Origin of the sequence: Gordonia sp. UCD-TK1 (assembly GCF_001691435.1) — a bacterium.
Taxonomy (GTDB): domain Bacteria; phylum Actinomycetota; class Actinomycetes; order Mycobacteriales; family Mycobacteriaceae; genus Gordonia; species Gordonia hongkongensis.
In genome coordinates this window covers 173,015-223,485 of record NZ_LZMP01000035.1, presented here as the reverse complement: position 1 = coordinate 223,485, position 50,471 = coordinate 173,015, and the positions used below count along the sequence as shown (strand labels likewise).

The following is a 50,471-nucleotide window of genomic DNA, read 5'->3' as shown; positions in this document are numbered from 1 at the left end:
CCCACGCTTTCGCTCCTCAGCGTCAGTTACTACCCAGAGACCCGCCTTCGCCACCGGTGTTCCTCCTGATATCTGCGCATTTCACCGCTACACCAGGAATTCCAGTCTCCCCTGTAGTACTCAAGTCTGCCCGTATCGCCTGCACGCCTGCAATTGAGTTGCAGAATTTCACAGACGACGCGACAAACCGCCTACGAGCTCTTTACGCCCAGTAATTCCGGACAACGCTCGCACCCTACGTATTACCGCGGCTGCYGGCACGTAGTTGGCCGGTGCTTCTTCTCCAGGTACCGTCACTTTCGCTTCGTCCCTGGTGAAAGAGGTTTACAACCCGAAGGCCGTCATCCCTCACGCGGCGTCGCTGCATCAGGCTTGCGCCCATTGTGCAATATTCCCCACTGCTGCCTCCCGTAGGAGTCTGGGCCGTGTCTCAGTCCCAGTGTGGCCGATCACCCTCTCAGGTCGGCTACCCGTCGTCGCCTTGGTAGGCCATTACCCCACCAACAAGCTGATAGGCCGCGGGCCCATCCCACACCGCAAAAGCTTTCCACCAACCACCATGCGACAATTGGTCATATCCGGTATTAGACCCAGTTTCCCAGGCTTATCCCAGAGTGCAGGGCAGATCACCCACGTGTTACTCACCCGTTCGCCACTCGAGTACCCAGCAAGCTGGGCCTTTCCGTTCGACTTGCATGTGTTAAGCACGCCGCCAGCGTTCGTCCTGAGCCAGGATCAAACTCTCCATGAAAAAACCGTGAAACAAAACCAACCCCACAAAAGGCCGGCGTTTCAACACAATCAGGAAAGCACAACCTGACCAAAATAAACCTAGCAAAATGTGACACCCAGGACGGGGCCCGGACGTCACACAAAAACAAACATCTACATCCACAAAGATGCACGATGCCAAAAATTGGCATCAGACAATTCATCATCACACTATCGAGTTCTCAAAGAACACACACCCACCAGCTACCCACCCCATATCAGGGCTCTCACCAGCAGACTTCGTATTCAACCTTGCCAGCCACCCCGTCTCCGGGGCAACTCTTCCAGCCTACCAGACCCCACCCGCAGCCCGCAACCCCGAAGAATTCCGAACCACTGAGAGGCCCAGCAACCCCAAACACTCTACCCAAGCCACAACGACTCAAGCCAAAACACTCAGGGGCGGCCAGCCAAGAAACCCGGTCTCCACTCCCCACCTCAGACCCTTCCAGGTCTTCCGGGGCGGCGCCGTGGCTCGCTGACTCGACATAAGTTACGCACCGCCGTACCCGTCGTCAAATCGCCTGGTCAGAGTGGGTACAACGCTCGATGCGACGACCTGGGAGTGCAGATTTCGCAGACTGTTCGGTCGGCAAGCCGGCCGCGACGGTGCCACGGGGACCGACCAGAGCGGATGATCCGCCCGCCGATGCGGCCGCATCCGGGCCTGCCCGGTTGGGTTCCCGAATCGTCGGGCTTGTCCCGCCTACGACAGGACCGCACATAGCAAGAACCCCCGCCCGGGCGTCCCGGGCGGGGGTTCTTGGTGTTGGTAGCGGGGACAGGATTTGAACCTGCGACCTCTGGGTTATGAGCCCAGCGAGCTACCGAGCTGCTCCACCCCGCGTTGGTGAACACAACGTTACACACCGGTTTGTCAGCGATGCAAATCGGTACTCCAACCCCATCCGACCTGGGAAAACGTCAGTGACGGCAGTCACTCGCACCTCTATAACCCCAGGTGACGTGACGACTCGAATCGCCCGCCCGTCGCCGCGGTGCAATGTGATGCCAGTCACATCAGGCGTACACTCGGCTCACGAGACGCCCCGCCGAGGAGGAACCATGAACACCCACCGCTTCCACCACGAGAGCCACGGGAACCATCCGATGAGTTTCGTCGGGTTCGTCTTGGCACTGACCGGATTCGCCATGGCCGCGCTCTGGCTGGTCCACATGGCGGTCGGGAATGTCGGCCCCGCGATCATCTGCGGCCTGCTGATGGTCGCGGCTTTCACGACGGCGGTGTCGATCTTTTTCTCGCTGGGCCACCGGCACCACCACAGCCCGGTGCTCCCCGACAACACCCCCAACGAAACCGAGCGCTACCTGCGGAAATACCGCGGATAGCGGTATGACTCGCAGATAGCGCCCGGCCTGGGTCGTCGTTCGACTAGTTGGGAGCCGCCAGCGACTCGTAGCGGGCAACCGCCTGACTCAGCTGGTCGAGCGCCTCGCCGTACGCTGCGAAGTCGCCACTCTGCTGAGCCTGGCGTAGCGCCGTGATCGCGTCACTGATGGCGTTTGCCGCGTCGTCCCGCTCGGGCGAATCACCCTGCTGCGGAGGTTGATTCGGTGCCGGCGTGGCCGGTGCGGGCGTTCCGGCCTGGTCCGGCGCGGGCGGTGCCTGCTGATCGCCGGGGACCACTCCGGCAGCGGGCGTGATGCCGACCTGCCGCAGAGCCTCGCGGGTCGTGGGTGCATAACCGATCCCGGATACCCGGTCTGCCGATTCGAACCTCGTGATCACACGGAACAGACGGGGGAAGGCCTCTTCGCCCTGGGCCTGTGCGTACAACGGGACGACGTACAGGATGCCGTTGTCGCCCACCGGAAGCGTGAGGAGATTACCGAAGGTCACCGTCGCCGTGTTCTCGAGCGACTTCAGTGATTCCGCCACCGTTCGGTCGGTGCGCATCGGGTTGAACGCCTGCTGCGGACCGGACCGTTGGGAGTTGCTGGGCAACTGCTTGACCGTCATCTGACCGTAGTTCTCGGGATTCGACGACACGGTCACATAGGCGCCCAGGATCGGTCGGTTGAGTCGCGTCAGCACCGAGGTCAGCTGGAACGTCGGCTCACCGCTCTCCGGATCCGAGGCCACGAAGTAGTACGGGGGCTGGTCCAGTCCGCGCTGCTCGGCGTCCGGGTCCGTCGGATCGGAGGGCACCGACCAGAAGTCGCTCGCCTGGAAGAACGTCTGGGGCGAATCGACGTGGTAGCGGGTCAGCAGCGACCGCTGGATCTTGAAGATGTCCTCGGGGTAGCGGACGTGATCCCGCAGGGAGGTCTGCGCGTCGAAGTCTGCGCGGGACTTGACCGTGTCGGGGAAGACCTCCATCCACGTCTTCAGCACCGGGTCATCGGTGTCGAACTGATACAGCTCGACCTCGCCGGTGTAGGCATCGACGGTCGCCTTCACCGAGTTGCGCACGTAGGACACGGTCTTGTTGATCTGCGTCCGACCGGTCTGCCCCGGGTTGAGGTCCTGGGCGTCGGCGGTCGCGCTCTGCAACGACGTGGGCTGCGAGTACGGGTAGTCGTCGAGGGTGGTGTAACCGTCGACGATCCACTTGATCGAGCCGTCCTCCATCACCGCGGGGTACGTCTTCGAATCGACCGTCAGCCACGGTGCGACCTGTTCGACGCGGTCCCGGGGATCGCGGTTGTAGATGATCTTCGATGCCGAGTTGATCTCGCCCGACAGCAGGAAGTTCCGCTCGGCGTATTTGCCGGCATAGAGGGCTCGGGAGAACCAGTTGCCGAGCGAGACTCCCGCCGGCCCCTGGTAGGTGTACTTGTCGTCCCCGATGTCGTGTTCCCGAGCCTGCCCGTCGTCGGAACCGACGATCGCGTAATCCGGGTCGATCTTCGCGAGCAGCTCGCCGAAGTAGATCCGCGGCTGTGACACCTTGATCGGGGCGTCCCGCTTGTACTCCTCGGTCTGGTAGTTCGAGGTGTCGCTGACGTAGTAGAACGGATCGCCGCCACCGTCGACGTTGTTGACGTCCGTCGACTCCTTCACCCGGTTGGCCGGGGCGGCGACGAACCCGTCGCCGTGGGTGTACACGAGGTGCTTGTTCAGCCAGTTCTGCTGGTTTTCGAGGTAGCGACTCGGATCGAGCTCGCGCACCGACACCACGAAGTCGCGTAGCTCGCCGTCGATGCGATAGCGGTCGACCGCCAGCTGCGTCGGGAATCCGTAGAAGTTCTGGCGCTGCTGCTGCTGGATGAACGTCGGGGACACCACATTCGGGTCCAGGATCCGGACGTTCGACAGCGTCGGTTCATCGCTGTTCACCAGCGCCGGGTTTGCCGGCCCGGCGGTCCAGCCCGGCTGGGTGATGACTTTGTCCGGCCCGATGCCGTACGCCTCGCGGGTCGAGGTGATCGCGCGTTCTATGTACTCGGCTTCCTTCTGCGCGGCATTCGGCTTGACCGAGAACTGCTCCATCGTCAGCGGCCAGCCGACCCCGATGAGCAACGCGGAGAACAACATCAAGACGGTGGCCAGTGCCGGCACCCGCAGGTCGCGGAGCACGATCCCGGCGAAGAACGCCACCGCACAGATGATCGCGATCGCCATCAGGATGAGCTTCGACGGCAGCACCGCGTTGATGTCGGTGTAACTCGCCCCCGGGAAGATCTCGGCCTTCCGCTGACTGGACAGCAGAGTGTACCGGTCGAGCCAGTAGGCGGCCGCTTTCAGCAGTAGGAAGGTGCCCGCCAGCACCGCGAGCTGAATGCGTGCCGCGGTCGTGACCGAACCACCGCCTTGCCCCAGACGGATACCGCCGAACAGGTAGTGCGTGACCAGGTTCGCCAGGAACGCCACCACGACCACGACGAACAGCAGGTTGAGCACGAAGCGGAAGAACGGCAGGTCGAAGGCGTAGAACCCGATGTCGAGGTTGAACTGCGGGTCTGTCCGACCGAACGACTGGCCGTGCAGGAACATCTGGACGGTCGCCCAGGACCCCTGCGCGACCAGACCGGCCAGGGCGCCGATGATCACCGCCGGAACGATGGCGAACCAGCGGACCTTGCCCATGATGGCCGTGCGGTACCGGGCGAGCGGATCGTTCGGGCCCGCGGTCGGTACGAACACCGGGCGACTGCGGTACGCCAGGGAGACCGCCCCGAAGATGATGAGTCCGACGACGATCGTCGTGATCAGGAAGAGGATCACGCGCGTCCAGATCACCTTGGTGAAGACGCTCGAATACCCGACGTCGGAGAACCAGAGCCAGTCGGTCGCGAGACCGATCAGGCGTGGCCCGACGAGCAACAGCACCAGGACGGCCACGCCGAGCCCGATGATGATCTTGCTCCTGCGTGACAGTGTCGGCATTCCCGCCGGCCCTCGGACGCCCACCAGACCCACTCTCCAAAGCTCTCAATCCGGACACCACCCGCGCACACGTGCCTGCTGGGCGTGGTGCCCACTGTACTGGCACCACCCGGGTGACCAACTCACTCGGGGCGCCCGCTCAACGATCGCCACACCTCAGCGGTTCCCTGGCGGCGTCGCAGACTCGCGGTCGCACCGCGATCCGGGGCAGGATGAGCACGTGCCCGACCTCCCGACGACCCCACGCGCCTTCTCCACCGACGATCTCGGCAGCGCGTTGAACGAGATCATGGAACACCTCGACTCCCGTGGCTGGGGTCAGTCACCGTCCGTGTTCGCGCTGGCGCCGACCGCCCTCCTCCACGCACAGCTTCCCGAGGTGATCGCCGACGACGGTTCGGTGTTCACCCCGGTGGAGGAAGACGTCGACGACCTCGACGAGTTCCTCGCCTCGGCGGTCTGGCCAGAGGAGGTCGCCGGGGCGGCGGTGAGTATGGAGATCGTCATCGCCGATCCCGAAGACGACGACGACCGGACGCCCCGCTTCGAGGTCACCGACACCGGCGATCACCATCCGGGCGAGGAGGTTGCGCGGCTGGTGGTCGGGGTGCTGCGCACCGGCGCCGATCTCGCGCTGATGCGTCTTCGACCCGAACCCGACGGGGAACCCGAACTGCTGACCCACCCGCAACTGGCACTCGAACTGCGGGCCGCGCTGCGCGACACCTTCGCTCCCGATCTACCGGAGTCGTCCGACCGGGGCTGACGCGGCAGTCCTGGCAAGCCTCAGCAGCTCGGCGCCGGACGGCCCGCGCCGACCGCGTTCAGCGCGTCGACAGCGCCCTCGAGGGTGTCGACCTTCACCAGCTCCAATCCGTCCGGTCGCTCCGAGACCGCCTCGGCACAGTTGCGGGCCGGGACCAGGAAGACCGTCGCGCCGGCGTCGCGGGCGGCCCGGGTCTTGTGCGTGATCCCGCCGATGGGACCGACAACCCCCTCATCGGTGATCGTGCCGGTGCCCGCGATGAACTTGCCGGAGGTCAGCTCGCCGGGACTCAGCTGGTCGATGACCGCGAGTGCCAGCATCATCCCCGCCGACGGTCCCCCGATGTCCCCCACGTTGTAGGTGACCTCGAGGCGCGGATCGGCATCGACCACCTCCGGAACGACGCCCAGGTACCCGGCCTCGGAGTCGGCCGGATGTGTGCCGAGGGTCACCGACACGGTCTGCCGGGCACCGGCGCGGACGATCTCGATGGGCAGGACGGTCCCCGGCGGATTGTCGCCGACGACCTTCCGCAGCTGTTCACCCGTTTCCACCGGCACGCCGCCGGCCGCCACGACCTCGTCGCCGGCGCGCAGCACGTCGACCGCGGGCCCGTCGGGTGCGACGCTCGCGATGCGCAACGCGGTGGGACGATCGAGGTAACGGAGCGCGGCGACCGTCGCGTTCTCCTCGGACCCCGTCATCTGCTGCGCGTTCTCCTGCTGAACCTGCTCGGTGGTGCGGTCGGGCGGATAGACCTGGTCGCGCGGCGTGAGCGAGTAGGTGCCCGACACCCACATGCCCAGGGCGTCGAACAGCGAGATCCCGTCCCGCACCGAGACGGTGGTGAGGTTGAGGTGGCCGGTCGTCGGATCGGTCGGCGCACCGTCGATCTGCACGACCTTTCGCTCCACCACCGCCCCGTCGTCCTCCACCTTCGTCGTGCCGAGGGTGTTGAGCGTGGGTCCGGGCCCGAGCGCGGCGTAGGGCACCTGCACCTGCGTGCCGAGCACCAGCAACGCCAGCAGAACCACGGTGGAGACCGCGGCCGCGGCGATTCTCCGGAATCGGGGGCTCGAACTCATTCCGCACACGATAGTGCCCCGCAGCGACCACGAGTCGGATGCGCCGGCGACCATGAGCCGACTACGCGCAGGGCGAACAGTCGTCGCCGTTTGCGGGCCTCACCGGGCGGTACGGTGGAACCCATGAGTGATCTGCCCTTCGGCTTCTCGTCGTCCGGTGACGGCGATGACGACCGCGACAAGAACAGCGGTGACAAGAACAAGCCGGGCGACAATCCCGGTGGCAACCCGTTCGGCGGGGCCAACCCGTTCGGATTCGGGGGCGGGCAGGGGTTGGGAGGCGGTCCCGGCGGCGACTTCGACCCCTCGAAGTTCGATCCCAACATGATCGGCCAGATGTTCTCGCAACTGGGCAACATGTTCAGCGGTATGGGCGCGGGCATGGCGGGCGGCGGAAACGGTCCGGTGAACTACTCGGTCGCGACCAATCTCGCCCGCCAGCAGATCGGTTCGTTCACCCCGATCCTCGAGAAGGAGATCTCGGCCTCGGCCGACGCGGTCCGGCTCGCCGACGTCTGGCTCGACGACGCGACGAATTTTCCCAGCGGCGTCACCCAGACGGTGGCGTGGACACCGGTCCAATGGCTCGAGGAGTCGATGGACACGTGGAAGGGTCTGTGCGACCCGGTCGCAGAGCAGCTGGCCCGAACTTGGCAGGACAACCTCCCCGCCGAGGCGGCCCAGTTCGCCGGCCCGATGATCGGGATGCTGACCCAGATGAGCGGCATGGCGTTCGGCACCCAGCTCGGCCAGGGGCTCGGTCAGCTCGCGAAGGAGGTGCTGACGTCGACCGACGTCGGGCTGCCGCTGGCGCCCGAGGGGATCGCCGTCCTGCTCCCCGAGGCGATCGCCAAGTTCGCCGAGGGTCTGGAACAACCGGCGCAGGAGATCATCGTCTTCCTCGCCGCGCGCGAGGCCGCCCATGTGCGCCTGTTCACTCACGTCGGCTGGCTGCGTCAGCGGTTGCTGACCACCGTCGAGGAATACGCCCGCGGCATCAGTATCGATTTCAGCGGTATCACCGACGCCACCGCCGGGATCGACCCGACCCAATTGCTCTCCGACCCTTCGAAACTCGAGGAGATCATCAGTTCGTCGACGTCGTTCGAGCCGACCACGACACCTGAGCAGAAAGCGGCCCTCGGCCGTCTCGAGACCCTCCTCGCCCTGATCGAGGGCTGGGTGGAGCAGGTCGTGACCCGAGCGCTCGGCGACCGGATCCCGAGTACCGTGGCACTCACCGAGACCATGCGCCGCCGGCGCGCGTCGGGCGGGCCGGCCGAGCAGACATTCGCAACCCTCGTCGGTCTCGAGCTTCGGCCCCGCAAGGTCCGCGAGGCGTCGGAGCTGTGGCGCCGCGCGCTGGAGGCCACCGACGTCGCGACCAGGGACAGCGTGTGGGCACACCCGGATCTGCTGCCGGATGCCGATGACCTCGACAACCCTGCGGGTTTCATCGACCGGCTCCTGGGCGGCGACGACCTCGACGACCCGATCGCACAGCTCGAGAAGACGATCGCCGAGGAGAAGGCGCGCGACGCCACCGACGAGTCCCGTAACGACGACGGCGGCGACTCGGCACGAGGCGGATCGTAGGAATCCACACCACCGGTGGAACACGCCATGCTGTGGATAACCTGCTCGCCGAGCGCCCGCGACGGCGTTCGGCTGGCAGAGTTGCCGCATGTCGCCAGCCCGGACGAGTTCCAGCGCCATCTCGGTGTCCCCCTGCGCTGTTCCGCCCGCGGTCCCGCGGCTGCTCCCGGGGACGCCCGTCATCGTCCAGCCGGGCAACTCGGTCCGCGTGGGCATCGATCCGGCCGACAGCCTGCTCCTCGACTTCGACGCCTCGGTGTCGGCGTATTCCGTCGCCGGGCTGCTTCGATCGTTGGAGGATCCGTGCACGGCGGACACCTTCTCTCGCCGCGCCCGACGGGCCGGCCTTCACGACGACGACCTCGATCTGGTCCTGAGCAGTCTGGTGTCGGCCGGCCGAGCGGTTGTCGACCGCCCGCCCACGGCCGCGGAGTTCCACATCCTGATCCATGGCCAGGGGCCGATCAGCGAACAGCTGTCGACCTCGTTGCGCAGCATGGGTTTGTCAGCTCGACGGACGATGCGGCGGCTACCCGACGGGACGCTCGATGCCGTCGACACCGACCTGGTGATCCTGACCGACTTCGTCGTCCACGATCCGCGGGTGGTGTTCGCACTGACCCGGGCCCGGATCCCCCATCTGCTGGTCCGGGTCCGCGACGGGGTAGGCATCGTCGGCCCGCTGGTGCTCCCCGGACTGTCGAGTTGCCTCATGTGCGCGGACCGTCACCGGTCCGACGCGGACCCGGACTGGCCGGCCCTGGCCGTCCAGCTGATCCGGACGTCGGGTCAGGCGAGCCCGGCGGTGGTGGCGATGACCGCCGCGATGGCCCACTCGCAGATCGAGCAATTGGTGGAGGCCGTACGCGACCGGCCGCATGTGGAGCCGCGACCCGATCCGCAGCTGCTCGACCATGTGTTGGAGTTCCGAGATGACCCGACGCGGCTGGACATCAGACAATGGTCGCCGCACCCGGCCTGCGATTGTCGTCCGGCACCGGATCAGCAAGCCAGGTCGTCTATTGTGTGACGCGGAAAGGATGCTATGACCGACATCACCAAAGGACAGGGTCGCCGCAACGCGAAACTGGCCTCTCTTCCGATCGGTATGGCCGGGCGGGCTGCGGCCGGTTTCGGCAAGCGCATGGTCGGCAGGGACAAGGACGAGGTCAACCAGGAGCTCCTGGAGAAGTCCGCCGAACAACTGTTCGCCGTTCTCGGCGAACTCAAGGGCGGCGCCATGAAGGTCGGGCAGGCGCTCTCGATCATGGAAGCCGCGATCCCCGACGAGTTCGGCGAGCCGTTCCGCGAAGCGCTCACCAAGTTGCAGGCCGACGCCCCGCCCATGCCGGCCGCGAAGGTCCACAAGGTGCTCGACCAGCAGCTCGGCACCCGGTGGCGCGAGCGTTTCCGGGAATTCTCCGACGAGCCCGCGGCATCGGCGTCGATCGGACAGGTACACAAGGGAATCTGGTCGGACGGCCGTGAGGTCGCGGTCAAGGTCCAGTACCCCGGGGCCGACCACGCATTGAAGGCCGATCTGAAGACCCTGTCCCGCATGTCCGGACTCCTGCAGCGCCTGTCCCCCGGCACCGACGTCAAGGCGATGATGGACGAACTCATCGACCGGACCGAGGCCGAACTCGATTATCTCGGCGAGGCCGACAATCAGCGCGCCTTCGCCAAGGCCTACGACGGCCATCCCGACTTCCTCATCCCCAAGGTCGTCGCGAGTGCACCCAAGGTCGTCGTCTCGGAGTGGGTCGACGGCGTCCCGCTGTCGAAGATCATCACGACCGGGGTCCAGCAGACCCGCGACGACGCCGCCGCGAAGATGGCCGAATTCGAGGTCAGCTCGCCGTACCGGGTCGGACTCCTCCACGGCGATCCGCATCCGGGCAATTTCTTCCGGGCCACCGACGGGCGGTTCGGCGTACTCGACTTCGGTGCGGTCGGCCACTATCCGGAAGGCCTCCCGCCCGAGACCGGACCGATTCTCCGTCTGGCGCGGGACAAGAAGTACGACGAACTCAAAGAACTCATGATCTCCGCCGAGTTCATCCGCCCGTCCCACGCGAGCAAGGTGACGAGTGCCGACCTCGAGGCCTACCTGCGTCCCTACGTCGATCCGCTCTACAGCGAGTCGTTCCACTTCACCCGGAAGTGGATGCAGCGGGCCGCGGGCAAGGCCACCGATGTTCGCGGCGAGGTGTACAAGACGTCACGAAACCTGAACGTGCCCAAGCGTTTCGTGATGGTCTTCCGCGTGCTCGGGGGCTGCGTCGGCATCGCCTCGCAGCTCGAGGCGCATGCCCCGTACCGGGCCATCATGGAGGAGTGGGTCCCCGGCCTGGGCGACTGACCCCACCCCGCAGACACGACACCGACGCCGCGAGCATTTCTGCTCGCGGCGTCGGTTTTGTTGTCAGGCAACGTTCTTACGCGGGCGACCGCGGGGACGCTTGCGTGCGATGACGGCTCCGCGCTCGAAGATCTCGCCTCCCCAGACCCCCCAGGGCTCGGATCGATCGAGTGCGGCCTGCAGGCACTGGGCCCGCAACGGGCATTCGGCGCACATGGCCTTGGCACGCTCGAGGTCACGGGGGTCTTCGGCGAACCACAGATCTGCGTCGGCGACCTGGCAGGGCAGGTCGAGCCGGGCGGTCGCTGCGCGGTCCGCCGACATACAGGACTCGAGGACGCATTCGACAGTCATTGGTTTCTCCACATCTGCTCGTTTGGGGTGTTGAACCCGAGTCCTCGATGTGGCTCTGTGTCCGAGACCCCTGGATCGGGGTGGAGATTCGGTGACAGAAAAAGAGGGCCACGGGTGTCGCCTCTGCGATTCGCCCGTGGCCCGGAATGTCTCGGAGATCTAACTCCGGGAACTTCGGAACAGAACGGGGAACCGACGCGGCGCGGGTGCTACTGCTGCTGCGGGCGGTGCGATTCGCGCGACGCGCGCTTCGGCTGCCAGGTGCAGAACCGCCGGCGGAACGGCGACCGGGCGTGCAAAGCTCGTGCACGCTCGGGCGACCGGCATCCAGGAGCGGGTGCGACCGGTACGCGCGATGGCGGGCTGATTCGGCTTCAGCGCATGCAATTTCGGCGCATGCGTGTCGGCTGCTCTCAGGTTCGCCGCAGACTGGCAGATGCCGGCCTGGCTCACGGTGATTCCGTTCACTGATCCACTCCCTTCTGGTCTCGTGGCTTTCCGCGTTCGTGTCGGTCGTCGGTGACTGTGGCGGGCTGGTGTGACGGACGCACACAACCCATCCCCGTACTGACGGGACTCAGAGTAGACGCTGGGCCGAAACCCGCACAACCTATTTTTGACCTGCGGTTTTGACGAGTTCGATGATGTCGGCGCCGTACTCGTCGACCTTCTTCGCCCCGATTCCCGAGATCGCCACCAGCGCAGCGGTATCGGTCGGTCGTTGCTCGGCGATCGCGGTGAGCGTCTTGTCGGAGAAGACGACGAAGGCCGGCACCTTTTTCTCCTGGGCCCGCTCGCGACGCCACTCCTTGAGCGAGACCAACAGTCCTTCGTCCAGATCCGACGGGCACCCGGCGCAGCGACCGAGCAGCGTCGCGGTCGAATCCATCAACCGGGAACCGCATACCCGGCAGGTCGGTCCGCGGCGGGGCGCGCGCTCCTTCGCGATCGGCGACGCGGGCGAGTCGTCGGGCACGAGGTCGGCGAGGAACCGCGAGCGACGCCGGGCACGGCCGCCCTCGTTGCGGGCCAGGGCCCACGACAGGTGCAGGTGCTCGCGGGCACGCGTGACTCCGACATAGAACAGTCGCCGCTCTTCCTCGACCTCTTCCCAGGAGCCCTTGATCGCCTGGCTGATGGGCAGCGACCCGTCGGTGAGTCCGACGAGGAACACCGCATCCCACTCGAGTCCCTTGGCCGCGTGCAGCGACGACAGCGTCACGCCCTGCACCGTCGGGGGATGGCGCGCCTCGGCGCGGGCGGCGAGTTCGGCCGACAGTTGCGGCAGCGTCAGTTCCGGGTTCTCGGCGACCATGTCCTCGGTCAACTGGACCAGCGCTTTCAGTGATTCCCACCGGCTGCGCGCCTGCGCACCGGACGGCTGCTCCTCGCTGAGACCCAGCTCGCCCAGCACCGCGCGCACGACGTCGAGGATCTCCACGTCGGGTCTGACCTCGCGGCCAGCGACCGTCGCGAGCTGCCGCATGGCCTGCCGGACCTCGGTGCGCGCGAAGAACGCCTCGCCGCCGCGCACCTGGTACGGGATGCCCACCTCGGTCAGGGCCTGCTCGTAGTTCTCGGACTGTGCGTTGACGCGGTACAGGATCGCGATCTCGGCGGGCGCGACCCCCGATCTGATGAGGTGTTTGATCTCGATGGCGATCGCCGTCGMGGCGGCGGGCTCGTCGTCGTACTCGGCGAACTGCGGCGCCGGCCCGGGCGGGCGCTGTCCGATGAGCTGCAGGCGGGTTCCCGCGATGCGCCCCCGGGCCGCACCGATGACGCGGTTCGCCAGATCGACGACCTGCGGGGTGGACCGATAGTCGCGCTCGAGACGGACGACCGTGGCCTCCGGGAACCGGCGACTGAAATCCAAGAGATGGTTCGGCGAGGCACCGGTGAACGTGTAGATCGTCTGGTTGGCGTCACCGACGACCGTCAGGTCGTCGCGTTCCCCGAGCCAGGCGTCCAGCAGACCCTGCTGCACCGGCGTCACGTCCTGATACTCGTCGACGACGAAACACCGGTACCGCGAACGGAATTCGTCCGCGGCGCCCGGTTCGACGGTGAGGATCTGGGTCATGTAGATGAGCATGTCGTCGAAATCGAGCAACCGGTCCCCGTCGGGCGAGACCTTGGCGTCCTCGTAGTGCCCGTACACGGCCGCGACCTTCGGCGGCGGTGCCGGAGACTCGCGGCCGAGTCGGCCGACCGCCTCGACGTAGTTTTCCGGTGAGATCAGCGAGGCCTTGGCCCACTCGATCTCCGACGACAGGTCTCGCAATGTGTCGGTCGAGGTGTCGAGGCCCGAGCGGCGAGCCGCCCGCGAGATGAGCGGGAACTTGTTGTCCAGGAGCTCCCACCGGGCGTCACCGAAGGCACGCGGCCAGAAGTACCGCAGCTGACGCATGGCGGCCGCGTGGAAGGTCTGGGCCGCGACGCTGCCCCCCGAACCGCCGACACCGAGACTGCGCAGGCGGGTGCGCATCTCGCCGGCGGCGCGGGCGGTGAAGGTGACCGCCAGGACCTGGCCGGGATTGACCTGGCCGGTGTCGACGAGGTGGGCGATGCGCCTGGTGATGGTCCGGGTCTTGCCCGTGCCCGCCCCGGCCAGCACACACACCGGTCCGCGCGGCGCCAGGACTGCGGCGCTCTGCTCGGGATCGAGTCCCTCGACCGCGCCGCCACTCGCCGACACCGCAGCACGACGCGGGGACTCGGGTTTCGCGGCAGAAGTCGGATGAGGCACGGCGTCCACTATGTCACCAACCACCGACGCCGCCGGCAGGCGAACAACGCGGACGGGAACAGCAGGCCCGGACATGGTGTTATGGGACCCATGAGCAACGTGATCGACGACGAGGCCGGCGCCCGCACCTCCGACTCCGGTGAGCTGACCATGTACACCACGTCGTGGTGCGGCTTCTGCGCGCGCCTCAAGCGCGGCCTCAAGAGCAGCGGTATCAGCTGGCAGGAGATCGACATCGAGCTGAACCCGGACGCCGCCGAGTTCGTGGGCAGCGTGAACGGCGGCAACCATGTCGTCCCGACCGTCCTCTACGCCGACGGCACCACCGCCACCAACCCGTCGATCGCCGACGTGAAGGCGAAGCTGGGCGTCTGAGTCCGGTCGGCCGGCGATGAGTCCAGCGCGACGGCGGCCGGTCTATCCGGCCGCCCAGGCCTCGATCATCGAACGAGCGATGGAGATCGATCCGGGGAGGCGCAGACGGTCGGCGTCGTCGGAACCCGGCGCCTCGGCGCGGGACCAGCCGTCGCCCCGGGCCAGCGCCGCCCGGACCTCGTCGCGATGGAACCACTGCGCATCGCCGATCTCGCCGTCGAGGAACGCCAACTCGTCGGCCGGGTCGCCGAGTGCGGCGAATCCCAGCATCAGCGACCGCGGGAACGGCCACGGCTGACTGCCGAGGTAGCGCGGTTCCCGCACCACGATCCCGACCTCTTCGTACACCTCGCGCAGGACGCACTGTTCGAGCGACTCCCCCGGCTCGACGAAGCCGGCCAGCGTCGAATACCAACCCTGCGGCCACACCGACTGGCGGCCGAGCAGGATGCGATCGGCGCCGTCGTGGACGACGGTGATGATCGCCGGGTCGGTCCGCGGGAACTCGTCGCGGCCGGAATCCACACTGCGCCGGACCCAACCACCGCGGGCCGGCCGGGTGACGGAACCGTCGACCGGTGAATGACTCGCGGTCGCATGCCAGTTCAGGATTCCCAGGGCGGTCGCGAGGAGCCCCGCCTCGTCGGCGGACAGTCGCGTCGCACCGCGTCGGGCGTCATCGGTCGGTCCGTCGATGTGGTCCACCCGGCGCGTCCACAGGTCGGCTCCACCGGCGCCGCCCGACCCGTCGAAGCCGAGGATCACCGCATCCCCCGGCGGCGCCTCGGCCACGGTCGGAGCCGCAACCCAGTGCAGCGCACCGGAATCGGTGACCGGGTAGCGGCCGGCCGCGTCGATCAACAGCACCTTGGCCGTCGGCCAGCCGGCGGCCATCCGCTCGACGTCGTCGCGGATCGCGTCCGCCCGGTCGAACACCGCCCGCGACAGCAGCGGCGGCTGGGGCATGTCGAAATGCACGGTGACACGGCCTTTCTCGATGACGGAACGATCAGTCGTCGTTGGGGTTGGTGCGGACGTACAGCAGCCGGTCACCGACTTCGATCTGTTCGACCTCGCTGTCGTCGACGCGGTGCAGCACACCGTTCCGCACAACACCCAGGACGATGTCGCGGGTGTGGGCGGGCGATCCGCCGGTCTCGGTCGGGTCGACCTCGCGCTCGGCGATGGCGTAGCCGGCATCCGGGGTCAGGAGGTCCTCGATCACCTCGACCACCGACGGGGTCATCGTCGCGATCCCGAGGAGGCGGCCGGCGGTCTCCGACGACACCACCACCGAGTTGGCGCCGGACTGGCGCATCAGGTGGGTGTTCTCCGACTCCCGGATCGACGCGACGATCTTCGCCCGTGGATTGAGTTCGCGGGCGGTGAGCGTGGCGAGGACTGCCGTGTCGTCGCGGCTGGTGGCGACGACGATGCTGGCGGCGTGCGCGACACCGGCGAGGCGGAGCACATCCGACTTGGTGGCGTCGCCGCGCACGGTGACCAGCCCGTCGGAGGCGGCTGCCTCGAGCACGGTGGCGTCCGCGTCGACGACGACGATCTCGGAGGGCTTGATGCCGTCGCCCCGCATGGCGTCCACCGCGGTGCGGCCCTTGGTGCCGTAGCCGATGACCACGGTGTGATTGCGCACGGTATTCCTCCAACGCTGGATCTTGAGCGCCTGGCGCGACCGTTCGGTGAGCACCTCGAGGGTGGTACCGATCAGCACGATCAGGAACAGCACGCGCAACGGCGTGATGATGACGAGGTTGATGAAACGGGCGAACGGGGTGATCGGTGTGATGTCGCCGTAGCCGGTCGTGGAAAGGGTCACCGCGGAGTAGTAGAGCGCGTCCAGGTACGACAACTCGTTGTCCTGGGCATCGCGATAGCCGGCGCGATCCAGCCAGACCACGACCGAGGTGAACAACAGGGCCAGGGTCGCCCAGAAGACGCGCCGACCGATCGCCCGGCTCGGGCTCTGCTGGAGTTCGGGGATGCGGACGACGCCGACCAGTGCGTGGTCGGGCCGGTTGGCCAGCTCGGTACCGCCGAAGCGTCGGCGCAGACGGTTAGCCACCGGCACGCACGCGCACGTCGAGTTCGCTCACACGCTGCAATGTAGCCCACCTCGGGGCATCACAAGGCATGTGGCGGGAGCTGTCCCGGGGCACCGGCGCGCTCAGCGGGCCAGCTTCGCGGCGAGGGTCGCCTCGTCGGGCAGGTCGTCGGCCTCCAGGGTGTGCCCGTCGCGCACATAGTGGAACGCGGCGCGGACCTTGGTCGGCTCCACCCCGGCCAGCTGCGCCCACGCCAGGCGGTACGCGGCCAGCTGGATGAAGAGTGATTCCCGGCGGGCGGGTTCGGGGATGACACCGGTCTTCCAGTCCACGACCGTCCACGAACCGTCCTTCTCGGCGAACACCGCGTCGATCCGTCCGCGCACGACGATCCCGCCGATGACGGTCTCGAAGGGCACCTCCACCTCGGTCGGGCTGCGATTCGCCCACGGCGAGGAGAGGAACGCGGCCCGCAGTTCCTCGAGATCGGCGTCCGGGCTCGCGGTCGCGTCGGCGGCGCCGGGCAGTTCGTCGATGTCGAGGAGCCGTGTCGCCCCGAACCAGCGTTCCACCCAGGCGTGGAACGCGGTGCCGCGCCGGGCCATCGGGTTGGGCCGGAACGGGGTGGGCCGGCGGAGCCGGCGAGCGAACTCGGCCTCGTCGGCGTCGAGTTCGACCAGCTGGCTGACGGACAGATGGGTCGGCAACGACACCTCGACGAGCGCCTGGTTGGCCTGATGGTGCTCGGCGAGCAGGGCCGACACCTCGGCCTCCCACGCCCCGATCTCGTCTGCGGGGTCGGCCGGTGGCGTTGCGGGGGTCTCGGCGTCGGCGGGGCCGGACTGGGCAGCAGGTGTGTCGAACAGCGCGGGTGCCGCGCGGCCGGCGATGGCGTCGGCGACCAGATCGGCCGCCCGCTGTACCGAGTCGCGGCGGCCGGCGAGCGGATCGCGCGGCCACGGCGCCGCGATCGCGCGTTCGGCCAACGGATTCGGGCTGTCCGGCTCGGGCGGTGGCGTACGCACCGCGATCGACAGACCGGTCGAGTCGACGCTCGGGTCGGCGATCGCCTCATCGATGCCGGTCATCAACTCGTCGAAGAAATCCGAACCGCCGCGCGGCTTGTCGCCGGTCTCCGACCAGTGGTGCGCCGAGATCAGCAGGTCGTGCCGGGCGCGGGTGAGCGCCACATAGAGCAACCGGCGATCCTCCTCGAGTCGCCGTTCGCCGATCGCGGCCTTGTGGTCGGTCAGGGCGTCCTCGAGCTGCTTGCGGTCGGCCACGGTGTCGATCTTCAGGATCGGGAACCCCTCCGGCGCACCGTCGGCCGCCTCGGCCGGGATCGCCAGATCGCCGCGCAGGTCCGCCGGGAGTTCGCGCGCACTGCCCAACCATGTGGTGTCGGCCTTGGCGCTGGGGAAGATCCCCTTCGCCAGGTGCGGGATCGCGACGACATCCCATTCCAGGCCCTTGGCCGCATGCACGGTGAGGATCTGCACCCGCTGTTCGGCCACCTCGATGCGGCCCGGTTCGAGACCCTTCTCGATGGTCTCGGCAGCGTCCAGGAAAGCGAGCAGTCCAGGCAGATTCGCTCCCGGACGATCGGCGTAATGACTGACGTAGTCGGCGAAGGCGTCGAGGTGTTCGCGTCCGGTGATCGCACCCCGCATGCGGCGCGCCCGGATCTGCGCCTCGACGCCGACCCCGATCGTGTTCTCCACGTCGGCGACGAGTTCGGGCAGCGGTTGTCCGATGCGACGGCGCAGTGACTCCAACTGCGCACCGAACGCCCGGATGCGGGCGTAACCCTCGGGGCTGTAGTCGGTGGGTTCGCCCGGGTCGACGACGGCGTCGGCGATGCCCGCCCGGTCGACGATCTCGGTGGGCAGCACCGCGTCGAGTGCGGCGTCGAGCGCTTCCCTGCTGGTGACCACCCCGCCCGCCTCGGCGAAACTCTCCGCCGCCAGGTTGGTGGCCCGACGCCAGAGCGCGGCGAGGTCCTTGGCGCCGAGCCGCCAGCGGGCCCCGGTGAGCAGACGCATGACCGCGGTCCCGGCCATCGGGTCGGCCATCACGCGCAGGGTCGCGACGATGTCCTCGATCTCCGGGACGTGCAGCAGCCCGCCGATGCCGACCACCTCGGTGGGGATGCCCCGACTCTCGAGCTCGGCGGCCAGCGGAGCCGAATCCTCGTTGCGGCGCACCAGGATCGCAGTCGTCGGCGGCGCGACGTCCGCGGCCTCGGCTGCCCGGTATCGTTCCTCGATGGCGTCGGCGATCCAGTTCCGTTCGTCCAGAACCGTTTCGGTCAGAGCGATCGACGCCGTTCCGTGCGGGGCATCGGGACGCGGCCGGAGCACACTGACCGGGATACCGCGGCGTCGGAGCTCCGCGGAGATCTGATTCGCCAGCCGCAACCCCTGGGCCGAGTTGCGCCAGCTGGTGAGCAGTTCGAGGCGCCGGGCCGGGGTCCCGTCGGGTCGTGGGAAGTCGCGCGCGAACCGCGGCAGGTTGGCCGCCGAGGCGCCACGCCACCCGTAGATGGACTGGATGGGGTCGCCGACCGAGGTGACCGCGACCGGCGCACGGCCGTGCCCGCCGAACAGGGTCGACAGCAACACCCGTTGCGAGTGGCCGGTGTCCTGGTACTCGTCGAGGAGAACCGCGCGGAAGGCGGTGCGCTCGGCGGTCACGACCTCGGGATTGGACACCACCAGCCGTGCCGCCAGCGACATCTGGCTGCCGAAGTCGAGCGCGGACTGGGCGCGCATCGTCTCGCCCAGCGCGATGACCATCGGGATCAGCTCGCGACGTTCGTCGATGACCTCCTGGACCTTCAGCAGCGCCTGGGTCGGTTTGTCACGCTGCTTGGGGCCCTTCGGGAGGGTGTCGACGAGTTCGTACAGCGTCGAACCCGCCTGCGCGAGGTCGGCGATGTCGACGAGGTGCTCGGACATCTCGCCGTACAGCTTGAGCACCGCCTCGGTGACACTCGCCGGCACCTTCTTGGTGTTCAGTTCGCCCGGCCACGCGGAGACGAGGGAGAACGCGAGCTGCCAGAGCTCGGTCTCGGTGAGCAGCGTCGACGACGGTTCCACCGGCAGCAGCAGCCCGTAGTCGGCGATCAACCGGCCGGCGTAGGCGTGATAGGTGCTCACCTCGGGGTCGGCGCCGCGCAGGCGGGCGGCCAACGCGCCGTCGGGATCCCAGTTCCGCAGCGCCGGCGACCCGGCAAGCATCGAGAGCCGACGCCGGATGCGGGCGCCGAGTTCGCTCGCGGCCTTGCGCGTGAACGTGAGCCCGAGGATCTCGTCGGGGGCCACGAGCTGGTTGGCCACCAGCCACACCACGCGCGAGGCCATCGTCTCGGTCTTGCCGGCTCCGGCCCCGGCGACGACGAGCATCGGCTCCATGGGCGCCTCGATCACCGCCACCTGCTCGGGCGTGGGGTCGGGCAGACCCAGCGCCGCGGCCAGTGACTTCGCCCCGACCATCGGCCGTTCGGTCCGATCCTGCAGGTCAGTCATCGGTCACCGCCTTCCCCGGGATCTGGGCCGGACAGCTGGTGGTGAGGTTGCAGTGCACACAGCCCGGGTTGGGCGTCGCGCTGTACGTCGGACCGATACTCGCGCGGGCCGCGCGACGCACCACCCCGATCCACTCGTCGAGCAGCTCCGGCGTGAGCGGCGACTGAACACGCTCGGCCGCACCGGAATTACGGTTCGCGGTCGACACGTAGACCAGTCGGGCGCCGCCCGGCGCGGCGTCGCCGAACTGGGGCACGCCGCCGTGCGCCAGCGCCACCTGATAGGCCGCCATCTGCGCGTGCTCGTCGGCGTCGGCCTTGGTGATGGGGTTCTTCGAGGTCTTCACGTCGACGACGACCGGCCGGCCGGCGCCATCGGTCTCGAGGCGGTCGACACGCCCGCGCAGACGGACCGCGGGCTCATCGGAATCCGGCCCCGAAGCCGCGGGAATGGTTGCGTCGATCGGCAATTCGACGCCCACCTCCTCGAGATCGGCACGCGAGATGCGCAGCCACTCCCGGAAGTGCCCCAGCATGCCCTCGGCCCGTTCGAGTTCGCGAGCCGAGTACCAGCCCGCCCCGGTGTCGACCCGTTCCCAGATGCCGCGCAGCGCCGCCGTCACCTCGGCCGGGTCGAGCTGGCCTGCCACCGCCTGGACGAGCGTGTGCACGAGACTGCCGGTCAGCGCGGGGGTGCCGTCGCCGTCGCGGCCGCCGTTGCGTTCGAGCACCCACCGCAGCGAACAGCGGGTCAGTGCATCGACATTCGACGGTGAGAGCGTCAGCGCCCCCGACTCCGGCGTCCACAGCGGATCGTCGGTGCTGGGTGCGGCGAGCCCGAACCAGTCGCGCGGGTGGGCACCCGGGATGTCGGAGTCGGCGAGCTCGGCCAGCAGACGCGCCGCGGCCTTCGTCCGGGGTGCATCGGGTTCATCGACGCCGGCGATCACCGCCGACCGCAGTGTCGCGACGAGGGACGGCAACGAGAGCACCCGGTCGACGCCTGGATCGAGCCGTACCTCGGCGCGGGCCGACTCGGCCGGATCGTCGGTGTCCCCCACCAGATCTGCGAGCTCGGTGATGAACCGCGACGGCGAGGCGTCCCCGCTGCCGTCCTCGACCGCGGTCACGAGCAGCCGGTTGCGGGCCCTGGTGCAGGCGACGAGGAAGAGCCGACGCTCGTCGGCGAGTGCCGTCGCCCCACGGGCGACGGTGTCCACGGCGTCGGCGGCCATGCCGTCGAGGAGGTCGACGAGTTGCCCGGTGGCGAGAACGCCACCCCGGCTGCGCAGCGACGGCCACAGTCCGTCCTGGACCCCGGCGACGGCGACGACCTCCCATTCCCGCCCCACCGCGGCGTGCGCGGACAGCACGGTCACCGACTCGGTTGCGGCGGTGGCTGTTCGGCTGTCGCGCGGGATCTGCAACTGGGACAGGTAGTGCACGAATCCGGCGGGCCCGGCCGCGGGCAGCGTGTCGGTGAAATCCGCGGCGGATTCGAACATCGCCATGACCGCGTCGAGGTCGCGGTCGGCCTGCTCACCGGCCGGGCCGCCGCGGACCGCCGATGCCGCCCACCGCCGCTCGAGTCCCGTGGCCTGCCACGCCGCCCACAGGGTCTCCTCGATCCCGCGGCGCGCGTCATGGACCCGCTGGGCCGCACCGACGACGTCCAGCACGCGGGCCAGCGGCGCCGCCTCGGTCTCGGTGAGCCGTCGGCGATAGCGCGCGCCGACCTCGGGGTCGAGGATGGCGCGGGTCAGCGACGTGAGCGAATCCGGTTGTCCCGCTGGTTCGTCGGCATCGTCGAGACGCCGCACACCGCGTCGGAGACGGCGCATCGAGCCCGGGTCGGCGGCCCCGATCGGACCGGACAGCAACGTGAGCGTGTCCTCGGTGGTGAAAAGGTCGGTGGTGGCAGAGTCGGTGGGGTCGGGGTCGGACAGGTCGGTACCTGTTTCCGCGGCCGCCCGCGCGGCGACGGCGCGCAGCACCAGCATCAGTCCGATGACGGCTCGTTGCCGATGCAGGGGCAGGTCGCTCGCGGGCGTCGTCAGGGGTACGCCCGCGGACCGGAAGGCGCGTCGGAGCGGCGGCAGGGCCAGGGACACCGACCGGACGACGACCGCCATCTGCGACCACGGGACCCCGTCGAACAGATGCGCACGCCGCAGGAGGTCGGCGATGGCGGTGGCCTCTTTCGCGGCAGACCCGTACACGCGCACCGCGGCCGCGCCTCCCCCATCGGCAGCGCCCGGGTCGGCGTCGGCCGAATCCGTCACCGGGTCGGGATACGGGTGCGGGCGAGCGCCGGGCAGCCGGGCGGCGATCGCGCGCCCGAGGCGGGACAGCTCGGGCCGGGCGCGGTGATCGTGTTCCAGCAGGATGTCGAACGGGCTGCCCGGTTCGGCCAGCCCGTCCGCGAATCGCGGACTCGCACCCCGGAATCCGAACACGGACTGGTCGGTGTCGGCGGCGATGATCGTCGAGAGGGTTCCGGTGCCGACCAGCGTGATGAGCTGCGCCGCCTGCGGGTCGAGATGCTGCGCGTCATCGACCAGCAGATGTCGGATACGACGGCGCTCGCCGCTCAGCAGGTCGGGATCGGTGGCGAAGGCCGACAGGGCCGACCCGATCAACTCGGCCGCGTCGACCGCGGGCGCCGAGGCCCCCGGGGTCTCGAGCCCGACCGCCCCGCGCAGCAGCATGTTCTGCTCGTACTGCGCGTAGGCCCGGGCGGCCGCGGCCCACTCCGGTCGTTTGTGCGTACGCCCCAGCGCGGCAAGCTCTTCCGGACCCACCCCGCGTTCGGCGGCGCGCATCATCAGGTCGCGCAACGCCTGGGCGAACCCGTCGGTGCCCAGCGCGGGCCGTAGGTGGGCAGGCCAGTACCCGGCGCCGTCCTCGATGTCACCGGCGAGCAGTTCACGCAGGACGACATCCTGTTCGGACCCCGTGATGAGGCGCGGCGGCGGATTGTTGTGGGCCTGCGCCTGTAAGCGGAGGATCGCGAAGGCGTAGGAGTGCACGGTCCGCACCAGTGGCTCGCGCAGCGCACCGCCGAGCACCCGGCGACCGCTCGAGCCCGCGGACAGGACGCGCCGGGTGATCTCCTCCCGGAGCGCGACGGCGGCGCGTCGGCTCGACGCCAGGACGAGGACCGACTCCGGATCGGTGGCGGGGTCGAGCAGGCGGGCGACCGCGGCGTCGACGATCAGCGCGGTCTTTCCGCTCCCGGGGCCGCCGTGCACCCGCACCGGGCGCCACGCCTGCTCCTCGTCCGCCGGCCGACTCGTGGGCGGGTCGATCACCTGCGCCACCGACGGTGGCCAGTACCGGGTCCGGTCCGTCGGGTCGGGGGCCGCGACGAGTCGCGCACGCAGCGCGCTCCGCGGGGTCTGGGCACCCGGTTTCCGACTCATGCACCCATCGAATCACGGCCCACCGACGGCCTCGTCGGCCGTGCCCGCGACCTGTGTCCCCGCGACCTGTGTCAGAGTCCGCCGCGCGGCGTACGGCAGGATGGACGGGTGACAGCTCTCAACACGCATGTCTTCGGCAGCGGTCCTGCGGTTCTCGCGATCCACGGACTCACCGGGCACGGCCGCCGCTGGGCAGCGCTGACCGATCACCTCCCCGGCGTGCGCCTCGTCGCGCCGGATCTGATCGGTCACGGCCGGTCCCCGTGGCGACCGCCATGGAGCATCGAGCACCAGGTGCGGGCGTTGTCCGCGGTGATCGACGAACACATCCCCGCCGATGAGCATCCGGTGGTCGTCGTGGGTCACTCGTTCGGTGGCGCGCTGGCGTTGCACCTGGCCAACCGCCGCCCGGATGCGGTGAAGGGGCTGGTGCTGCTCGACCCCGCGCAGGGCCTCGACCCCGAATTCGCGCTCGACGTGGCCACCGACAGTCTCGACAACTGGGACTACGCGGATGCCGACACCGCCCGCGCCGCGAAACGTGCGGAGGGCTGGGCCGCCGTTCCCGACCAGCTCATGGAGGCCGAACTCGCCGAACACCTCGTCCCCCGGCCGCGCGGCCGGGTCGGCTGGCGGGTGAGCGCACCCGCCGCAGCGGCGTCGTGGAGCGAGATGGCAAGGCCCGCAGTGCTTCCGCCGCCAGGTGTGCCCACCCACGTGGTGGTCGCCGACCAGGTCCAGCCCCCGTTCGTGCGGCCGGCCTTCCTCGATGCGTGCGCGAGCGAGCGCAGCGACGAGGTCACCGTCCACCATGCCGACTGCGGCCACATGGTGCCGTTCCTCGAGCCCGGGCTCGCGGCCGCGCTGGTCCGATCGCTGCTGTAGCGACGACATCTGTCGAGGCGACGATGGCAGCCATCACCGAGGAGCAGGTCGAACAGGTCCGCGCACTCGTGTCGGCCATTCCGGCCGGCCAGGTGAGCACTTACGGCGACCTGGCCGCCGCGGCCGGGTTGTCGAGCCCGCGGATCGTCGGCTGGATCATGCGGACCGATTCGGCCGACCTGCCCTGGCACCGTGTGGTGCCCGCCGGCGGCCGGCCGGCGCCGCATCTCGCGACTCGTCAGCTGGAACGGCTGCGGGCGGAGGGTGTTCCGGTCACCGACGGGCGAATCCGACTGCGCGAGTGCCGGTGGGACCCCGCCACGTGACCGACCCGCAAACCCACCYKTTYTCGGCATACCCACCCCCTTGGAGGGTGCTGGATATGCCGAAAAAGGGTGGGTTTGCGGGGCAGCTCAGACGTGGCGCGGGACCGGCACACGTCGGTACGGACTGATGGCCGCACGCATCCGCGTGACGATCAGGTCGACGATCCTGGGGTCCGGCCCCAGGGGTGCGGCGACCGCGTCCGCGCCGTAGGTGCTCAGGCGCTGATGGAACAGGCCCGGGGCGAGGAGGTGGCTGGCGATCACGACCCGCCGTCCCGTGCGCCGGGCCCGCTCGACCGCCTCGGGCACAGTGGGGGTCGCGGTCGTGATGAACCCGACCTCGACCCGTCCGCCGATCAGCGATTCCAGCTGCCGGGCGGCCAGATGAACCTGCCCGCAGGCACTCTCGTCCGACGACCCGGCGGCGGCGAGCACGACCGCGTCGCCCGGTTCCCAGCCCGCTTCGGCCAGCCGGAGTCGGGCGACCGAGGCGATGGCCGGATCGGGACCCAGCGCCCGGGTGACGACGGTGTCCGCCCGGCCGGCGGCCGCGACGTGTTCGGGCAGGTCCTTGCGGACGTGGTAGCCCGAGGCGAGGAACGCGGGCACCAGCACCGCCGGACGTTCCAGGTCGGCGATGACCTCGCTCGGCGTCGGTCCGAGGACGTCGACGAATGCGGTGCGGGTGAGCCCGATGCGGGCGCTGACGGCCTCGGCGATCTCTGCGATCACGTTGACCCCGTGCGGGTTGCGGGTCCCGTGCGCGACCAGGACGGGGCTGTACCCCTGCAACCGGTCACCGTGCGGAAGCCGTACATGGTTGTCGTGCATGTGTTCTCGCTTCCTTCTCACTCGTCTTCGGCGTCGTACTCGAGGTCGACCGCGAGCCGGTAACCACGCTTGACGACGGTTTGTACCATCTTCGAATCCCCCAGTGCGGCACGGAGTCGCGCGACGGCGACCTCGACCGCATGGGTGTCGGAGCTGTCGCCGGGCAGACCGGCGAGCAACTCCTGCCGCGAGACCACGCGACCGGGGTTGCGGGCCAACAGTTTGAGCAGGAGCAGACTCGTCGCCGACATCTCCCGGAGCTCACCGTCGACCACGACCGCCTGGCCGCGGATGGCGGTGTCGTGCCCGGCGACCCGCAGCAGGTGGCTCCGCCGCGGCAGTTCGTCGGTGATCAGGCGCGCGAGCGCGCCGAGACGGAACCGGCGCGGGTAGATCGTCGGGATCTGCAGCGCCTCCAGCGGACTGGCGGTCACCGAGCCCACGCACATGACCGGTACCGCGGTCCGCAGTGCGTGGATGAACTGCTGCAGCTTGCCGAGTTCTTTGGCACGGGTCAGGATCGACGCCGCCGCCGGAGCGCTGGTGAAGGTGATCGCGTCGAGATCGCCGCGGAGCACCGCGCCGATCATCTTGTCGATGCGCGCCACGTCGGGGTGCATGTGCCAGCGGTACACCGGGATCGCCACCACCTCGGCACCGGCGGCGCGCAGCACCGTGCAGAAGTCCGGCAGCGGTTCCCACTCGCTGGTGGCACCGTGCAACTGCACCGCGATCCGGACGCCGTCGACGCCCTCTTCCAGCAGCCGGTCGAGGACCTCCGAGGAGGACTCGCTCTCCGGCGACCACTCCTCGCGCAGCCCCGCCGCCCGGATCGCGCCCTTGGCCTTCGGGCCGCGTGCGATCAGCCGGCTATCGGACAGCGCCCGTAGGACGGCCTCGGCGTTACCCCACCCGTCGGCGGCCTCGACCCACCCGCGGAAGCCGATACCGGTCGTGGCGACCATCACCTCGGGCGGGTGGGCGATGAGTTCCTCGGTCACCCGCTCGAGTTCGGTGTCGTCGACCAGCGGCAGGATGCGGATGGTCGGGGCCTGCATCACCTCGGCACCGCGTCGTTCCAGCAGTACCGCGAACTCCTCGGCGCGACGCGCGGCGGTGATCCCGATCGTGAAACCGGCGAGCGGCAACGGGTCGGGGTCCGGTGAGGTTGCGCCGGCAGGGTCTGCACCGGCGGGGGTCATGGTGTTCACGCCGGGAAGAACACCTCGACGATGCGGTTGACCACCCGCACACCGTAGCTGGGGACCGACACCGTCTCGTCGTCCAGGCAGATCCCGGTGCGCAGCGCGAAGACCTGTTTACCCAGCGGCGAGGCGACGGTGGGTTCGCCCCCGCGGTCGCCGGTGAGTCCCCGGGAGAGGACCGCGGCGCGACCGAACGGATCGATGTTGCCGATCGCGTACAGGCGGGAGCGCCCGGGCGCCGCCTCGCGATCGGACTCGGCGGCGGGCAGACGGAACAGCGCGGCCTGCACACCCTCGGGACCCAGCACGGCGACGCCGCGACCGACGATCAGGTCGTCGATCAAACAAGCGCGCACCCAGCTCCCCTCACACTCCGTGGCGGCGCCGGTGGGTGTCGTCTCTGCGGACATGGTGTCGGCCTCCCCTGGCGCGATGGTCATGTGGGCACTCCTTCTCTCACCGGTCGCTCGCTCACTCCATCGGGGCCCGACGGAGCGGTCGCACCCGGACGGACCGCCGGCATGTCGAGCAGCACCGGCGCCTTGCGCTCGTACTCGGAGAACCGGATCGTCGGGTCGACGACATCGGGCGCATTCACGAACGAGACGAACCGCTTCAGCTTGTCCTCGTCCGCGAGCACCGCGGCCCACTCGTCCTGGTAACCGCCGACGTGGCGGGCCATCGCCTCCTCGAGTTCGGCGGCGAGCCCCAGGCTGTCCTCACACACCACGTCCTTCAGATGGTCGAGACCACCTTCGAGCGACTCCAGCCACGGCGCCGTGCGCTGCAGTCGATCGGCGGTTCGGATGTAGAACATGAGGTACCGATCAATGTAGGCGACGAGGGTCTCGTCATCCACTCCGCTGGCGAGCAGCACCGCATGCTTCGGGCTCTGGCCGCCGTTGCCGCCGACGTAGAGGTTCCAGCCGTGCTCGGTGGCGATGACGCCGACGTCCTTGCCCCTCGCCTCGGCGCACTCGCGGGCACATCCCGAGACCCCGAACTTGATCTTGTGGGGTGAGCGCAGTCCGCGGTACCGCTTCTCCAGGAGCACGGCCATGCCGACCGAGTCCTGCACGCCGTACCGGCACCACGTCGAACCGACGCAACTCTTCACCGTCCGCAGGCTCTTGCCGTACGCCTGCCCCGACTCCATCCCGGCGTCGACGAGGCGCCGCCAGATCTCGGGCAACTGATCGACGCGCGCACCGAACAGGTCGATCCGCTGCCCACCGGTCACCTTGGTGTACAGCCCGAAGTCGCGCGCGATCTCACCGATCACGATCAGCTGCTCGGGCGTGACCTCGCCACCGGGCATCCGCGGCACGACCGAGTACGAGCCGTTCTTCTGCATGTTCGCCAGGAAGTGGTCGTTGGTGTCCTGCAGCGCGGCCTGCTCGCCCTCGAGGATGTGGTCGCTGGAGGTCGACGCGAGGATCGACGCGACCGTCGGCTTGCAGATCTCGCAACCCTGCCCGCTGCCGTACCGGTCGACGAGTTCGGAGAACGTGCGGATACCGGTCACCGCGACGATCTCGAACAGCTCGGCGCGCGACTGGGTGAAGTGGTCGCACAGCGACTTGCTCAGTTCGACCCCGGACGCGGCGAGCAGTTGCTTGATGCTGGGCAGGCAGCCACCGCAGGTGGTGCCGGCCGAGGTGCAGCCCTTGACCGCGGCGATGTCGCACGCGCCGTCGGCGATCGCCGAGCAGATGGCACCCTTCGAGACGCCGTTGCACGAGCAGATCTCCGCGTCGTCGGGCAGTGCGTCCATACCCACCGCAGCGCCGCCCTCGGGTGCGATGAGGGCCGCCGGGTCGCCCGGGATCTCCCGGCCGACCATCGGCTTGAGCATCGCGTAGGCCGATGCGTCGCCGACCAGGATTCCGCCGAGCAGCGTCTTCGCGTCGTCGCTGACGACGATCTTCGCGTACCGGCCGGCGACCGCGTCGTGGTAGGTGATCTCCAGCGCGTTCTCAGTGGTGCCGAACGCATCCCCGAAGCTGGCCACGTCGACGCCGAGGAGCTTCAGCTTCGTGGACAGGTCGGCACCGGGGAACTCCGACGTCCCGCCGAGCAGACGGTCGGCGACCATCTCGGCGGTCGAGTAACCGGGGGCGACGAGGCCGTAGCAGCGGCCTTCGACGGCGGCGACCTCGCCGATGGCGTAGACGTTCTCGTCGTCGGTTCCACAACCGGCGTCGACGAGCACGCCGCCGCGCTCGCCGACGGCCAGTCCCGCGTCCCGAGCGAGCTGATCGCGCGGTCGGACGCCGGCGGAGAACACCACGAGCGAGGCGTCGATCGTCGACTCGTCGGACAGCGTGACCCGCAGGCCGCCGTCCTCGGCGTCGGCGATCTCCGACGTCCCGACCCCGGTGTGGACCTCGAGTCCGAGCTCGGTCACCAGGTTCTTCAGGATCGCGCCGCCACCCTCGTCGACCTGCATCGGCATCAGACGCGGGGCGAACTCCACCACGTGCGGGGTCATCCCCATGAGCTTGAGTGCGTTGGCGGCCTCGAGTCCGAGCAGGCCGCCGCCGACGACCACACCCGTCGCACCCGGACCGGCGGCCTCGGCCGCGGCCCGGATGTCGTCGAGGTCGTCGAGGGTGCGGTAGACGAAGCACCGGTCGTTGTCGTGGCCGGGAACCGGCGGGACGAAAGCGTAGGAACCGGTGGCCAGAACGACTGCGTCGTAGTCGATCTCGCGACCGCTCGAGGTGACGACCCGGCGGGCGTCTCGATCGATGCCGGTGACGGTCTCGCCCAGATGCGTGACGACCCGATCGTCCCCGGCGTACGTGTTCCCCTCGAGTGCGAGAGAATCCCGAAGCCAGGCACCGACATACGAGGACAGCCCCACCCGGTCGTAGGCCGGGTCGATCTCCTCGCTGACGATCTCGATACGCCACAGGTCGGTCGCGTCACGCTCGCGGAGCGCCTGGACGAAGCGGTGACCGACCATGCCATGGCCCACCACCACAACTGTCTTGGTTGTGCGCGTTGCGGTTTCGCTGTTCACTGCTCTTTGCTCCCTTGCCTCGCCGGTCCCGTGAGGATCAGGCCAGCGCTTCCTTGGTTGCCTGCTTGTCGGTGCCCTCGGCGGCAGCACCGGTCGATGCGGTCCCGTCGACAGTCGGTGCCGTTTCGTCATGGGCACCGGTGACCGCGAGATCGGTGGTCTCCGCGATGACGATCGGGCGCCGGGCGTAGAACCACCAGGTCACGACCGCTGCCAGGACGTAGAAGAGCATGAACACCCAGAAGGCCATCGTCGCCGACTTGTTGGACTGGTAGCTGGCGCGCAGCACCAGGTTGATACCCACACCGCCGAGACCGCCTGCGGCACCGGCGATCCCGATGAGCGCGCCGGACATGCTCCGCGACCACTTCGTCTTCCCGAGCGAATTCAGTCCGCTCTGCGCCTGCGCCTTGTGCTCCCAGATGGTCGGGATGATCTTGTAGACCGACCCGTTGGCCAGGCCCGAGAGCAGGAACAGCAGGATGAAGCCGATGATGAAGGCCGTCAACGTGGCGCCGGTGATCGTCTTGCCGTTGTTGTCGGCGATCGTGCCGGCGACCACGAGGATCGCCGCGGAGAAGACCATCGCGATGAAGGTGTACAGCGTCACCTTGCCGCCGCCGACGCGATCGGCCAGTTTTCCGCCGTAAGGACGGATGACCGACCCCAGCAGCGGACCGATCCAGACGATCTGCGCTGCTGCCAGCGCCGGCTTCGCGACTCCGGCCTCGGTGAAGCTGATGTTGAGGACCTGGCCGAACGCGAACCCGAAGCCGATGAAGGAACCGAACGTACCGATGTAGAGCAGGCAGATCAGCCACGTGTCGCGGTACTTGAGGCAGTCGAGCATCGCCCGGCCGCTGGCCGTCTGGTGGTCCAGGTTGTCCATGTAGAGGGCGGCACCGATACCGGCGACGGCCAGGGCGACGAGGTAGATGGCGCACACGATCTCGGGTTGGTCGGCGGCGAGCCAGATGACCAGCAGACCGATGACCTGCACGACCGGCACGCCGATGTTGCCGCCGCCGGCGTTGAGTCCGAGCGCCCAGCCCTTCAGCCGTTGCGGGTAGAACGCGTTGATGTTGGTCATCGACGACGCGAAGTTGCCGCCACCGAAACCGGTGATGGCCGCGACGGCGAGGAACCAGCCGAACCCGAACTCGCCCGGGTTCATCATCAGCATCATCGTCAGCCCGGTCGGGATGAGCAGCACGACGGCGGAGAAGATCGCCCAGTTGCGGCCGCCGAACTTGGCGGTGGCCTGCGTGTACGGGATACGCAGGCAAGAACCGACCAGCGTCGCGGTGGCGGCGATGACGAACTTCTGGTCCATGCTGATGCCGTACTCAGGGCCCATGAACAGGGCCATCACCGAGAACAGGGACCAGATCGAGAATCCGACATGCTCACAGATGACCGACCAGATCAGATTGCGCTTGGCGATCGCGGCATTGCCGTTGTCCCAGGCGACCCGGTCCTCCGGGTCCCAGTCGGTGATCGTGTGGTCCCGTGTCAGTTGTGCTCTGAGATCTGCGAATGCCAAGGCTCCGCCTCCGATGGTTGCTGGTCTACGTGGTGTCACTGCCGTGCACAGGGCTGCGTGCAGTGGTGGCTGTCGTGGAAGACGCCGACACCGGTGTCGTGCGACTCGAGACCAAGTGTGAAGGGGGCGTGTTGCGCGGATTTTCCGCGAGGTGACCGCATCGTCACGTTGTCCTCACTCCGTCACGCGGGCGTTGTGAGAACCCTGTCAGCGGTCAGTCAGGGCTGTGAGCTGCGGTTATACGAGTAAACGTACATGTTCGACGACTCGCTGCAACCCGGGCAGTGCGCCCGAGGTCGACCGCGGGTGCAGCGCGTGGACTGCCAACCGGAACATCGTCGCCCGCAGCATCATCTGCGGCCACTCGGGCTGATCCGACCATCGCTGGATGAGTTCGGTGTCGGCACCACCCCACGCCAGGGCGTCGACCACCGCGACCGCCGCCGCCCACGGGGCGGGCCGCCAGTACGGGACGATGTCGGTGATCCCCGGGGCCGCGGCACCGGCGAACAGCACCGTGCCGAAGAGGTCACCGTGCACGACCTGAGACGGCAGGTCCACCGGCTTACGAAGCTTCGCAAGGGTTTTCAGCATGTCGACGCTCTGCACACCGTCGGGTGCGGTCGGCTCGGCCATACCGGCGGCCCGGGCCGAGCGCAGCGGGACGTCCTCCCAGGCGGCACGATCGGCCGCGGTGAACACGTCGACGTCGGTGTGCGGCGGAGCAGGCGGCTGCAGCAGGAACCGGGGCCGTTCGAGCGAGGCGGTCGCCTCGTGCAGCCGGTCGGCGACCAGGACGACCTCGTCGTGCCGCGGTTCGGGCGTCCCGGCGATGTAGGTGTCGGCCCGCCAGCCCGACACCACATACCGGCCGTCGGTGGCGCGGAACGGACGCGCGATGCGCATCCCCTCCACGAACAGGGATTCGCGCACCGACGCCGACCACGCGGCGCGCGCGTGGTCGGGAACCAGTGAGAGCACGACTTCGCCGACACGCCACCCGCCGACCCACGATTCCCCCATCGCGATGGGCGGGTGGGCGGTGAGCCCGAACGTGTTCAACACGTGTCCGGGCGGCTCGACGGTGTTCACGTCGGCCAGATTACCGAGCGCGGTAGTCCGTTTCCGGAAGGCACGCGGCAACCACCCGCACCGACGTGCGGATCGATGACCGGGCTCAGTAGACCGGCAACGTCTTGTCGACCTGGTTCGCCCACGCGGTCACGCCGCCCTGCAGGTGCGTGGCGTCGGCGAAACCGGCTCGCTTCAGCGCAGCGAGCGCCTCGGCGGACCGGATGCCGGTCTTGCAGTAGAGCACGGTGGGCCGGTCCTGCGGCACCTTGGCGAGACCCTCGCCGGAGAGGATGTCGCCCTTCGGGATGAGGGTCGCGCCGTCGATGCGGACGATGTCCCATTCGACGGGCTCCCGGACGTCGATGATCGCCAGCTTCTCGCCCGCGTCGATCTTCTGCTTGAGTTCGACGGCGGTCAGCGTCGACCCCGCGGCGGCGTCGGACGCCTCCGAGGAGACGACACCGCAGAAGTCGTCGTAGTCGATGAGACCGGCGATCCGCTCACCCTCCGGATCCTTGCGGATCTTGATGGTCCGGTAGGTCATGTCGAGGGCGTCGTACACCATGAGACGACCGAGGAGGGGCTCGCCGATCCCACAGATCAGCTTGATGGCCTCGGTGCCCATGATCGATCCGATCGAGGCGCAGAGGATGCCGAGTACACCGCCTTCGGCGCACGACGGCACCATCCCGGGCGGCGGCGCCTGCGGGTAGAGGTCGCGGTAGTTGAGACCGCGGCCGTCGGGGGCGTCCTCCCAGAAGACCGATGCCTGACCCTCGAAGCGGTAGATCGACCCCCACACGTAGGGCTTGTGCGCGAGGACCGCGGCGTCGTTGACCAGGTACCGGGTCGCGAAGTTGTCGGTGCCGTCGAGGATGAGGTCGTACTGCGAGAACAGTTCGATCGCACCCTCGGGCTCGAGCCGCTGGTCATGCAGGTTGACGGTGACGAAGGGGTTGATCTCCAGGATGGAGTCCCGCGCGCTCTCGGCCTTGGGCCGGCCGATGTCGGACTGGCCGTGGATGACCTGGCGCTGCAGGTTGGATTCGTCGACGATGTCGAACTCGACGATGCCGATCGTCCCGACGCCCGCCGCAGCGAGGTACAGCAGTGTCGGCGAACCCAGTCCGCCGGCGCCGATCACCAGCACCTTGGCGTTCTTCAGACGCTTCTGACCGTCCATCCCCACGTCCGGGATGATCAGGTGACGGCTGTAGCGGGCCACCTCTTCGTTGCTCAGTTCCGCGGCCGGTTCCACCAGCGGCGGCAGCGACCCTGTGGGCGACCCTTGCGATGACACGAACGCCTCCATTGTTCGGGCTGACTACGTACCCCCGGCACAACGGATGAGTCCGCGGCGGCATTCCCGGTCAGCGGGTGGGGAACGGCCAGGGATTGGGACGGCACACGAAGGTCCGGTTGGCCTTCATCTGCGGGTCGAGAGCCATGATCTCGGAGTTCGCGACGCCGAAGGACTGCTGCATCATGATCGGCGCGAGCGCGCCGTCCTCCCGGCACGCCTCGTGCGCCTCGTAGCCGATGCCGTGACCGACCTCGTGGTTGATGAGGTACTGCCGGTAGGCGACGTCGTCACCCTGATAGGACAGCGCACCGCGCACCCATCGGGCTTCGTTCAGCGTGACCCGCGCCTGCGGCGGGTAATAGCACGAGGTCTCCAGGCGGATCTGGTAGCCGCACAACTCGCGGGTGGTGCCGGTCGAGGTGAGCGAGATGCGGAGGTCGGGTTCGCCGCGATCGACACGGCGGAAGGACACGCGGCCGTCGCCGATCCAGCTGCGCGGGTTGGCCAGCGTCGTGTCCACCATCTTCGCGAAGGTCGGGTCACCGCCGTAGTCCTGCGGGTTGAGGCCGTTCTCCACCTCCACCGTGTAGGTGTACACCTGCCCGCCGGTGCCGACGGGCGGACCGCCGCCGCGCAGGACCCGGAACGTCTTGCGGGCCCGGTCGGTGAACGGGCCGCCCTGGGGCAGCGTCCCGGCGGGCAGCGCGGCCGCCTGGATGTCGCCGGTGGGGGCACCGATCGGGCGGGTCTCCTTGCTGATGTCGGTGTTGCGCGCGGCGGAGTCGGGGCTGGCGGCCGCCGCCGGCTCGAGCGCATCGGTCCGGCCGTCCCGGATGGTGACGACGATCAGCGCGATCGTCAGGATCGTGAGCACCGGGATCGCATAGGCACGCCACCCATAGGTCGAGACGAACCGCCCGAGCGCCGACTGCTTCTTGTATTCCGGCTGGGCATCGCGGTCGACGCGGGGACGTCCGCTGTCGTCGGTCGGGTCCCAGCGCGCTCGTAGCGGCTGGTCCGGTCTGGGGCGTCCCGACGATCTCGGGCCGACATCCTTGGCACGCACCCGGCCACGCTCGGACCCGGGGCCACCGTCCTCTGTGCGGCTCACCGGTCAACTTTCTCACAGCAGACCACCGATACTGCGCAGGAAGCTCCGCCGAGTACTCTCTTGGGCATGTCGACCGCAACCAACGCGTCCGCCGTGCCCGGCCGCAGCACTCGCCTGCCGCGCAGCGCACGACGTATGCAGTTGCTCGACGCGGCCAGTGAGATCTTCGTCGAACGCGGCTACCACGCGGCCGGCATGGATGAGATCGCGGTGCACGCGGGAGTGAGCAAACCCGTTCTGTATCAACACTTCCCGTCGAAGCTCGACCTGTACATCGCGGTCGTGGACAGCCACGCCGAGAAGCTGGTCAGCGACGTCAACACCGCCCTGCGGACGACCACCGACAACCGCAAGCGCGTCCGTGCCGCGGTCCAGGCCTTCTTCGACTTCATCGACCAGGACAACTCGGGCTACCGGTTGRTCTTCTCCTCCGACGCCTCCGATCCCGCCGTCATCCGCCGGGTGGAAGGCGCGACCGAGGCGTGCGTCGACGCCGTGTACGGCCTGGTCATGCACGATTCCGGTCTCGATCCGTACCGTTCGCGGATGCTCGCGTCGGGGCTCGTCGGCGCCAGCCAGGTGAACGCCCGCTACTGGCTCGAGGCCAAGCGCCCGGTCGACAAGCAGACCGCCGTGGACACCACGGTCGCCCTCCTCTGGGGCGGCCTGTCGCACTTCCCGCGACAGACGGCGTCGGCTGACGCGCAGCCGGTTGTCGAGCCGAGTGTGGCCGACGCGCAGCCGGATGCGACCGGCGCCGGGAGCGAGCCGAGCGGGCCGACTGTCAACGGCACCGCCTGAACCACTTGCGGCACGAGAAGGGGCCTGCACGCCATCCGGCGTACAGGCCCCTTCTCGTCGATCTGGTTGTGCGGCCGGTCAGGAACCGAATCCGACGCGGCGGTTCTCCGACGCGCCCACCTCGACATAGGCGATCTTGGTGACCGGGATGAGGTAGCGGGCGCCCTTGTCGTCCACGAGGGACAACAGCTGCTGCTTGCCACCCAGTGCCGCCTCGACCTCGGCGAAGGCCTTGTCGCTGGTCAGGGTCGACGCGATGGTCAGCTCCCGCGGGCTGTCGGTGATGCCGATCTTCACTTCCACGGCCATGTGCCGCCCTCCTCGTGTCTGTCAACGCTTGCCGCACAAGGCTAGTGCAGCCGGGGTACGGCGGGACAGCCACTCCGCTCAGAGCGAAACACCGTCGGCCGAGACCGCCGTGGTCAGGTCCGGGTCAGGCGAGGCCGAGGTCGGCCATCCGCTCGGCGTGTTTGCCGGCGACGACGTCGAAGAACCCGGCGACGCCGGTCAGCGAACTGGCCCCGGCGAAGAGCAGATCGGTGACCTCTTCCTCGGCGGCGAGAACCCACTGCGCATGGGTGATGGCCTCGCCGAGTAGCCGGCGGCCCCACAGCACCAGGGCCGATTTGATCGACGGGTCGGCCTCGACGGCCGCCCGGACCTGGTCACGGGCGAACTGGGAGTTGGCGGTTTCCGACATCACCTCGGCCATCACGGCCTGCGAGTCCGGCGGCAGCATGTCGGAGAGCTCGGCGTAGAAGTCGGCCGCGAGTCCGTCGCCGACATACGCCTTGACCAGCGCCTCGTACCAGGTCTTCGGCGTCGTCGCGCGGTGATACTGATCGAACACCGAACGGTAGCGCTCGACGGCTTCCGCGGCGCCGAGGCCGGTCATCGCCTCCACCCGCTCGGCGAGCCGGTCGAAGTGGCCGACCTCGGAGGCCGCCATCCGGGCGATCGCGATGCGGCTGGGCACATCCGGCGCCATCGCCGACTCCTCGATGAGCCGGTGGAACGCGGCGAACTCGCCGGCGAGCAGCACGGCGAACAGCTTCCCGATCGCCGAATCCCGCATCTCGGCCGACGCCACCGAGGTGGACGTCGCAGGTGACGGGGTCGACTCGGACGGGTCGGATGCAGGCGCCATGAGGTGATGGTAGCGGGCCGCCGCGGGGCACCAAGTACACTCGACGGCGGTGCACTCCGACGGGACCCCCCGTCGCTTGCCCGCTGAGCTGCGCGTCGAGCGCGTGCTCGCCGGCGCGAGCGTGTGGATGTGACGACGGCGTTGCTCGCCGAACTGCGAGTTCCTCGCGATACCCGGTCACATCCCCGGTGCCACTACGACATATGCGCGTGCACTTTCGAGCCTTCTCCGTGCGCGCACCGAAACACATCGCGCGCAGACCGGCCCAGAAAGGCACACAACCGCACATGAGCGATTCCGCCGTGCAGACGACCATCGTCGACGACACCCACACCGCCCCCACCTTCGCCGAGCTCGGCGTCGACGACCGTATCGTCTCGGCCCTCGCCGCAGACGGCAAGACCCACACCTTCGCGATCCAGGAACTGACCCTGCCGCTGGCGCTCGAAGGCCACGACCTCATCGGCCAGGCCCGCACCGGCATGGGCAAGACCTTCGGTTTCGGCATCCCGCTGCTGCACCGGCTCGCCCATGCCGAGGAGTCCGGGGTCCGTCCGCTGGACACCACGCCCCGCGCGCTGATCATCGTGCCCACGCGCGAGCTGTGCGTGCAGGTGACCGGCGATCTCCAGGTGGCGGCGCCGTCGCTCGAGGTCACCCTGGCCGATGGCACGAAGCGTCCCCTGAAGGTCACTTCGATCTATGGTGGCCGTCCGTACGAGTCGCAGATCGCCGAGCTGCAGTCCGGCGTCGACGTCGTGGTCGGCACCCCGGGCCGGCTCCTCGACCTCGCCCAGCAGGGCCACCTCGTCCTCGGCAAGGTGTCGATCCTGGTCCTCGACGAGGCCGACGAGATGCTCGACCTCGGCTTCCTGCCCGACATCGAGCGCATCATGTCCGCATTGCCGACGCCTCGTCAGACGATGCTGTTCTCGGCGACCATGCCCGGTCCGATCGTCACCCTGGCCCGCACGTTCCTGAACCGGCCGACCCACATCCGGGCCGAGAACGCCAACGACTCCGCGGTCCACGACCGCACCAAGCAGTACGCCTACCGGGCGCACGCGCTGGACAAGGCCGAACTCGTCGCCCGCATCCTGCAGGCCGAGGGTCGCGGCGCCACGATGATCTTCACCCGCACCAAGCGCACCGCGCAGAAGGTCGCCGACGACCTCGCCGAGCGCGGCTTCAAGGTCGGCGCGGTCCACGGCGATCTCGGCCAGGTCGCCCGCGAGAAGGCGCTCAAGCGGTTCCGCGACGGCACCATCGATGTGCTGGTCGCCACCGACGTGGCCGCCCGCGGCATCGACATCGACGACGTCACCCATGTCATCAACTACCAGTGCCCCGAAGACGACAAGACCTACGTGCACCGCATCGGCCGTACCGGTCGCGCCGGGCGCACAGGCATCGCGGTGACCCTCGTCGACTGGGATGAGCTGCACCGCTGGGAGCTCATCGACAAGGCGCTGAGTCTCGGTATCCCCGATCCGCCGGAGACCTACTCGACGTCGGAACACCTCCGGTCGGACCTGTCGATCGACGAGTCGAAGACGGGGCGGATCGCCGCCGCCAAGCCGCCGCGCGACCCCGACGAGACGCGGGAGACGCGCGCGGACCGCGAGCCGCGCAAGCGCTCGACCCGCACTCGCCGTCGCACCCGGGGCGGGCAGACGGACGCCAATGGGACGTCCACCGAATCGGCCGCCGAGACCACGACAACCGAGACCACGACGACCGAGTCCGGCAGCGACACCTCCGCCGGTGACGGCACCGCGAAGCCGCGTCGCCGTCGTCGCCGTCGGGGTGGCGCCAACCGCAAGCCCGCCGGCGAGCAGACCGCCGCGTCCGACGCCGGCGCGTCGGAGTCCACAGCAGCTGTCGCCGACTGACCACCGGCTGACCCGCGTGGCACGAGTCAGGCCCGAACGGCGCCGCCCGATCGATCTCGCGGTCACCGCGGCCATCGTGGTCGTCGTCGCGGCCCTGTGCGTCACCGCCTGGGCCCTCAGCCCGGTTCGCCACACCGTGAGCGTGCCGGCCGCGGCCGAACCCGCCGCGGTGCAGCCGGCACAGTCCGTGCCCGCGAGTTTCGTCGCGCGCTGGCGGGCCGACTCCGACGCCACCCGCGCCCCCGCGATCGGCACCTCCGCCGTCGTCACCGGGAACGGCGGACGGGTGGTCGGGCACGACCCGGCCACCGGACGCGAACTCTGGTCGTACAGCCGCGATCTCGACCTGTGTGCGGTCGGTACCGCCTGGACCGGGAGCGCCGATCTGGCGCTGGCCGTGTACCGCAACAGCCGCGGCTGCTCGGAGGTGACCGCTCTCGATGCGGGCACCGGCAGCCGGAAGGGCGCCCGCACCAGCGACGCCGACCCGGAGGTCCGGCTCGCGACCGACTCGGGGTACGTCGTCGCGCAGGGCCCCCGCCGGATGGAGACCTGGGGTTCCAATCTCGTTCGCGGAATCGAATACGGCCGGGTCGAGGCGCCGGTCCGACCGGAGGACGCGCCCGATCGCGTCGACTGCGAGCTGTTCTCGTCGGTGGTGTCGGGAGATCGCGTGGCCGTCGTCGAACGCTGCGCCGACGACCCCGGGTATCGGCTCACGGTCCTCGGCGCGGTACTCGGCGACGACGAGAAGGTCGAACAGTACGGGTCGACCCTCATCACCGGCGACGTGAGCGGACCGCCGCCCGTGGTCATCGCGATGTCGTCGTCGGGGATCGCCGTGTACGACGGTGGCGCCGCACCGGCCGAACCGCCCACGTTCGACGCCGAGAGCGGGCCGGCGATCCGCCGGTTCGACACCGACGCGAACGGGGCGGGGACCAACACCGTCGCAGGCGACTCGACGCCGCCCGCCGGCAGCGTCCCGATCTCCTCCGACGGGATCGTCACCTACTGGACCGGGAAGGCGACCGTCGTCCTGAATGCCCAGACGCTGAATCCGATCTACCAGGTCCCCGGCACATTGGGACCCGGCCAGATGATGGCGGGACAGCTCCTGCTGCCGAGTACCACCGGGATCAGCGTCCGCGATGTCGCGACCGGCCGGGAGATCCGGTCCATCCCGCTCACCCGGAGTGAAGCGGCCGCGCCCGTGGTGAGTCTGCGTGTCCTCGGCGACATCGTCGTCGAACAGCACGGACCCCGGATCGAGGCCTTCGGTCCGGGCTGACCCCCACGGCCCCCCGGACCTCAGACCCGACTCAGACCTCGAAGGTGCCGACCTCGGCGCCCGCCTCCCAGTGCTTCCACAGATTCTCGGCGAGCGCGCGATATGCCGTCGCGCCCTTGTTCTTTCGCCCCCGCATGACCGACGTCCCGGATGCGGAGGCCTCGGCGAAACGCACTGTGCGCGGGATGGGCGGGTCGAGCACCGGCAGGTCGTACCGATCGGCGACGTCGGCGAGAACGTCGCGGCTGTGCGTGGTCCGGGCGTCGAAGAGGGTGGCCACCGCACCCAACATCGTGAGGTTCGGGTTGGTGATCTGCTGGACCTCCCGGACCGTGCGCAACAACTGTCCGACGCCGCGATGGGCGAGCGTCTCACATTGCAGCGGCACGATCACCTCGTCGGCCGCGGTGAGACCGTTCAGCGTGAGGACGCCGAGCGACGGCGGGCAGTCGACGATCACGACGTCGAAGTCCTCGCTCACCTCCGCGAGTGCACGCTTGAGGGCATACTCCCGCCCGGGGCGCATCAACAGCAGCGCCTCGGCGCCGGCCAGGTCGATGGTCGCCGGCAGCAAGGTGACCTTGTCCTCGGTGTCGAGCAGGACATCGGCGATCTCCTCGTCACCGAGCAACACGTCGTGGACCGAGGAGGTGAGCTGATCGGGATCGTGCCCGAGCGAGAAGGTGAGACACCCTTGCGGGTCGAGATCGACGACGAGGACCGAGACGTCGAGATCGGCGAGGGCGGCACCGAGGGACTCCACCGTGGTGGTCTTGGCGACCCCACCCTTCTGATTGGCAATCGCGAGGATGCGCGTCATGCGCCCTACTGTACGACCGCCCGGGCGTGGATCGTCGGATGAGAGTCCACCTCGGCCGCGCGGCGTACCCGGACGGAGGAGAACCGGCCGGAGGAGGATGTCAGCGCTCGGGTTCGAGTTCGTCGGCGAGCCACCTCATGGACGCCGGACTGAACAGCATCACCAGGACCGCGAGCGCCGCGAGTGCCAGCGGCACGCCGAACACCGGCCATCCGCTCGTGAACAGGTAATACGCCACCGGCAGCAGCAGGATCTGCGCCACCATGGCGATCGAGCGTCCCCACCGCCGCCCCGAGAGCAGCGCCAGACCGCCGACCAGCACTCCCCCGCCGATGATGCCGAACCAGGCCGCGGTGCCGTAACCGCTGATGGTGGTCTCCTCGTGCCCGGCCAGGCCGCGCACGACCAGGATCACCGCGACCGCAACACCGGCCAGCCCCTGCAGCGTGGTCACCGCACCCGCGATCTTGATCTGGCGCGGGGTCACCGACGGATCGGTGTCGGACTCCGGACGGCCGTTCTCGGTGCTCACCGTCCCAGGATATTTGGTCCTCTCGCGCGGACCTCCGCGGGTGTGCGCACCGGAGCGATGGCGCCGTACACATCCGCGCGATTACGCGCGGGCGGCGACGACCCCATATCCTCGGGTGTCGTGCGTGTCATGCTCATCGTCAACCCGTTCGCCACCGCGACCAGTCCGGCCGGCCGCGACGCGCTGGCGCACACCCTGAGCGCGCATTTCCACCTCGACGTCGAACTCACCACGCACCGCGGGCATGCGTTCGAGCTCGCCGCGCGCGCCGCGGCCGAGGACTTCGACACCGTCATCGTGCACGGCGGCGACGGATCGGTGAACGAGGCCGCCAACGGACTGCTCGACCCGCCGTCGAGCAGCGATCCCGACCGGCGGCGGCCCGCCCTGGCCGTGATCCCCGGCGGTAGCGCCAACGTCTTCGCGCGCACGCTGGGGATCGATCCCGACCCGCTGCTCGCGACACAGCAGATCATCACCCTCCTCGACGCGGGACGCAGTCGCCGGATCGGACTCGGCCACACCGACGACCGCTGGTTCCTGTTCAACACGGGCATGGGCATGGACGCGGTCGTCATCCATGCGATGGAGGACAAGCGGCACGCGGGCAAGACCGCGACGCCGGCCCGATACCTGTGGACCACGATCACCAGCTTCCTGAAGCAGTCCGGTTCGTCGGCCACGTTCGACGTCGAGATCCCCGGCCGGGACCGGATCGTCGGCGCGCGTTACGGTTTCGTGTCCAACACCAGCCCGTGGACCTATCTGGGACCGCGTGAGATCCGCACCAACCCCGGCACCGGTTTCCACACCGGCCTGGGGGTGTTCGTGGCGACCTCCACCGGCGTGTTCCGTAACCTCCCACTGGCGACGCGACTCCTGTCACAGGCAGATCCGAAGGCACGCCACCTCTTTCGGGATGACGACGTCGACGAGGTGTGCTTCCGCGCGGAGGCCCCGATCGACGTCCAGATGGACGGCGATTACATCGGGGCGTTCCGCGACATACGTTTTCGTCATCGCCGTGACGCCCTCACGGTCATCGCACCGCCGATCAGCACCGCCGACATCACGACGTAGGGCAGCGCCGCCGCCGCGAAGAGCCCGGCCGGACCCAGCCATGTCGACCCCAGCGCCCAGCCGGCGAAGGCCAGGATCGCGACCACCTCCTCGCCCATCCCGGCCAGCGAGGTGACGGTGGCCCGCGATGCCGAACTCAGATGGTCCTGCAGCTCGGCGTCGGCCACGACGCGCGCCCACCCCAGGATGCCGAACGCCGTCGCGACGCCCGCGGCGCCCACCGGGTGCCCCCACAGCGCCGACCCGATGAGCACGACCGCACCCACCCCCACCGCCGGCCCGATCGCGTCGACCGACCGGAACCGCCCCGCCGCGAGCGCGCCGCCGATGTCACCGGCCGACACCACGATCATCAGCAGCGCAACCGCCGCCGGATCGGGCTCGGCGGCGGCGTCGACCACGAACGACGCGATCAGCAACGGGAGATACTCGTCGAGCGCCGCGACCCAGGTCAGCGCCACACCCAGCAGCAACATGCGCCGTGCGACCGGCTGCGTCCGCACCGAGCCCCAGCCGTGGCGGACGATCTCCCGCCAACCGAGGTCGGGGTCCGCGTCCTCGGGTTCCGGTGGATCGGCGGCGGCCTCTCGACCCTCGGGCAGCATCGCCGACATCACCGAACACAACACGCAGGCGACGACGCTGGCGGCGCCCGCGGCGTCGTAACCGCCCCACGCGAACAACGGTGCGGCCGCCGCGGTGCCGCCGATCACTCCGATGGCCCCGGAGGCCCGCATGAGCCCGGTCAGTCGGGCGTAGTCCTGCGAGCGCCCCAGCCGGTTCAGCTCGTCGTAGACCAGCGCCTGTGTCGTGCCGGACCGCAACGCGCCACCGAGGGCCCACAGGACGAATCCGGCGGCGAAGGCGACGAACGACGGCGCCACCGTCCACAGCGCGAAACCCGACGCGGTGATCAGCGGACCGGCGACCAGCAGCTTCCGTCGGGACACGCGGTCGGCCAGCACACCGGTGGGGACCTCGACGATCACCGACGACACCGACCAGATGACGAACAGCGCCGAGATCTCGGCGGGTCCGAGCCCGGCGCCCGGAATCCCGGGGTCGGCGAAGAGGACGGCGTACAGCGGGTAGAGCGGGATGAGGTCTTCGAGGAGGGCGGAGCCCACCGCCGCGGCGGTCAGCCTGCGGTGGGGCCGCCGGGGCGGTGTGGATCAACATCGTCGGCGCATGTGGTGAACAATACCCTCGGCGTCCGGCCACGTCACGAGCGTTTTTCACCGGCGACGGGGTCCCGACCTGCAGAAAGTCGTCGACAGCACCGCCGCGAGACGCGTAGGGTACAACAAGGCCGTGAGACAAAGTGCCCGGACCCCCCTTCGGGAGTCCGCGACCGGAGTGCTAGGCGGGCGACGTGATGTTGCCCACGTGTGAAGCAAACCCATTGACTTCGGCCCGATTCGTGAAAGTATTCACAAGCAACAACGCGGAAACATTTGGTGCGCCGCGTGAACTGAGAGTTACAGCCGACAATCACCAGCAAGACGATCGAGTGGTGCGAACGCGCCCGAAGGAGTAGTGGAATGGACTGGCGTCACAAGGCCATCTGTCGCGACGAGGATCCGGAACTGTTCTTCCCCGTGGGGACCAGCGGCCCGGCCATCGCACAGGTCGCCGACGCGAAGCTCGTCTGCGCGCGGTGCCCCGTCACCGCCGACTGCCTGTCGTGGGCCCTCGAGTCCGGCCAGGATGCCGGAGTGTGGGGCGGCATGAGCGAGGACGAGCGACGCGCACTCAAGCGCCGWACCGCACGTACGCGTACCCGGAGCAGCGTCTAGGCCTCGACGGCCGGCGTCGTCCCGGACTCGAAGAAACCCGGCCACGGCCGGGTTTTTTCGTGCACTCGTCCCCACTGTCCGGCGGAAACCGCGGTCAGACAATGCGGTCCGCGACCACGGCTCACGAGCGTAGCGGAATGTAGACACCCACTTCGGTTCCCGGGCCACCCGGATTGGACCGGACATCGAGTTCACCGCCCAGTTCGATGGACACCAAGGTCTTGACGATCTGCAGGCCGAGATGGTCGGACGTGGCCAGATCGAAATGCTCCGGAAGACCGGAACCGTTGTCGCGGACCGCTATTCGAAGGCCGCGCACATCCCGTTCGGCGACGACCGCGATCTCGGCGTCATCGTGCGGCGCGCCGTCGAAGCCGTGTTCGATCGCGTTCTGGATGAGTTCGGTGAGGACCATCACCAGCGGCATCGCGAGTTCGGCGGTCAGCACGCCGAGCCGATCGCGATGGCGCACAGCCACCCTCGCCTCCCCCGACGCGACATCGACCAGGATCGGGACCAGACGATCGACGACCTCGTCGAGGTCGACCTCCTCGTCCACGCTGCCCGACAACAACTCGTGGACGAGCGCGATGGAGGCCACTCGGCGCACCGCCTCGTTGAGCGCCTCGCGGGCATCGGAGTTCGACGTGCGCCGCGCCTGTAGTCGCAACAGCGCCGAGACCGACTGCAGGTTGTTCTTCACCCGGTGGTGGATCTCGCGGATGGTGGCGTCTTTGCTGATGAGTGCGCGGTCGCGTCGCTTGACCTCGGTGACGTCCCGGATCAGGACGACGGTTCCGGTCGTCTCGCCCCGCGGACGGAGCGGCACGGCGCGGATCAGGGCCGTCGCGCGGCGGGCGTCTGCCTCCACGCGCATCCCGATGTCGCGGTAGGGGCCGGTCGGGATCTCGGCGACGCCGGCCGCGATGTCGAGCATCAGTGCGACGTCGTCGGCCTCGAACGGTTCGGTGATGAGTTGCTTGACGACGTCGGACAAGCGCGTGTGATTGAGTTCGGCGGTCCACCCCATCCGGTGGAAGGCCGACAGCGCGTTCGGGCTGGTGTAGGTGACGAGGCCCTGTCCATCGAGACGGACGAAGCCGTCGCCGGCGCGGGGCGTCGACAGCCCGCGCGGATTCCCCTCCTCGTGCGGAAACGTGCCGTCGGCGACCATCTGGCACAGATCGTCGGCCGAGTCCTGATAGGCGAGTTCGAGCGGCGACGGCAGGCGCGGGTGGGTGAGGTCGACAGCTCGGGTCGCCACGGCGATCACCTCGCCGTCGAAGCCGACCGGAACCGCTTCCTGCCGCATGGCCGTCGCGCCGAACCAGGTGGGGTCCTCGTCGCGCAGGATGCGGGCGGAGGTGAAGGCGCGCAACACCTGTGGATGTGCTTCGGTGTCGATGACGCGGCCGACCTCGTCCGTCGGGAAGACCGTCGAGGCCGTGTTGGGACGGCATTGCGCGACCGTGACGACCGCGCCCGCCTCCGTGCGCACCGACAACAGGAGGTCGGCGAACGAGAGGTCGGCGAGCAGTTGCCATTCGGCGACGAGTCGCTGCAGATGCGCGGCTGCCGAGTCGGACAGCGTGGTGTGTTCGGCGAGCAGGTCGGAGAGGGTGGACATCTCAGGACACGGGGGCGACGACGGGCCGGGGCCGGTTCACTACTACTCGTAGACGGCGATCACATCGCCGGCCTGGATGACGTCGCCGACCTCGACCTTGACCTCGGCGAGCGTGCCCGGCTCCTCGGCCAGCACGGGGATCTCCATCTTCATCGACTCCAGCAGGACCAGGGTGTCGCCGACCTCGATCTGCTCCCCCGCGGCGACGCGCACCTCGAGGACACTCGCGACGATCTCTGCCACAACGTCTTCTGCCATGCACCCAAATTAGCCCACGGCGTCGTACCCGGAGGTCCCGGTGCCGGGGGCGTCAGCAGAGGTGTTTTTGGTACGTGGGAGAATCCCTGAGACACTGTGATGTCCCGATCACCAGGGATGTCTTCCCCGGATGACACCAGGGATGTCCTCCCCGGCCGATGCCAGGGTTGTCTCAGCACAGCTGAACCAGTACACGGCGGGCCCGGTCCCACGGCGCCCGCCCCGCAATGAAGGAGATGCGTCATGGGAAAGCGCGGACGCAAGAAGCGTGCTCGTAAGAAGAACGCTGCCAACCACGGCAAGCGCCCCAACGCCTGATCACCGCACCACGCGGTCTCGGCGAGCGAGCAAGCCAAAAAGCCCGGTACGGCCTTCACAGGCCGCCCGGGCTTTTTGGTGTGTTCTCGACGCGATCAGCGATCGGATTCGGAGACCTCGTGCACGATCACGGTCTTGCGGATCTCGATGCGCAGACGGTCGCGCAGGCTCTGCGGTGCCTGGTCGCCGCCGCACTTCCGGTTGACGAGCGCCTTGAGCTGCTGCTCGATGCCGTAGTGCGCCAGGCACGACGGGCAGGAGTCGAGATGGCCCTGGAGTCGTTCCCGGGCGTTCTGGTCGCACTCGTTGTCCAGCAGGAGCCAGACATCGGCGATGACGGCCGAGCAGTCGAGCTGGGTCAGCTCCGGATCGACGTCGCTCATCGCGCCACCTCCGCATCCGCCGCCGCACGTGCGGAACGATTGAACCCGCGCTCACGCGCGACGTCGGCCAGCAGCTCACGCAGCTGACGGCGACCGCGGTGCAGTCGGGACATGACGGTACCGATCGGGGTGTCCATGATCTCGGCGATCTCCTTGTACGGCAGGCCTTCCACATCGGCGTAGTAGACGGCCATCCGGAAGTCTTCCGGCAGATCCTGCAGCGCGGCCTTGATCTCGTCGTCGGGGAGGGCGTCGAGCGCCTCGATCTCCGCCGACCGCAACCCCTGCGAGGTGTGTTCGGCGGTCGCCGCGATCTGCCAGTCGGTGATCTCGTCGGTCGGGTACTGCGCGGGCTGACGCTGCTTCTTGCGGTAGCCGTTGATGTAGGTGTTGGTGAGAATCCGGTAGAGCCAGGCCTTGAGGTTGGTGCCCTCCCGGAACGACGCGAACGCGGTGAACGCCTTGATGTAGGTCTCCTGGACCAGGTCCTCGGCGTCGGCGGGATTGCGGGTCATCCGCAGCGCGGCACCGTACATCTGGTCGAGCAGCGGCAGCGCGTCACGCTCGAACCGCTCGGTCAGCTGTTCCGGCGACTCGTTCGGATCGGCCCGGCGAGGCGCCTTGGCGCTCCCGGTACGGCCGGAATCGGGTGACTCTGTGTCGGATGCTTCTGTGTCGGACACTACGATCCCTTCGATGGGAGGCATCACGGAGATGTTGTCGATCAAGCTTACCGACCCGTCCCCCACCGAGAGAGGCCTCGGTTCGACGCGCTGCGGGAGCTCCATCACGGCCGCTGTGCTCATATGCCTCTGACCTCCTTCGTGTCCGTCTTCATACGTCCGTTGTCCGATCAGTCCCAACAGAGCGCACCGCGCGGTTTGTTCCCGGCCCGCCCCCGCGATCGTCTCGGCGCGGATCACCGCGGCCTCGTGCGCACGCGCTCAGCCGCGACCCCGCTCACGACCAGGAGGTAACCGACCATGGCGTCCACCCCGGCGATCGCCGCGCTCGAACGCGCCCGGATCGACCACTCGGTGCACCGGTACGCGCACGACCCCCGATCGGAGGCCTACGGCGCGGAGGCGGTCGCCGCTCTCGCCGAAACCCTCGGTGTCCGTGCCGAGCAGATCTTCAAGACGCTGGTCATCGAACTATCCGGCGGGGACCGGCCCGGCCTGGCGGTGGCGGTGGTCCCGGTGCCGGCCAAGCTGTCGCTCAAATCGGCGGCCGCCGCACTCGGCGCGTCGAAGGCGAAGATGGCCGACGCCAAGGCGGTCACCCGGACCACCGGCTACGTTCTCGGCGGCGTGTCCCCGGTCGGCCAGCGGACCCGGTTGCCGACCGTCGTCGACTCGTCGGCCACGCGCTTCGACCGGGTGCTGTGCAGCGCCGGCAAGCGCGGGCTCGAGATCGAGCTGGCCCCGGCCGATCTGGTGTCCGTCACCGAGGCCGTCGTCGCCGACATCGCCGTCGCCTGATCGTCGGTCATCGGAACGGGCACTCATCACGAGGCCGGGCCACCATTAGGGCAGCATGGACACCATGTGCGGACGCTATGCGGTGACCACCGACCCGGCGAAGCTGGCAGCCGAGATCGATGCGGTCAACGAGGTACCCGAGCCGGCGGGTGCGGACTCCACCGATCTCGATGCGGCGCCCCGGTCACCGGGCGTGAACTACAACGTCGCGCCGACCACGACCGTGATGACCGTCGTCAAGCGACACTCGCCCGACGATCCCGACGACGATCCGCTGCTCCGCGTCCGCGCGATGCGCTGGGGGCTGGTGCCGCCGTGGGCGAAGGAGGTCGGGAAGGGGCCGCTGCTGTTCAACGCGCGCGCCGAGAGCGCCGCGGAGAAGAGTTCGTTCCGTTCGTCGGTCAAGTCGCGGCGTTGCCTCGTGCCGATGGACGGCTGGTACGAGTGGAAGAAGGGTCCGGCCGACAGCAAGGGCAAACCCACCAAGATCCCGTTCTTCATGTCGCCGCAGGACGGGACCCGGCTCTTCATGGCCGGGTTGTGGTCGGTCTGGCACCCCAAGACCGACCCCGAGTCGTCCGAGAAGGCCGCCCAGCCACTGCTCAGTTGTTCCATCCTCACCACCGACGCGGTCGGGGAGCTGCGCGACGTCCACGACCGGATGCCGCTGATCATGCCGTACGAACACTGGAATGCCTGGCTCGACCCGGACGGCCGGGCACCCGATGAGCTGTTCGCCCCACCCGCCGAGTCGCTGGTCGATGCGATCGCGATCCGCGAGGTCGCCCCGCTGGTCAACCGCGTCGCCAACAACGGGCCGGAGTTGCTGAACCCTTCGTGACGCGCCCTCCGCAAGCTCCGGGCGCTCCTCAGGGAGCAAGGGGTGAGGGCGGGCCCGCCGCAAACTCCGGGCGCTCCTCAGGGAGCTGTCGGAGAGGAGCGCTCAGCTGAACTCGTAGTCGCGCAACGGGAACGAGTCCATCTCGCGGAGAGTCCGCAGCGTCGAGGCCGGGCGGAGCAGCGTCGCCTCGCCGTGCTGGTTGAAGTAGTAACTGCGTGACGTCGCGCAGTCCCCGTTGTAGAACACCGAGGACTGCAGACGATCGGTCACCTCGTCGAGGAAGGCGTCGTTGGCCTCCTCGGTCACCTCGAACGTCCGTTGCCCGCGGCGGCGCAGTTCTCCGAAGAGGCGGGCGATGTGCTTCATCTGCCCTTCGATGGTCGTGAAGTACGACAGGCCGCTGTAGGAGTAAGGACTGTTGAGGGACAACAGGTTCGGGAACTTCGGGACGGTGACGCCCTCGTAGGCCTGGAAGCGGTTCTCGCGCCAGAACTCGCCGAGGTTGCGCCCGTCCCGGCCGACGATGTCGAAGGCCGGGAAGTTGGTGTCCCAGAGGTTGAACCCGGTGGCGAGAACGAGGGTGTCGATCTCGGTCCGGGTGCCGTCCGCGGCGAGGATCGCATCGGCTTCGAGGCGGGCGATGCCACTGGTCTGCAGGCTCACGTTCGGCTGGGCGAAGCTGGCGAAGTAGGTGTTGGAGAAGGTGGGGCGTTTGCAGCCAAAGTCGTAGTCCGGGGTGAGCTTCCGCCGTAGTTCCGGGTCGGCGATCTGGCGCCGCAGGTGCGCCTGGGCCAGTCGGGCGGCGAGTTTGTTGCCGGGCTTCACCTGCTTGTAGTGCAGGACGCCGAACACCATCAGCAGTTCGAGAAGCGACGAGTTCACCAGTCGCGCAGCACGCTGGGTGAGCGGGAACCGGCCGAACAGTTGCTGGACGAGCGACGGGATCGCGAAGTCGATCTTGGGCACCACCCAGATCGCGGTGCGCTGGAAGACGGTCAGGGCCTCGGCGCGGGCGGCGATCTCGGGGATGAGCTGCACCGCGGTCGCGCCGGTACCGATCACGGCGACCTTCTTACCGGTGAAGTCGAACCCGTCCTGCCAGTCCGCGGTGTGCAGGATCGTGCCCGCGAAGTTCTTGATGCCCGGGAACTCCGGGACGTGCGGCTGGGACAGGAACCCGGTCGCGGTCACCAGATAACGCGCCGTGCGTTCGGTGCCGGATGCGGTGCGGACGCGCCACAGCTGCTCGTCGGGGTCCCAGGTCGCGGACTCGACGACCGTTCCGAATTCCATGTGCCGCTTGAGGTCGTACTTGTCGGCGACGTGGTGGGCGTAACGCTTCAGCTCTGCTCCGGGGGCGAACAGCCGGGACCAGTACGGGTTGGGCTCGAAGGAATAGGAGTAGGTGACCGACGCGATGTCGACGGCGAGTCCCGGGTAGTGGTTCACGTGCCACGTCCCGCCCAGGTCGTCCTCCCGCTCGA

The 50,471-nt window shown here is 68.7% G+C and carries 41 protein-coding genes, 1 tRNA gene and 1 rRNA gene (1 of these 43 cut by a window edge); 15 read left to right on the top strand and 28 right to left on the bottom strand.

What is annotated here, in order from left to right:
• A 16S ribosomal RNA gene (locus A9310_RS18745) occupies window positions 1-751 on the bottom strand; the annotation flags it as partial.
• A 790-nt stretch (window positions 752-1,541) separates the two neighbouring features.
• Window positions 1,542-1,618, bottom strand: a tRNA-Met gene (locus A9310_RS18740).
• A gap of 218 nt (window positions 1,619-1,836) precedes the next feature.
• Between A9310_RS18740 and A9310_RS18735 the strand changes: the two genes are divergently transcribed.
• Entirely contained in the window at window positions 1,837-2,121 is a 285-nt protein-coding gene (locus A9310_RS18735) for a hypothetical protein (RefSeq protein ID WP_058251883.1), read from the top strand.
• 43 nt (window positions 2,122-2,164) lie between these two features.
• Here the strand turns inward: A9310_RS18735 and A9310_RS18730 are convergent, their stop codons facing one another.
• A complete protein-coding gene (locus tag A9310_RS18730) occupies window positions 2,165-5,155 on the bottom strand; it encodes a UPF0182 family protein (protein WP_065631884.1) in 2,991 nt (996 codons plus the stop codon).
• A 187-nt stretch (window positions 5,156-5,342) separates the two neighbouring features.
• On the opposite strand from A9310_RS18730, the gene A9310_RS18725 reads away from it, so the two are divergent.
• Window positions 5,343-5,888 (top strand): PPA1309 family protein, encoded by a 546-nt coding sequence (locus tag A9310_RS18725; protein ID WP_065631883.1) that lies wholly within the window; start codon window positions 5,343-5,345, stop codon window positions 5,886-5,888.
• 20 nt (window positions 5,889-5,908) lie between these two features.
• Here the strand turns inward: A9310_RS18725 and A9310_RS18720 are convergent, their stop codons facing one another.
• Window positions 5,909-6,973, bottom strand: a complete 1,065-nt coding sequence (locus A9310_RS18720) for a PDZ domain-containing protein (protein WP_065631907.1) — start codon at window positions 6,971-6,973, stop codon at window positions 5,909-5,911.
• Window positions 6,974-7,096: 123 nt separating this feature from the next.
• Between A9310_RS18720 and A9310_RS18715 the strand changes: the two genes are divergently transcribed.
• The 3 genes from A9310_RS18715 to A9310_RS18705 all read left to right on the top strand — a co-directional run bounded on the left by A9310_RS18715 (window position 7,097) and on the right by A9310_RS18705 (window position 10,931).
• Complete coding sequence (locus A9310_RS18715) at window positions 7,097-8,569, top strand: zinc-dependent metalloprotease (protein WP_065631906.1); 1,473 nt, start codon at window positions 7,097-7,099, stop codon at window positions 8,567-8,569.
• 88 nt (window positions 8,570-8,657) lie between these two features.
• Window positions 8,658-9,599: a hypothetical protein gene (locus A9310_RS18710; protein WP_139104682.1), complete on the top strand. Its 942-nt coding sequence runs from the start codon at window positions 8,658-8,660 to the stop codon at window positions 9,597-9,599.
• Between the two features lie 15 nt (window positions 9,600-9,614).
• Entirely contained in the window at window positions 9,615-10,931 is a 1,317-nt protein-coding gene (locus tag A9310_RS18705; protein WP_065631882.1) for an AarF/ABC1/UbiB kinase family protein, read from the top strand.
• Between the two features lie 63 nt (window positions 10,932-10,994).
• Here A9310_RS18705 and A9310_RS18700 read toward each other — a convergent pair whose 3' ends face one another.
• A complete protein-coding gene (locus tag A9310_RS18700; RefSeq protein WP_058251888.1) occupies window positions 10,995-11,285 on the bottom strand; it encodes a WhiB family transcriptional regulator in 291 nt (96 codons plus the stop codon).
• A gap of 610 nt (window positions 11,286-11,895) precedes the next feature.
• Window positions 11,896-14,043: an ATP-dependent helicase gene (locus tag A9310_RS18695; RefSeq protein WP_065631881.1), complete on the bottom strand. Its 2,148-nt coding sequence runs from the start codon at window positions 14,041-14,043 to the stop codon at window positions 11,896-11,898.
• 81 nt (window positions 14,044-14,124) lie between these two features.
• Between A9310_RS18695 and A9310_RS18690 the strand changes: the two genes are divergently transcribed.
• Window positions 14,125-14,409 (top strand): mycoredoxin, encoded by a 285-nt coding sequence (locus A9310_RS18690; protein WP_058251890.1) that lies wholly within the window; start codon window positions 14,125-14,127, stop codon window positions 14,407-14,409.
• A 42-nt stretch (window positions 14,410-14,451) separates the two neighbouring features.
• Here A9310_RS18690 and nudC read toward each other — a convergent pair whose 3' ends face one another.
• The 4 genes from nudC to A9310_RS18670 form a co-directional block, all read right to left on the bottom strand.
• Window positions 14,452-15,387, bottom strand: a complete 936-nt coding sequence (gene nudC, locus A9310_RS18685; protein ID WP_065631880.1) for an NAD(+) diphosphatase — start codon at window positions 15,385-15,387, stop codon at window positions 14,452-14,454.
• 31 nt (window positions 15,388-15,418) lie between these two features.
• Window positions 15,419-16,489 (bottom strand): TrkA family potassium uptake protein, encoded by a 1,071-nt coding sequence (locus A9310_RS18680; protein ID WP_058252009.1) that lies wholly within the window; start codon window positions 16,487-16,489, stop codon window positions 15,419-15,421.
• Window positions 16,490-16,591: 102 nt separating this feature from the next.
• Window positions 16,592-19,996, bottom strand: coding sequence for an ATP-dependent helicase (locus A9310_RS18675; RefSeq protein ID WP_065631879.1), 3,405 nt, complete (start codon window positions 19,994-19,996; stop codon window positions 16,592-16,594).
• A complete protein-coding gene (locus A9310_RS18670) occupies window positions 19,989-23,417 on the bottom strand; it encodes an ATP-dependent DNA helicase (RefSeq protein WP_065631878.1) in 3,429 nt (1,142 codons plus the stop codon). Before A9310_RS18670 ends, A9310_RS18675 begins: the two co-directional genes overlap by 8 nt.
• A 108-nt stretch (window positions 23,418-23,525) precedes the next feature.
• Between A9310_RS18670 and A9310_RS18665 the strand changes: the two genes are divergently transcribed.
• Together A9310_RS18665 and A9310_RS18660 are read left to right on the top strand one after the other, a co-directional pair.
• The gene (locus A9310_RS18665) at window positions 23,526-24,302 is read left to right on the top strand and encodes an alpha/beta fold hydrolase (protein ID WP_065631877.1); all 777 of its coding nucleotides are present in this window, start codon (window positions 23,526-23,528) and stop codon (window positions 24,300-24,302) included.
• A gap of 23 nt (window positions 24,303-24,325) precedes the next feature.
• Entirely contained in the window at window positions 24,326-24,628 is a 303-nt protein-coding gene (locus A9310_RS18660) for an MGMT family protein (protein ID WP_055475541.1), read from the top strand.
• Between the two features lie 87 nt (window positions 24,629-24,715).
• On the opposite strand, the gene A9310_RS18655 is transcribed toward A9310_RS18660, so the two are convergent.
• The 8 genes from A9310_RS18655 to A9310_RS18620 form a co-directional block, all read right to left on the bottom strand.
• A complete protein-coding gene (locus A9310_RS18655) occupies window positions 24,716-25,459 on the bottom strand; it encodes a sirohydrochlorin chelatase (RefSeq protein WP_055475542.1) in 744 nt (247 codons plus the stop codon).
• A 17-nt stretch (window positions 25,460-25,476) separates the two neighbouring features.
• On the bottom strand, window positions 25,477-26,661 hold the full coding sequence (locus A9310_RS18650) for a uroporphyrinogen-III synthase (protein ID WP_055475606.1): 1,185 nt from the start codon (window positions 26,659-26,661) through the stop codon (window positions 25,477-25,479).
• Between the two features lie 5 nt (window positions 26,662-26,666).
• Window positions 26,667-27,074, bottom strand: coding sequence for a nitrite reductase (NAD(P)H) small subunit family protein (locus A9310_RS18645; RefSeq protein ID WP_175401174.1), 408 nt, complete (start codon window positions 27,072-27,074; stop codon window positions 26,667-26,669).
• 26 nt (window positions 27,075-27,100) lie between these two features.
• On the bottom strand, window positions 27,101-29,689 hold the full coding sequence (gene nirB, locus A9310_RS18640) for a nitrite reductase large subunit NirB (protein WP_083207444.1): 2,589 nt from the start codon (window positions 29,687-29,689) through the stop codon (window positions 27,101-27,103).
• Window positions 29,690-29,726: 37 nt separating this feature from the next.
• A complete protein-coding gene (locus A9310_RS18635; RefSeq protein WP_055475545.1) occupies window positions 29,727-31,232 on the bottom strand; it encodes a NarK/NasA family nitrate transporter in 1,506 nt (501 codons plus the stop codon).
• 237 nt (window positions 31,233-31,469) lie between these two features.
• Window positions 31,470-32,324, bottom strand: coding sequence for a TIGR02569 family protein (locus A9310_RS18630; RefSeq protein WP_055475607.1), 855 nt, complete (start codon window positions 32,322-32,324; stop codon window positions 31,470-31,472).
• 85 nt (window positions 32,325-32,409) lie between these two features.
• The gene (moeZ, locus tag A9310_RS18625) at window positions 32,410-33,618 is read right to left on the bottom strand and encodes an adenylyltransferase/sulfurtransferase MoeZ (protein ID WP_055475546.1); all 1,209 of its coding nucleotides are present in this window, start codon (window positions 33,616-33,618) and stop codon (window positions 32,410-32,412) included.
• 58 nt (window positions 33,619-33,676) lie between these two features.
• Window positions 33,677-34,720 carry a DUF3152 domain-containing protein gene (locus A9310_RS18620; protein ID WP_055475547.1) on the bottom strand — a complete coding sequence of 348 codons (1,044 nt, stop codon included), beginning with the start codon at window positions 34,718-34,720 and terminating at the stop codon, window positions 33,677-33,679.
• Between the two features lie 66 nt (window positions 34,721-34,786).
• Between A9310_RS18620 and A9310_RS18615 the strand changes: the two genes are divergently transcribed.
• Window positions 34,787-35,521: a TetR/AcrR family transcriptional regulator gene (locus tag A9310_RS18615; RefSeq protein WP_065631875.1), complete on the top strand. Its 735-nt coding sequence runs from the start codon at window positions 34,787-34,789 to the stop codon at window positions 35,519-35,521.
• 78 nt (window positions 35,522-35,599) lie between these two features.
• Here A9310_RS18615 and A9310_RS18610 read toward each other — a convergent pair whose 3' ends face one another.
• Together A9310_RS18610 and A9310_RS18605 are read right to left on the bottom strand one after the other, a co-directional pair.
• Window positions 35,600-35,830: a DUF3107 domain-containing protein gene (locus A9310_RS18610; RefSeq protein ID WP_004023442.1), complete on the bottom strand. Its 231-nt coding sequence runs from the start codon at window positions 35,828-35,830 to the stop codon at window positions 35,600-35,602.
• Window positions 35,831-35,954: 124 nt separating this feature from the next.
• The gene (locus A9310_RS18605; RefSeq protein ID WP_083207443.1) at window positions 35,955-36,668 is read right to left on the bottom strand and encodes a ferritin-like fold-containing protein; all 714 of its coding nucleotides are present in this window, start codon (window positions 36,666-36,668) and stop codon (window positions 35,955-35,957) included.
• A 287-nt stretch (window positions 36,669-36,955) separates the two neighbouring features.
• Between A9310_RS18605 and A9310_RS18600 the strand changes: the two genes are divergently transcribed.
• Window positions 36,956-38,560: a DEAD/DEAH box helicase gene (locus tag A9310_RS18600; protein WP_065631904.1), complete on the top strand. Its 1,605-nt coding sequence runs from the start codon at window positions 36,956-36,958 to the stop codon at window positions 38,558-38,560.
• Between the two features lie 16 nt (window positions 38,561-38,576).
• Window positions 38,577-39,851: a hypothetical protein gene (locus A9310_RS18595; protein ID WP_065631874.1), complete on the top strand. Its 1,275-nt coding sequence runs from the start codon at window positions 38,577-38,579 to the stop codon at window positions 39,849-39,851.
• 31 nt (window positions 39,852-39,882) lie between these two features.
• On the opposite strand, the gene A9310_RS18590 is transcribed toward A9310_RS18595, so the two are convergent.
• Complete coding sequence (locus A9310_RS18590) at window positions 39,883-40,671, bottom strand: ParA family protein (protein ID WP_055475550.1); 789 nt, start codon at window positions 40,669-40,671, stop codon at window positions 39,883-39,885.
• 100 nt (window positions 40,672-40,771) lie between these two features.
• Window positions 40,772-41,203, bottom strand: a complete 432-nt coding sequence (locus A9310_RS18585; protein WP_055475551.1) for a hypothetical protein — start codon at window positions 41,201-41,203, stop codon at window positions 40,772-40,774.
• Window positions 41,204-41,332: 129 nt separating this feature from the next.
• On the opposite strand from A9310_RS18585, the gene A9310_RS18580 reads away from it, so the two are divergent.
• Window positions 41,333-42,283, top strand: a complete 951-nt coding sequence (locus A9310_RS18580) for a diacylglycerol kinase family protein (protein ID WP_175401173.1) — start codon at window positions 41,333-41,335, stop codon at window positions 42,281-42,283.
• On the opposite strand, the gene A9310_RS18575 is transcribed toward A9310_RS18580, so the two are convergent.
• Window positions 42,220-43,410, bottom strand: a complete 1,191-nt coding sequence (locus A9310_RS18575) for an MFS transporter (RefSeq protein ID WP_065631873.1) — start codon at window positions 43,408-43,410, stop codon at window positions 42,220-42,222. The genes A9310_RS18580 and A9310_RS18575 overlap by 64 nt on opposite strands.
• A gap of 414 nt (window positions 43,411-43,824) precedes the next feature.
• On the opposite strand from A9310_RS18575, the gene A9310_RS18570 reads away from it, so the two are divergent.
• A complete protein-coding gene (locus A9310_RS18570) occupies window positions 43,825-44,079 on the top strand; it encodes a WhiB family transcriptional regulator (RefSeq protein ID WP_004023450.1) in 255 nt (84 codons plus the stop codon).
• 121 nt (window positions 44,080-44,200) lie between these two features.
• Here the strand turns inward: A9310_RS18570 and A9310_RS18565 are convergent, their stop codons facing one another.
• From A9310_RS18565 to A9310_RS18550, 4 genes are all read right to left on the bottom strand, one after another.
• Window positions 44,201-45,706, bottom strand: coding sequence for a sensor histidine kinase (locus tag A9310_RS18565; RefSeq protein WP_065631872.1), 1,506 nt, complete (start codon window positions 45,704-45,706; stop codon window positions 44,201-44,203).
• Between the two features lie 42 nt (window positions 45,707-45,748).
• A complete protein-coding gene (locus A9310_RS18560) occupies window positions 45,749-45,964 on the bottom strand; it encodes a biotin/lipoyl-binding carrier protein (protein ID WP_055475555.1) in 216 nt (71 codons plus the stop codon).
• A 413-nt stretch (window positions 45,965-46,377) separates the two neighbouring features.
• Window positions 46,378-46,665, bottom strand: coding sequence for a mycothiol system anti-sigma-R factor (gene rsrA, locus A9310_RS18555; protein WP_055475556.1), 288 nt, complete (start codon window positions 46,663-46,665; stop codon window positions 46,378-46,380).
• Window positions 46,662-47,471, bottom strand: a complete 810-nt coding sequence (locus A9310_RS18550) for a sigma-70 family RNA polymerase sigma factor (RefSeq protein WP_065631871.1) — start codon at window positions 47,469-47,471, stop codon at window positions 46,662-46,664. Before A9310_RS18550 ends, rsrA begins: the two co-directional genes overlap by 4 nt.
• Window positions 47,472-47,648: 177 nt before the next feature.
• Between A9310_RS18550 and ybaK the strand changes: the two genes are divergently transcribed.
• Both ybaK and A9310_RS18540 read left to right on the top strand, forming a co-directional pair.
• Complete coding sequence (gene ybaK / locus A9310_RS18545; protein WP_058251905.1) at window positions 47,649-48,146, top strand: Cys-tRNA(Pro) deacylase; 498 nt, start codon at window positions 47,649-47,651, stop codon at window positions 48,144-48,146.
• 64 nt (window positions 48,147-48,210) lie between these two features.
• Window positions 48,211-48,987: an SOS response-associated peptidase gene (locus A9310_RS18540; RefSeq protein ID WP_058252015.1), complete on the top strand. Its 777-nt coding sequence runs from the start codon at window positions 48,211-48,213 to the stop codon at window positions 48,985-48,987.
• A 102-nt stretch (window positions 48,988-49,089) separates the two neighbouring features.
• Here the strand turns inward: A9310_RS18540 and A9310_RS18535 are convergent, their stop codons facing one another.
• Window positions 49,090-50,471, bottom strand: the 3' portion of a protein-coding gene (locus A9310_RS18535; protein WP_058251906.1) for an NAD(P)/FAD-dependent oxidoreductase. Its footprint extends 100 nt past the window's final position; 1,382 of the gene's 1,482 nt are visible here — the last part of the coding sequence; its start codon lies off the right edge, out of view — the gene reads right to left on this strand; the stop codon is at window positions 49,090-49,092.

What these genes read in the sequence shown, in the direction of transcription:
- A9310_RS18540 (WP_058252015.1), top strand. Translation starts at nt 48,211, where the DNA reads ATGTGCGGACGCTATGCGGTGACCACCGACCCGGCGAAGCTGGCAGCC.
- A9310_RS18705 (WP_065631882.1), top strand. Translation starts at nt 9,615, where the DNA reads ATGACCGACATCACCAAAGGACAGGGTCGCCGCAACGCGAAACTGGCC.
- A9310_RS18690 (WP_058251890.1), top strand. Translation starts at nt 14,125, where the DNA reads ATGAGCAACGTGATCGACGACGAGGCCGGCGCCCGCACCTCCGACTCC.
- A9310_RS18610 (WP_004023442.1), bottom strand. Translation starts at nt 35,830, where the DNA reads ATGGCCGTGGAAGTGAAGATCGGCATCACCGACAGCCCGCGGGAGCTG.
- moeZ (WP_055475546.1), bottom strand. Translation starts at nt 33,618, where the DNA reads ATGGAGGCGTTCGTGTCATCGCAAGGGTCGCCCACAGGGTCGCTGCCG.
- A9310_RS18670 (WP_065631878.1), bottom strand. Translation starts at nt 23,417, where the DNA reads ATGAGTCGGAAACCGGGTGCCCAGACCCCGCGGAGCGCGCTGCGTGCG.
- A9310_RS18645 (WP_175401174.1), bottom strand. Translation starts at nt 27,074, where the DNA reads ATGTCCGCAGAGACGACACCCACCGGCGCCGCCACGGAGTGTGAGGGG.
- A9310_RS18650 (WP_055475606.1), bottom strand. Translation starts at nt 26,661, where the DNA reads ATGACCCCCGCCGGTGCAGACCCTGCCGGCGCAACCTCACCGGACCCC.
- A9310_RS18735 (WP_058251883.1), top strand. Translation starts at nt 1,837, where the DNA reads ATGAACACCCACCGCTTCCACCACGAGAGCCACGGGAACCATCCGATG.
- A9310_RS18550 (WP_065631871.1), bottom strand. Translation starts at nt 47,471, where the DNA reads ATGAGCACAGCGGCCGTGATGGAGCTCCCGCAGCGCGTCGAACCGAGG.
- A9310_RS18560 (WP_055475555.1), bottom strand. Translation starts at nt 45,964, where the DNA reads ATGGCAGAAGACGTTGTGGCAGAGATCGTCGCGAGTGTCCTCGAGGTG.
- A9310_RS18710 (WP_139104682.1), top strand. Translation starts at nt 8,658, where the DNA reads ATGTCGCCAGCCCGGACGAGTTCCAGCGCCATCTCGGTGTCCCCCTGC.
- A9310_RS18580 (WP_175401173.1), top strand. Translation starts at nt 41,333, where the DNA reads ATGCTCATCGTCAACCCGTTCGCCACCGCGACCAGTCCGGCCGGCCGC.
- A9310_RS18675 (WP_065631879.1), bottom strand. Translation starts at nt 19,996, where the DNA reads ATGACTGACCTGCAGGATCGGACCGAACGGCCGATGGTCGGGGCGAAG.
- A9310_RS18600 (WP_065631904.1), top strand. Translation starts at nt 36,956, where the DNA reads ATGAGCGATTCCGCCGTGCAGACGACCATCGTCGACGACACCCACACC.
- A9310_RS18565 (WP_065631872.1), bottom strand. Translation starts at nt 45,706, where the DNA reads ATGTCCACCCTCTCCGACCTGCTCGCCGAACACACCACGCTGTCCGAC.
- A9310_RS18715 (WP_065631906.1), top strand. Translation starts at nt 7,097, where the DNA reads ATGAGTGATCTGCCCTTCGGCTTCTCGTCGTCCGGTGACGGCGATGAC.
- ybaK (WP_058251905.1), top strand. Translation starts at nt 47,649, where the DNA reads ATGGCGTCCACCCCGGCGATCGCCGCGCTCGAACGCGCCCGGATCGAC.
- A9310_RS18660 (WP_055475541.1), top strand. Translation starts at nt 24,326, where the DNA reads ATGGCAGCCATCACCGAGGAGCAGGTCGAACAGGTCCGCGCACTCGTG.
- A9310_RS18655 (WP_055475542.1), bottom strand. Translation starts at nt 25,459, where the DNA reads ATGCACGACAACCATGTACGGCTTCCGCACGGTGACCGGTTGCAGGGG.
- rsrA (WP_055475556.1), bottom strand. Translation starts at nt 46,665, where the DNA reads ATGAGCGACGTCGATCCGGAGCTGACCCAGCTCGACTGCTCGGCCGTC.
- A9310_RS18605 (WP_083207443.1), bottom strand. Translation starts at nt 36,668, where the DNA reads ATGGCGCCTGCATCCGACCCGTCCGAGTCGACCCCGTCACCTGCGACG.
- A9310_RS18720 (WP_065631907.1), bottom strand. Translation starts at nt 6,973, where the DNA reads ATGAGTTCGAGCCCCCGATTCCGGAGAATCGCCGCGGCCGCGGTCTCC.
- A9310_RS18590 (WP_055475550.1), bottom strand. Translation starts at nt 40,671, where the DNA reads ATGACGCGCATCCTCGCGATTGCCAATCAGAAGGGTGGGGTCGCCAAG.
- A9310_RS18700 (WP_058251888.1), bottom strand. Translation starts at nt 11,285, where the DNA reads ATGACTGTCGAATGCGTCCTCGAGTCCTGTATGTCGGCGGACCGCGCA.